Here is a 57671-nt window from a genome sequence, read left to right on the forward strand (position 1 = left end):
CTGATGGTGGTACTTCAGATGGCCAGGGAACCGGCACTCCAACCGGCAAAGCGGAGCCTTCTCCCAAACCGAGGTTTTTAAGAACCTCCGCCACCAGCCCCGCATCTTTAATTTCTGCCAGCGCTTTAGCCGTTTGCAGATACTGGCTATGAGGATTGGCCGCATCGATGTGCTTCTTCATCACGTCGTCAGTGTAGGCTTTCACCTCGATGACGTTGTCATCCACATACTGGCGCGTGGCGAGCACAACCGAAGGATCAATCTTCAACGTGACGGCACTGGTGCTGTTCACAATCAGAATCATGCGCACGGTCTGAGTACGGCCACTGCCTTCCTGCAGCTGTGGCTTGTAGGTTTCCGCGCAGTTCGCAACGGCAACCATTACGCCATCGGCGTCATAGAGACCAATCTCGCGAATCCAGAAGCCGCCTTCGCCTTCAGGGATAATCTGTTCAGCGATAATCTGGCTGCTGTTCGCGGCATCCACCTTCAGTGAATTCAGCGCAGCACGGCGTTTTTCGCCAACCAGTTTGGTCTGCGCAGGGTCCGGCGTTGGCAAAGTGCCGCCGCCATCACCCACCGCCATTTGGGTAATCTGTAGTTGGGTACCCAGGGCTGCAGCATTGGCCAGCTTTGCCGCGCCCTGATTGGTCAGTAGGGCAAAATATTTCGTTGTCATGCTCTCACTTCCGTCAGGTCAATAAGATGGACCGCTGCGCCGGTGTAACCGGAACCGCCTGCGGTGATAACTTCAGGTGTATAGGGATAAACGGTTAGCTCGTCGCCGCTGTAGCTGGCAACCGCTACGGGTACAGTCCCCGTAGAATCCAGATTGATGGACAGGCCAATCAAATGACGGCTGACCGGTTTGGCATCAGCAATCAGCCGTTCCAGCTCGTTGTACATCGCTTCGGTAATGCCGTTGTCCAGCACGCCGACATCAATGCGAAAGGTGCCGGGCGCTTCATTGGTTTGCCACCATTCTTTAATGCGAATCAGATAGCCAAGCGGCTCCACCACACGGCGCAAAGAGCCAATGGTCCCTTTGTGTTTATGGATGTATTCCGATGCAGCCACCACGCTGCGTTTGGTACTTTCGCTCCAGCCTGAATCCCAACGATCCACCGACCAGGCCCATGCCAGATAAGGCAGTAGCTCTACCGGACAGGTCTGTGCATTCCATAATCTGCGCAGCGGAACCGGGATGGACTCCAGCACTGCGCAGGCTTCAGCCGCGGCAACTTCCAGAGCTGATGAACCCGTTGGCAGCAGGCGTTTACTCATCGGACCCTCCTACCGTGATCTGGTAGCCGGTGCAGAACGCGGCCTGAGTTTTATCCAGCACCACATCGGCCACCGGCTGAGCCAGTTCGACGCGCTGCACGCCTTCAACATGCAGCGCGGCATACAGCGCAGACTTGCGAATATCGCGCCCTAAACGTGCCTGGGTGTTCACGAATGCCTGCAGTTTTGCCTCTGAAGCGGCACGAATAGGTTCGGCTTCTGGCCCCGGATAGAGGTACAGCGTGGCCTCGACGCGGTAATCCACAATCTGTGCCGACTGCACGGTGACCCGATCGGCAACCGGACGAACATCTTCCTCATTCAGCGCGGCATCCACGATCGCCAGCAGGTCCGTGCCCGCCGTGCCATTACCTTCGCGGGACAGCACCGTAACGGTGACGCTGGCCGGGGAGGGACTGATAGCAGAAGCATCCGCCACGCGCCCGTCAGCGCTGCGTGCATGAAATTCATAGGCACCCGATGGGCCCGCGACGCTCAGCCCTTCAAACGCGGCGGCAATGCGGGCGCGAAAATCTTCATCCCGCTCCATCACCGCCTCCACAGGCGGCGTAACTGTGTTATCTGCCGGCGTCAGTACCAGGCGAAGTACGCCGTTGTTGGCACCCAACTGGTCCAGATCGCTGCCACTGGCCCAGGCAACCATCACCGCCTTGGCCGCTTCGTTAACGCGCTGGCGCAGGATGATCTCCCGGTAAGCATTCTCCTGCAGGAGTTTCACCAGCGGGTCGGACTCCAGCGCCAGCACCCGGGCAACCGACGCCTGCTCATCTGCAGGGTAGAGCGAAATCAAGGTGGCTTTGCGTTCGGCAAGCAGCGTTTCATAGTCCAGCGTTTCCACCACGGTTGGCGCAGGCAGCTGGCTCAGATCGATAGTAGGCATGATTCAACTCACAGGGACGGTTAACGAAAAATCCTGCGCGGTGTCCGCACGGTTGCCGGTGATTTCCACCACCATTCCGCCGTCAAACGCAGATTCAAAATTAATGGCAGTCAGGCTGATGCGCGGCTCCCACTGCAGAATCGCCATATAACAGGCCGACATGATTTGCAGGCGCAACCGGTCGTTCTGCGGCTGGTCGATCAGCGCCGACAGCAGTGAACCGTAGTTACGGCGCATCACCCGCGATCCCAGCGGCGTCGTCAGAATGTCACGCACAGACTGGCGGACATGTTCAAGTTCAACCAGTGTCATGCCCGTTTCGCGGCTCATGCCGGTGTAGCGTGCTGTCGTCATAATGGCGCTCCTGTGGTACCACCGCTGTCGCCCGGATGTTGATGCGTATGCAGCACTTTGCCGTTGGAGGCGAAGCTGCCGCCGCTGTGCGACACATCGCCCTTCATGGTGCCGCCCTGTGTGACTTCCAGCGTGGCGGTTTTAAGTAACGTGGTGCACTCCACCTCTGGCGTATCCAGCAGGATTTTGACGGCCGCTTTAATGGTCGCCGTCTGAATCCCTTCGGCTTTCAGGGCGCCGGTTGCAGGCTCATACTCAATGACCGCGCCATCGGGAAAGGAATAGTGCAGCGCATCTGCCGAGGCCGAGGGTGCCGGGCTGGCGTCAGAGAACACGCCGGGTAACACAAAGCCGCTGTTCAGCTCGCCACCCAGACTCATGATCAACACCTGCTCGCCCACCGAGGGTGCATTCCACGAACGGGTTTTTCCCGCCCGGGCACTCAGCCAGTGCAGCCAGTTGGTGGTGTTGTCTCCGGTTTTTACCCGGCAGGTTCCCTCCTCCAGATTGATGGCGGCGACGGTGCCAATGCGGACCATATTGCGCAGCAAGCGCTTGATTTCTAATATTTGCTCATTCATGGCGTTAGTTTCACGTTGCGAGAGAAAAGCAGCAATCGAATGCCGTTTGCTCAAAGATGACTAAACAGCGCGTCAGCTGATAACGGTTGGCGCTATGACGTCCATTCACTGACCAGCTTGCCTTTGATATAGAGCTGCCAGGGCCGCTCTACATTTTCTGGCAGCGCAGGTTCCGGCAAATGAGTGATGTGTAACGCGTCATTCTGCTGCTCAACCCAGACGCGTTCGGTCAGTTGCAGAGTGATATTCACCCTGTTACGCCCTTCTTCCATCGCATCGAGGGTGAAGGTAAAGCCGGTGAGACGCTTCTCATCAGAAACCATGATGTCGGGCTGATTTTCCCGAAGCCATGTCAGCAGCGGAACCATGATCAGATCGATATCATCGGCGTAGTGCGTAATGGTGACAGCCAGCTGGAAGTGGTATTCAAACGACAGCGAGCTGGCTAAGGTGGAAACCAGGTTTCCGGACTGAATCGCTATATTCAGGTTGTCAGGATTTTGCTGTAGCAGCGGAACGCTGTTTATCAGCACCTGGCGTAGTTGGGTCACTTTCAACATCATGCTGCTCCTGGCACGCTTTAATCATCTCTACCTGCAACCCGCACGATGCGAGCGCAGCCTCTAACTGGCGGTTATCCGCCGCCAAATCACCCTGCGTTTGCAGGTTGTTCTCCGGAATGGGGCAACTTGTCACGCGTGGACAACCAGTCCAGATAATCTCGGGCATTGCTGAAGGCGGGACGGCTGTGCAGCCGGATAACGTCAGCAGGCAAAGCAGCAGCGCTCCAGGCACGTAAAGCGGGATTGGCATCGGTTTCTCTTCTGATGGTTGTTTCTCGATGGAGCGCCTGCGCGCTGGCCTGGTTTTGTTGCAGACGCAACGCCGCCTCACGTTTTCGGGTGGCTTGCATATCTGCATTGAGCTGAGCCAGTGCGGTGTCCCGCCGGCTAATGTCGGCGGCTAACGTACTGACCCTGTGCTGTGCCTCATCCCGTTGATGAGTCATGACGCTGAGCCGCCAGCCCGTTAACACCAGGGCGCTAAGCAACAGAGCGATCGCCGCTGCAACCAGTCGCATCATGCCGCTCCTTGTAAACACCAGGCCATTTCACGCTGGCGGCGGTTATCCAGGCCCGGGTTGTAAGTCCCTTTGACATACACCCACCGCTTAAGCTGCAGACAGGCGTCGTGCCAGCGCCCGCTGTTGATCAATCCCGCCAGCGTTGAGTTACAGGCCGCGCGCACGCCCACGTTAAAACCAAATGACACCACCGCGTCGTAGACCTGGGGCGGCATTTCACGCGTCATGCACTGGTCGATGCCGCGCTCAACGCGCATGACGTCATAGACCAGATTCACGGCGGCCTGGCGCTCGTTCACCACGCTGGTCGGGGTAACGCCCTGCGTATGACCAATCCCGTTGGTCCAGACGCCAGCGCTGCATTGATAAGGCGAGGTGCGGCAGCCTTCTGCATCGGCAATCAGCCTCAGGCCAGCGTCAGAGGTTTTCAGCATCTTGATTTGCGGTACCAACGCGGCCATGGCCAGCACGGCCGCGACCGCACAACGCTTAGCGGTCTGGCTCAAAACTTAACCCCTTTAGGTTGCGCTGTTGTAGCTCGAAGGTTTTGCGACGGTAGTACCAGTTGATAAAAAACGTCGCGACATTGGTGCACATGGTCAAAACGGCGACGCCAGAGCCAACCATAAAGGCGATATCCTGCGGTGTGTGACGACCAAACCACATCAGGACAATCCCGATGAGGTAATTAATCAGAGAACTGATTTTTTCCATTGGCACTAATCCCACAGATTGAGGGTCTCACCGGTGGCCGCCTGAGGCAGCTCCGGTAACACCACCTTGCATCCGTGCGGTAACGTTGGGCCGTTTTCTGCCAGGCCGGGATTGGCGGCATAAACCTGTTCAACCGCCTGCTGCGTGCGTCCGTAGTAACGCCAGCAGATCTCATCGACGGTGTCTTCCTGTCGTGCGTAAATCAGCATTGATTGGCCCCTTATGAGCGTAAAAGCCGTGGTCGAATGGGTGATAAATCAAGCGCATCCGCTGTAGGCGGTGCCGGGCTTCAAAGGCCGGATCGGGTCTGCGAAAACCTGTCTTAAGCATTGAATCGTCAGGCCACAAAACGCCCGATAAATGCCACTACCGGATAACCCGAGCGGTGCCATAAACGTGGGGGATTTGCTCAGCGCGGCCTGTAAGGTTTTTCACGCCTGCCGTCGCCGGCACTTGTCAGGAGTAGTGTGTGCTTCGGCAGCCCCTTGCTCAACGCAAGGCCGTCCGCTCAAGGCTGGGTGGGCAGGACGTGGAGGGAATGGCTGGATAACCCAGCTGAAAGGCGGAAAAAGGCCGGGATGCGGTGAACACATGAGCGATGACCCGCAACGATCGAATGCGGTCAACAGGCAGAGGAAAGTCTGCCGTGATAAAAGGCAGGGCAAATCGGGAACAAAAAAGCAGAGCGACAGGGAGCCGGCGAACGCGAAGAAGAAGCGGCAGCAATCAATGGATGAGGCAGCGCATAAAGGCAAACGGCCGGGCAAGATGGCTTTTCTGTGGGTGACAGCACTGGGTATGAAAAGGGCGATGCGCGGTGGGACATTCCAGGCCGGCGTGGCGGTTGCCCGCGCCTGAACCCTCTCTTCCGTTGAGATGGCTCAGGCGACGGGCAACCCTGCTGATGTCACAGTGAAAACGTCGCCGTCATTATTTTTTTAAAGGCGTAGCCGAGAAGACAACAGAAAAGTGGTTATCGGAAAGGGTGTAGTTAGCAGCGATTTCGGCGATCAAATTTAACGCTATTTCCCTGTCTCGTTCCCGGCAGGCTCCTTCGCTGGTGAGCCTGGCGATAAGTTCAACGCGTTCAAGCATGACTCGCTCATGTAATTCATTTCCCACAATTCCCTCCCCCAAAATAAACACTGTACATACATACAGTAGCATAGCATTCATTAACTGTGGAAGCGTTTTAAGATAGTTCGTAAAAAATTATATCGTGTTGATAGGAATCAACTTTTATCCGACCACCTGGCAGACAGGTTGGTGCCTGCTCCTGCCAGAAGCGTAAGAAAAATCAATAGATTTTCTTCATTTACCCCGTAATTCTACGGAATTTTCACCCCTCTTTTTTCGTCAGGTCCCGGCTGAGGCAAAATCCTGCACAATGGCTGAACCGCCGGTAAAGCATCGCTTCCGTCACTGAGTAAACGCGTGCCGCTGACAGGTGCAGACGTGGACCGACAGCTTAGCCAGGGGTGCCCTCCTCCTTTTTTCTCTCCACGCCGGTCGTCTGTGCGCGGCGCCTCAGATAACGGGCGACGGAAGAAGAGGCGGTCTGCGGGGTCCGTACAGTTATTAACAGAACTCCAAGACAACAACGCGGAATGCGATTTTTCGCCGTCTTCTTCTTCAGCACGTTTGGGCACCAGCTTCCAGGTTTTCAGCCGGGTCAAAATGGGCGTGTCGATGCCGACAGCCGTGGCATAGACGCCCTTAATTGACTGGGTTTCTTCACCAAAGGCATTGCAGATCTCGGCGGGCTGATACCAGGTGCGCACCGCAAGCGCATCGCGTTTCACAAAAGGACCGCCCTGTGCATGAATATATTCCGCCCATTGCCCGGCATCAGCCGCATCATGCACCGCCGCAAATTCCACGCTCAGGCCATGCGCGGTGTCACTGTCTGCCAGACGGCGCAGCTCACGATAAACCGTTACGGGCGCGCCACCGATAAACTGAAACTGACGGATGTGCCAGCGCGCCGCCCATGCTGACACCGCCATCGCCGTCTCCTTCAGGGGTTTACCGCTCTCGTTATCCAGCTCGCCGTCCAGCGCATAGCCATCAATATTCTTGGAGACGTATTTGGCAACGTAACCGGTCGCGCTCCCTTTCGCCGGATCGATCGCCTCCACATGAAACCGCGCTTTGCGTGCCTTTGCGCTGGTCAGTTCATCGCTGTCCTGCTGGCAGGCGTAATGGCGCACGATCTCGTCTACGCGAGCGACGTGCTCAGGGCGCATAAACATCAGCATGTGCCAGTGAGGCGTGCCATCGTGATGCGGCTCCGCAACGCGCAACCCAAAAATACCGATATTTTCCCGGTGCAGTTTGGCGCGCACTTTCTGCCAGAGCGTACAGAGATAGCGCTGTGTTTCTGCCGGGCTGGCCCCCTGCCATTTATGATTACGGTGGCCGCTCTGTAAGGTGGCGTGATAGCAAGACGGCGCGGTTAAGGTATAGAAGCCAGCCCGGAAGCCCATCTCCTGACAAATCGTTTCGAAGCCCCGGATGCGCGTCATCAGTTCAGCACGGCGAATGGCCGGATTGGCGACGCTGCCGTCATATTTTTCGATCAGGCTGATGCGATTGCCCTCTTCATCTTCAAGATCCATCCCCTGAAGGAAATCACGCGTGCGCCGACGCTGCTCGCGCCATTCCGCCACCGCCATCGGACTGGCGTAAGGCGAGTGCTTTTTGTTGACGTTCGCCAGCGCGATATGCAGATGTTCACGCCAGAAGGCACTGATTCGACGCAGTTGCCCTTTCCACCATTTTTCCGCCTGCATACGCAGAATGGCCGAGGTCACGTCTTCAGGGCAGAATACGCGGGCACTGACGGTTTCCCACAACGGCGGCATCTGGCCCAGTTCACGGGTAATCACCGCCGCCGTCATATACAGACGGTGGGTATAACGGTAATCGGTTTCAGCGCTGGCCTGGGAATGCAGTTGCACCAGCTCGGCATGAATAAAACGGGCGATATCGCCCGCCAGCAAATCGGTGTCGGCACGGGACATATCCGGCAGGCGATTAAACCGTTTCATCAGCTCCCACAGCGTGCCCGCGGCTCTGGCGGCGCCTTGCTGGCAGGACAGGCTGCGGGCTAACTGGGCGACAACGCCTGGCCGCATATCATGCAGTTGATAACGTCGGTTCACAGACTCAACGCGTGGCAATGTGCGCTCAACAAAGGTTTTTGCTAAGTAAGCATTGGCCCGGGCTGTGCCCTGCTGCTGTTCCAGACTGGCGAGACGGCGTTTGACGTCCAGTTGCACAATCCGGGCCTGGGCAGCGAGGCTTTTCTGACCCTGCAGCCACGCCGCTATCTGGCGATTGCGGTGCTGCTGCTGGTCATGGGTAGGATACGGGCTGGCGATTGCCAGCCGCGGGGCGTTCCATGGGTAAGCGAACGACATCATCGTACATGCCCGAAATGAAGGCGCGGTCTTAACTCGCTGAGTTCCTGACAAGGCAGGCAGCGGGTTACGCCCTGGAGCGCGCGACGACGCGCTTCAGGAATCGGCGCATCGCACTCTTCACAGAACGAGGCACCGATCGCCACAGGACGTTGCGTAACCTGAGCAATATGCTCCGCCAGAATCTCTTCGCTGCGCTGCTGCGCAATATCAATCGCATCCGCCATCAGCGCATCTCACCTGATTCATTTTCATAACGTTCAGCCTCAGATCGCAACAGCTCTGCGGCTTCAATGCCGTTTAACGTCTGCCGCGTAATATGCGATGCCATGGCGCTTAACCGCTTAGCCACCGCCAATGCACAGGCTTTACGCTCGTTATCGAGCAGTTTGTTCAGAGTAAAGTGGCTCACGTTGTTCATTGAATGTGTCTCGCTATTCATCATGTCTCTCTCCAGATTTTGGGCAAAGCAATGCCCGACGGGTTTACGTCATTGAGTGGTGGGTGATTTATTTATTCAGTCAGAAAGCAGTCAGCCGTGGAGAACTGACGCGGCAACCTGTTTCCCCAGCGCGCCAGCTTGTTCATCGCAATAATGATGTGCTCACGGCGTGCCTGGTCGAAATACTGGAAGGGCTTGCCAATCTCCTCCCGCCTGAACATGCCCGGACAGTCGCGGTTAGCCAGGGTTAATACGCAAAATTTAAAGTCGTCATGTTGATGATTGAAATAACGAAGCGATGGATTTCGGTTGTTATCGCGCAGCAAGCGCCAGCGCTGACGGAACTCATCAAACGTCATTTTTTCGCCGTGACTGGGGTGATCCGCCGTGAAACCCTCCTGAGCATTCAGAGCGGCAGGTGACTCACTTATGACCTGGACGGTGCGGTTCATAGGCTCCTCCGATAAACGTTGCATCTGCTGTTGATGACAAATCAATGTCATCGACGAGGTGACTGTCGCCTGTGATGGGCGGCGGCTTCGCGCCTGTCTCATCCATCACGTTTGTTAAGCATTAAGCGAAACGACAGCGTTCTGCTCAGCGCGATTCATCCCGCTTCTTAAACTGCGCATTTCCGCTGCAACAGCGGCCTGAGCGCGGTTCTTCTGAGTAAAACGTCCTTTTACGCGGCATTCGGCCTGTCCTGACTGCGTTAACCCTGTGTCTCAGTGTGGCGATAAGGTTCTGGCATGATGATTGTAAAAATGAGCCTCATCAGGCAAAATCCTTCGTTATCAGATACAGCCGCACCCTGTCACATCATTCAAAGGCTAACTTAAACCGGAGGATACTTAGACTAAATCTAAGTGTCAATGAAAATGAGCGTTTATACTAATTTCAAATTTCCGAACTCGAGCGCAGAAGCTCTGGATCGCGTCGTCGATGCCTATGGCTTTACCATGAAAATGCAGCTTGCAGATCACCTTGGAATTGCGGCAAGTAGCCTGTCTGCGCGCTATAAACGTGATGTTTTTCCGTCAGATATCGTTTTACAGTGCGTGATGGAAACCGGTGCAGATTTGCAGTGGCTGATTACGGGCAAAGGCTCAAAATTCTCGGAAAGCAAACCTGATACGCCGACGCTGGTTAGAAAAAAGCTAATCAGCGGAAAAATCGAGGAAGCAGGCTATGTGATGCTGGATAAAGCGTTATACGCGCCGCTGAAGCAGGAGCCGCGTAATGCTTTTTTACTGTTAGCGGAAACCACCCAATACATCATTGATACCGATTTTGAAGATATGCATGACGGCGTCTGGTTGGTTGAAATTGAAGGGACCGCCAGCGTCAGGACGCTGACGCGCATTCCGGTCAGGAAAGTGCACGTCAGCGGGATAGGCGTGGCATTTGATTGCGGAATTGATGACATCAGGCTTATTGGGCGCGTCGTTCTGACGATTCAGTAAACCGGCTTATTGCGACCTGCAACGTCTTATCACTGTCAACGCGTTGCCGACAGAATGCGACACCACGCGGGCCGCCCGTCCATAAAAAACAGCTATCCGTTCACGGCTGCCAGAACGAACAGCCGCCCGCGCAGCGGCTGCTTGATCACCGCTTGCGTTTGCTGCGCCTGGGACAATACAAGTGTTAACCACCGCCTGCGCATCCAGAGCGACAAGCGTTAACGGTTAATACAGCCCGGCTTTCCCCACAGAAGAGAAAAGCCGCATCTTGTGCTCCACCACGGCTTTGGCCGCCGCCATTGGACGGACGTACAGCGCGCTGGGCTCATGCCCGTTTGACTGCAACTCTTCCTGTAGCGCGACGTAAAACGCCTTTTTCATATCGCTGGAGATATTGATTTTCCCCACGCCATACTTAATCGACTCCGCGACCTCGCTGTCTTTGTTACCCGAGCCACCGTGCAGGACCAGCGGAATCGTCAGCCGCTGCCTGATGGCTTTAAGACGGTCAATATCCAGTACCGGCTGTTTACCGACAGGATACAAACCATGTGAGGTGCCAATGGCCACGGCCAGCGTATCTACTCCGGTTTCTCTGGCAAACCGCTCCGCCTGGTCGGGATCGGTGTAAAGAATTTCACTGTGCCCCCCTTCCGCGCTCCCCTCTGCCACGCCAATCGTACCCAGCTCGGCTTCTACCGAGACGTTAACTTTGTGGGCAATGGCGGTGATATCACGCGTCAGGGCGATATTCTCTTCAAACGGCAGGCCGGAAGCATCGATCATCACCGAGGTATAGCCGGTGCGGATGGCGGTTAAGATATGCTCCAGCGTCTGGCCGTGATCCTGATGGATAACCACCGGTACAGAGGCGTTAACAGCCAGCTCTCTCAGATAGGTGATAAAACTGTCACCGACAAAAGCGTGCTCTTCGGGATGCACTTCCAGGATGACGGGAGATTGCAGGGATTCCGCCACCTCAATCACCAGCCGGGCAAACTCAGCGGAGGCGATGTTAAAGGCACCGACGCCAAATTGATTGTCCTGTGCCACCTTCAGTAACGCTTTCATATTAATCAACATAATTCACTCCTGCGGTAAATGTTGCGGATGATCTTTCTTAATCACTCTGAGGATCAGTGCGGTAAACAGCGCACCGGCGAGAATGGCAAACAGATAGCCTGTGACGTGCGTAATGACGTTGGGTATGAACATCACGAAGATCCCGCCGTGGGGCGCGCGGGAAGCACAACCGAGCATCATCGACAGTGCCCCGGCCAGTCCCGAGCCGGCAACGATGGCAGGAATAACGCGTAGCGGATCAGCGACCGCATACGGAATGGCACCTTCGGTGATAAAAGAGAGGCCGAGCACATAGGTCACCTTGCCGGTTTCGCGCTCCTGAGGGCTGAATTTCTTTTTAAAAAGCGTGGTGGCAAGGGCAATACCCAACGGAGGAACCATGCCTGCGGCCATACATGCCGCAATGGGCTCGTAGATTCCCGTCGACATCAAACCAATCGCGAACATACAGACGGTTTTGTTGAGCGGCCCGCCCATATCGAAAGCCACCATCATCCCGATAAGCAATCCGAAGATAGCCGCATTGGCATTTCCCATATCGGTCAGAAAAGCAGTCAGACTCTGCAACAGCAGCTTGATGGGTTGGCCGACCACCAGAATCATCAGCGCACCGGTCAGGAACACGCTCAACAGGGGCACAATCAGAATGGGTTTGAGTCCGGCAATGGCGGTGGGCAGGTTAATGTACTTCACCACCAACAGCGTGATATAGCCGGCCATAAAGCCCGCCAGTAACGCACCCAGAAAACCCGATCCGGTGTGAATGGCCAACATGCCGCCCACCGCGCCCGAAACAATGCCCATGTTGCCGCTAATCGACTTGCTGATACCCAATGAAAGAATCGGCAGCATTAACGCAAAGGCGGCACCGCCGCCAATATCGGCCAGCATTTTTGCTATCGGGTTATAACGGGGATCGCCAGGCGTTGCCGCGGTAATACCGAAAGAGAAACTCAGGGCAATTAAAATACCGCCCGCGACAACAAAAGGAATCATCAGGTTTACACCTGTGATCAGATGTACATAGATGCTCGACAGGGTCGTTTTTTTGTCTTTTTCCCTGCCCTGTGAGGTCGCGTCTTGTGGCGTGACGGTGCAGATTTCTCCGGTTAAGGCACCCGACAAAATATCGTCCAGCAACCCAGCGGCATCTCTGGCCGCGCGGGTAACCGATACGGTAATAATGCTTTTACCGATAAAGCGGGAGCGATCAATCATTTTATCCGCGGCAATAAGAACAATATCGGCACGTTTAATATCGTCTTCCGTAAAAATATAGTCGCTCTCAACGGCACCCTGTGTTTCAACAAGGATCGTGATTCCTTTTTTCTCGGCGCTCTTTTTTAAATTGGCTTCCGCCAGATAGGTGTGTGCTACGCCTGTGGGACAGGCGGTAATCGCAATAATATTCATTATTTTCTCCCGGTGAAAGGCTTACCCCTGGGTGTTATTGACTAATAAATTAAACAACTCCTCTTTCGTTTCTGCGTTTAGTAATGCCTCGACGACATCATCATCGCCAAGCGCAATAGAAATTTTTGCCAGCAGTTTTATATGCCCGGCGCCGCTGTCCGCTTCTTTCACCGCAAACAGAATCACCAGCCTGACGGCTGAATCGTCCATGGTTTCCCACTCAACGGGAGAGGCCAGTTTGGCTACCGCTATTCGGGTTTCATTGACCCACGGTGATTTCCCATGCGGAATCGCGATTTGATTTTCGAATCCGGTGGAGCCTAATGCTTCACGTAGCATGACATCGTGAATAAAACCGTCTTTATTGCTGATAATATTTAATTCACACAGGCTTGCCGTTAATTTCTCAATAACCTCGTCTTTATTTTTGGCCTCAAGATTCATAAATACACAGGCCTGATTTAACAGATCGGCCACTACGATTTTATTATGCATCCGTTCCTCCGTTACCATGACTGTCTTTATTAAGGCACTCCATCACCCGTAAAATGTCTCTGTTTGAAAACAGGGCAGAAACATAGGCAACGGGATGTTCAGTCTCTTCAAGCCTGATGGTCGAAATAATTAAGTCGCACCTGGCTTTCTTAATCGCCTCATTCAGACGGGCACCCGGCACAATGTCGACGATCTCCCATTCCGGAAAGGCGCGGCTGATTCGGCTGGAAAGCAGCTGAGATGTGCCAATGCCACTGGAACACACCAGCATGACGCGTTTCGTCGCATGACACTTTTCTAACGCGTTCTGGATATAAATGGTCAGATAGGCAATCTCATCATCGGACGCCGTTGGCAGCCCCCACTGTTGATTAAGCTGGAATGCGGCCTGTTTGACGACGTTAAACACCGCGGCAAACTCTTTACGTATCTCATCCAGCAATGGGTTGTGAATAACAATGCGGTAGGCCAGACGATTAAGCATGGGCTTCACATGTGACACCAACGCATTAAGCAGCACGCTGTCGCTGCAAATATTCTTTTTTAATAAAGAAGACAGCCGCGTTGTTAAGGTGGTGGCGTAGTTCACGGCGTCTTCGTCATAGTGCGTTGAGGGTTGGAAACCGGCGCTAAACGGATGCCGACCAGACGAAATGAGATATTGATAAATGTAATGCACCTCTACTGGCGCGAAGGAGACCGCGTATTTTTCCTCAAGCCATCTGACCGCTTGCCGGGCGACTGACCATTCCTGATTGTTATAACCTGTCATGTCCGAATCCGTCGGCGTCGGTGGCGTGCCGTTAAGCGCCCTTTTTATCGTCACCAGTAGATGGGAAAACAGGTTGGTATAATAGGGTTCGCTGATTGAGCAGTGCAGCGCTTCTTCTATATAAGTGATGAGGTTAATACAGCAGGCCACATTGTCACTGCCAAATTCCTCCACCAGCTGAACACGCGAAAAACGATCGATGCGACTGTCGGCGACAGGGTAATCGCTCATCACGCTGAAGGTAATAATCTCTTTCAGCGCCAGACGAATATCCCGATCGCTGCCGGTAATACAGGTTCCGCTATGGCTTCGGGTAATGCTCAGTGAAAAGGGCGTTAACCAGACCTCAATTTTTCTTAAATCCGCCACGATGGAAGAGCGGCTGATAAAATATTTTTCCGCTAAGGCGCTCAGCGTTAGCGGTAATGGAGAACAGGTAAGCAGGTCTGTTGTGATGGCTACCAGCCTTTTATTCTTCAACAAACCTTTTACCTCTTCCCCATGCAGATCCACAGGCAGGGCAAAACCATTTTCCAGTAACAATCCCAGGCCGGGCTTACTGAGGATACGACTCTCCTTGTCGGTAAAATAGTGATTGACCGCATCCACGTCGCGCCGCAACGTACTGGCTGAAACGTTCAATGTCTGGGCAATATCCGTTGCAGAGCGCCATTCGCCCTGAGAAGCTAAAAGATTAATTAACGCCTTTTGTCTTTTGGTTAGCACGTTGACTCCCGGCTTCGCTAGATGGTCCAGATGCTCGGTCATTACCGTTATATCTGCCTTGTTCCGGTAGAGAAATACCAAACCCTGGCGTTGATATGACCATAATAGTGAACAGCATGCTGCTAACCCGGTTCCATTCATGCAACATAGCGCTTGCCGAGACGCGTCAGGATGAGCGGGCCTGAGCATCAGGCCCGGAACGGTTAATGCCCGCCAAAGACTTTTTCAACTTCTTCGGGTTTATCGTGTACGCCAAAGCGATCGACAACGGTTTGTGTCGCAGCGTTCATGCCACGAATGTCTACATCTGCCCCAGCGCGGCGAAATTTAACCACCACGCGATCAAGCGCATTCACAGAGGTGATGTCCCAGAAATGAGCATGGGTGACGTCAATCACCACCTTTTCCAGCGTCTCCTGAACGTCAAAACAGCGGACAAAGCGATCGGCGGAGGCGAAAAACACCTGCCCGGTGACGGTATAGTGACGGCACTCGCCTGTTCGCACTGAACTGACCGCCATAAAGCGCGCCACTTTGGTGGCAAAATTTAATGCCGCAATCAGCACGCCCACGATGACGCCAAATGCAAGATTGTGGGTAAAAACCACCACTAACACGGTGGCGATCATCACCACGCTGCTTGAGAGAGGATGGGTGCGCAAATTCGCCACCGACCGCCAGGAAAAGGTGCCGACAGAAACCATGATCATCACCGCAACCAGGGCCGCCATCGGGATCTGAGAGACCCACTGGCGCAGGAACACCACCATCACCAGCAACGTAATGCCGGCAGTCAGCGTGGAAAGCCTTCCGCGCCCGCCTGATTTTACATTGATCACCGACTGACCAATCATCGCGCAACCGGCCATCCCGCCCATAAAAGAGGTGCAAATGTTGGCAATCCCCTGCCCTTTGCATTCCCGGTTTTTGTCGCCCGTGGTGTCGGTCATGTCATCAATGATGGTTGCCGTCATCATCGACTCCAGTAATCCCACGATGGCAAGGCCTGCGGAGTACGGCAAAATAATCAGCAAGGTATTCAGGTTAAAAGGCACATCGGGCAGCAGAAAAACCGGCAGGCTGTCAGGCAGCTTGCCCATATCGCCCACGGTGCGGACATCCAGATGCAGCAGCAGTGAGGCCGCGGTCAGTATCACAATACAGATCAGCGGAGAAGGCAGGGTTTTATCGACCAGGGGATACAGATAAATAATCGCCAGGCCCGCAGCGGTGAGCGCATAAACATGCCAGCTTACATGGGTAAGCTCCGGCAACTGGGCCAGAAAAATCAGAATGGCCAGCGCATTAACGAAGCCCGTGACCACCGAGCGCGACACATAGCGCATCAGGTTTCCGAGTTTGCAATAACCCGCAATCACCTGAAGTACGCCGGTGAGCAACGACGCCGCCAGCAAATACGCCAGCCCATGCTCTTTAACCAGCGTAACCATAAGCAGCGCCATCGCACCGGTGGACGAAGAAATCATCGCCGGACGCCCGCCAAAAAAGGCGATAACCACCGGGATACAGAATGCGGAATAGAGACCGACCTGGGGATCGACACCGGCGATGGCAGAAAAGGCGATCGCTTCAGGAATCAGCGCGAGCGCGACAACAATACCGGCCAGTACGTCACCACGGACGTTCCCCAGCCAGTCCTTTCTCGTCGAGGACAGCAACATAGTTTTTTCTCAAATTTTGGATGCAGTTAACCCATAAGGGCAGATTTCAGACAGACAGAATCACATCCACAGACGGGATGTTAGTGATGCGCGTCCGGACAGCTTCAGGACGGCAAAGGAGGGGGAAAACTCAGGGTGGCGTAATACGCATAACGATTAAAAACTCCTTATCAGCATGGGCTGGCTGCAGCAAGGATCTGCAGTCACATTGCCATCAGTCATGTCAGGCAATGCCCCGTTCAGGGAGATACTCTACACAAAAAATCACCCGCACTGAAAGCCAAAATTTGCCTTAACGCCGGAAAAACACGGGTAAGCCGCAGGTAAAATTCCCGATAAGCCGTTGTAAAAATAATGTTTATTAATGTTGAAAACGGTGCCTGCCACAGGGCCATTTTCATCGACAAGGCAAAGCAAGGCATGAGTGAGCGGTTAGTCTGAGGTGACAAACCGCTCTGACGCGCAGCTACACCCTGAAGGCTTCAACCATCCCACGTAACGAATGTGCCTGTTCAGACAGGGATTGCGAAGCAGATGAAGACTCTTCAACCAGCGCGGCGTTGTTCTGGGTGACGCCATCCATCTGACTGACGGCAATACTGACCTGAGAAATCCCCTGCATCTGCTCCGACGAGGCCATTGAAATCTCGTCCATTGCCCCCGCAAGCTCGTTCACCATGCCAACGACTTTTAATATGCTTTCTCCGGTGCCCGCCGCCACATGCACGCCGCTGTCCACCTGCTCTACGGCGCGTTCGATAAGTTCCTTGATCTCTTTTGCTGCGGTGGCACTGCGCTGCGCCAGTGTTCTGACCTCGCCTGCAACAACGGCAAACCCGCGCCCTTCTTCACCCGCACGGGCGGCTTCAACCGCTGCGTTTAACGCCAAAATATTGGTCTGAAACGCGATGCTTTCAATCACACCCGTGATGTCGCGAACTTTGGTCGCGCTGAGCGCGATTTCATTCATGGTGTGGGACATTAACTGCACTTCTGACTCACCGGTGCGGGCCAGCATCGCTGCATCTCTGGCCACGGTAGCGGTATGTTGAGCGCTGGCGGTGTTACTTTTCACCGTCGCAGTAAGCTGTTCCATACTGGCCGCCGTTTCCTGCAGGGCGGCGGCCTGCTGTTCGGTGCGTGATGACAGTTCAGTGTTGCCCTGTGCAATTTCGTCGGAGGCGGATGCTACCGATCCCGCCGATTCTTTAATTTGCGTAACCAGGCTTCGCAGGCTGGTTTGCATGTTCGCGAGTGAGGCCAGCAGGCTGGTGGAATCATTATGGCGCAAGGTGACCGGGGCCGTGAGATCACCACTGGCAATGGCGGCAGACAGCGCCTGCGCCTGCGCGGGTTCGCCGCCCAACTGACGCATTAACACGCGGGTGATGATGTAACCCGCCGCCACGGAAACCGCAACGGAAAGCGAGGCAAGGATCATTAAAATCAACGTTGCTTTGCGGACGTTCTGACTGGTGCTTTCCACCGACTGCTCACTGTCCTCCATTTGAATATTGGTCATCTCCTTTAACGCGTCCAGCAACTGGCCCTGCAACGGCCTGACGGTTTTAATGAGATAGGTTACCGATTCCTGCTGTTTGTTTTGCAACCCCAGCTGTCCCGCGTGCTCCAGGGCCGCCAGAACAGGGCCTTCGCTGCTCACGATTTTATCGAAGGCTTCTCTGGCCTGCGGGGTTGAATCTTTTGCGACCATTGCGGCAAGCCGCTCCCGGTTATCGATATAGCGGGCTTTTTGCGTAACGATGCGCTGCCATTCTTTTTGCATCTGATCGGCTTCGTTGAGTAGTGCAAGGTTACGCACAATCACCGCCATATCGCGTAACCCACCGTACATATCCATACCCAGACGGTATTTCTTCATTTTGACATTGACGGCATCATCCATGCCGTCACGGGCATTATTCAGGCCAGTGTAGGCCACCGATGTGCATATAATAAACAGCGTAATTAACAGCCCAAAGCTGATAGTCAGGCGCGTAGAGATTTTCATTTGGAGTCCCTGTTTATGGTGAAAAACAGGTATCGGTTAAATTAAAAAAAACCCCAGTAAAAAAAGCATTAATAATAATTATAGAATAACAACCCACTGATAATTATGATTTTTTCTTAATTTATAAAAAAGTTTGACGGATGTGATTTTATAAACTAATAAGATGTAATAAATAAACATATTTACAAACAACAAATTTATTAAAAATAGTTTACCCGCATGCTTTCAGTGCAGAAAAAATAATATCAAACTCATTTCTGCAGCATAATCGTTCGGTTTGCCGCGCTCATTACCGCGATTTGCACTGCCGGTGGCGTATGAACGGTCAGGTAGCACCTCAGCACCGCAGGATGTCGTACCAGCAAAAGAGGAAGATAAGCCCGCATCAGCACATGAAAACGGCAGGCTCTGTTGACCCCACGGTATCATCTTACCTAAGCGTTATGGCACAGGTTGTTATTGTTGGGTCGGCCCACAAGGTAAAGGGCTCGCAGGGTACCAGCCGTGCGTCACGCCTCTCTTTTGACGGTAGAGAGACGAACGTAACGTGTTATCACTTTAATTTTTGCGTGGGCGCATGCTAGCATGCTTTATAAATATTACCTTGAAATACACGCTGTAATTAAACGCGCGCATTATCGGCGTGGCTTATTAAAACTTTAATATTTTTTATTTTTTTAGATCGCCAAGCGTATTTATAAATCACCACCAACCCAATACCTATTTATGATTAGTAGAATAACGCTGATAAAAACCGTTAATTTGGCTTAACCCCATCCAAAAGAAAATATTGTGCATTTCGATCATGGAAAATAACACAACGCATTCTATAATACTCTTCACTATGGAAAGTAGAATCTCCCCCGCGTGTTTAAACAGGCACATTACGCCTGCTTTTTATACGCAAAGCCATGATAAATATGCATTCTTGTATCAGATTATAAAAAGACTAAAAAAATAATTTTTGATGATCTTCATCAAAAGACACCATTTCACCTGGAATTCAATAAATGAAAAATATTCTCGATAAAATCAGTCTACCGACAAAATTCCTGATACTGGGAATTTTTGCCTTGGTTTTATTTGCCTTACCAACCTATTTATTTATCCAGACGGGTAATCAAGCCATTGATGCTAAGAAACAAGAGCTGCAGGGCGTACCGGTCGAAAAAGAGATCCTGACTTTACTTAACCTGATTCAGCGTCACCGCGCTGAAAGTGCTATTGCTATTTCACTGAATAAATATGATAACGCCCCACGCCTGGAACTTGCCGCTCAGATAGATGCGCAGACTACGAAAATCGCCGCTGAGTTACATCAGTATGATACTCATGCCCAGCCGACACAGCGTTTTGATGAGGTCAAAACAGCCTGGTCGCAGCTTCAGCAAGACGTCTCGTCTGGCAAACTGACACTCGCCACCAGTCTGTCACGCCATGCTCAGGTGATTCAGAACTTACTGGACACTAATCAAGATATTCTGGATCTGTATGGCCTTTCTTTAGATGCAGACCTGAATACTTATCAACTTATTATGAGTATATATGGCAGGTTGCCTGAGTTAACCGAAACCCTCGGACGCATCAGGGCCGCGGGGACATCCGTGATTGCAGCGGGTGATAAAGCAGCAGAATCCGCACGCGGTGCTATGGAATACCAGATTGACGGTGGCAAAGCGGCGCTGGAAAAATTCAGCAACGTGTTGAATAAAGCGTTTGCCGTCGAGCCGGATTTAAAATCGGAATTCAGCCCAATTGCCATTGATGCCTATCAGCGTTCAGCGAACGTCCTTAACATGGCCGATGGCGTGTTTATTGCAAAAAATGTTCAAATTACCCCAGTAGAGTATGTAAAAGAGTTTACCCAGGCCATCAACACCTATAACGATCTTGGCGTTAAACTGAGCCTGCAACTGGGTAAAACACTTAACGACCAAATCGATCAGCGTCGTCAGTCACAATATATCTTGTTGGGCGCACTGCTGGCCGTTGCGTTACTGGCAATATTTGTGGCGATGATGATTAGTCGTTCCGTTACCCGCCCGGTTAAAGAAGCCGTTTCGCTTGCCAGTAAAGTGGCTGCAGGTGATTTAACAACTGCGATAACCGTGTCGGGTAAAAATGAGATTGCTGAATTACTGAATGCGCTGGCACAAATGCAGCAGCGTCTTTCTCATCTGGTGTCGAATATCAAAAATAACGCGTCAACCATTGCACATTCCTCTGAAGAAATTGCGATGGGTAATAACGATCTGTCTTCCCGCACTGAAGAGCAGGCGGCTTCACTGGCAGAAACGGCCGCCAGCATGGAACAGCTTTCTTCAATCATTAAGCAGAATGCGGATAACACGCGCTACGCGTCTGATATGGCGGTATCCGCAACCAGCGCTGCCCTGAAGAGCGGCGAAGCGATGACCTCCGTTATGGCGACAATGCAGAAAATTCGCAGCAGTTCAGGACAAATCGAAGAAATCACATCGGTGATCGACAGTATTGCCTTCCAGACAAATATCCTGGCGCTCAACGCGGCTGTTGAAGCCGCGCGCGCGGGCGAACTGGGCAAAGGTTTTGCCGTCGTCGCCGCTGAGGTGCGGGCGCTTGCACAGCGTTCTGCCAGCGCAGCGAAAGAGATTAAAGGCTTGATCGAGCAGTCCGTTGTGCAATCGAATGAAGGTTTAACGCTGGCGCAGGACGCAGGCAGCAAAGTGAAACAAAGTGTTGAGGCGATTGAACAAACCTCCCAGTTGATCCGCGATATTTCATCGTCTTCTGAAGAGCAAAGCAGCGGCGTGAGCCAGATTAATATTGCGGTCAATCAGATGGATCAGGTGACACAGCAAAACGCCGTTCTGGTTGAACAGTCAGCCTCTTCTGCGGATGAACTGGCAAAACGAGCCGGTGATTTGCGCGATATGGTGTCTGTATTCCGTACGGCTTAAAGGCGTCGCTCTGTACACTGCCGCCCGCGTTTTACCCACGCGCGGGCGATTTGCTTACCATTGCCCGGCCGAGTCCGGGCAAATTTTATCGACAGAAATACGCAAATCGCACAGATGATGAATTGAATGATAACCGAAAGAAACTTATTCTGTTGGCCGTAAAAAACACAAGACCAGTCAACGGTGAGCCTGCCGCGCATTAACATCAGGGGAACGGCGTCGTCACAGTCGGGTCGGTGGATTCTCATTTTGATGCTGAGCACCTATCCGCCGGGCTAACCTGTGCTAACCTTGCGGTCTCAGAATCGCCATTCGGGGAGAATATGAATAACGTTTTTGACGAAAAAATGACGGATATCATCATCGGTGAGATGGTGACGCAGCTACTGAATGAGGATGCGGCTATTTCCTGGAGCATTCTCCTTGAGAGGCTGCAGCAGTTTCTGGATACCGAGCAGGATGAAGTCAGGCTTCGTGCAGCCTTGCGGGCCATGGAGGAGATACGCGTAGAAATGTTTTCCCATCAGTCTGAAAACAACAGTTCCGTTGAAACCAACGTCACTCACCTTCATCACCTTCACTAAGTCTTGCGCGACGCGACGGATGCCCCTTTTAGCCGTCGTGCGTCGTGCGCCCGATCAGATGCCATTAACGTTACCAACATGATTACAGCGCTAACCCAGCAGCCCCTTCTCCGGCTGACAGAGGTCAGATGAGCGACGACACCGCATCTGAAGATATCTACACCGTTATTGGCAGGATAGTCGCCCGTCTGCTTAAACCGGATGGCGAAGTCCATCTGCAGGATATACTGCGTTCGCTGCACAACTTCAGTGAGCAAAGCACAGAGCACGATGAAAAGAGAGCGTGCCAGGAGGCGATTCGCTTGCTCTCAAAACAGCTTCACTGATTTTTAATTACTGCCCTTACCTACTGGGGATGCCGGGCAGTCACTGTCGCAAACCCGGCTCTCAACATCGCTGTTTCACGTAGGTCTTCCCTGCGGTGAAAGGCGTTTATGGCTGTTCGTCTGAAGGTGTCCGCCCTACCACGATCTCCAGACAGCTACGAAGCACATCCAGTTGTACAACGTCTTCTGTACACTCCAGTTCGGCGATTAAACTGATAATAATGGCTTTGCTGGTGACTTTTTGCCCGTGGATGACAATATTACGAATCACTGCATCCAGCACTGCACTTTCAGCCTGAAGTTTGTCGCCCGCACTGCGAAAGAGGCGCATAATTTCCACTTCAGTCGTGCTTTGCTGAATGTCGATGTTGTTCTGCATGATGAGTCTTCTTATCAGTCTCAGTTTAGGGTGAACACATCATAACCCTCGCCAGTTGGACGAAGTGGGGATGTGCTTGTCCTGAGTAGTCTTTATTGAAACTACTCTTGGGTAAGTAACAGGTTTTTTATGAGAAGGGATCAGCCATCATCAATGCTTGCGGCGACTGTCAGAAACGCTCTGACCAAATGCCAGAACGGCAGACTCCATCGGATCGCGCGCAGAAGCAAATTCACTTCGCACTTCAGCAAGCGCGATCTCAATCGCCTCGCGCCGTGCTGCATTTGCTTCATTTACCAGCATAGACTTCAGTCTGTTAGCGAGCGTGGCACCACTGATTTTGTCATTACTGTCCAGTAGCGCAGTCACCGCCTCGCCCATCACTATCTCGGTGAGTTTCTCAAGTTTATCTTTCTGCATACCCGCATCTCTGATGACATTGTGCCCTCTAAAAACGGGCAACCCAGCCTCAAACGCTCAGGCCTCTAATGACCTGCTTTTTTGGCCGTTCAGATTAATGCTGCGGGACGTTGTAATCGGTTAACGCAACGCGGCACTCATTTCAGCGGTCAAAAAGCATGCCGATAAGTTTTTGATAATGCTGCTCTTCCTGCGGGCCCGCCGACTGGCTGAGGCGACGGATAAGCGAGCTGCAGATGGCCTTACGATTCAGGCTCTTACCGGCGTGCAGTATCTCAAGAATAACCTGACCCAGTGTTTCTTTTTCAGAAGGCTGCGTGTCGTTGCCAAAATAACGGGCAATATCACGTACGGTGTTCGACGTAGTTTCGTTCTGACGCATGTTAAACCTCCAGATGTGAAAGTGAGTAAACTCTAACCAAGACTTGGTCACTAAACTTATACAACATCTGGAAAATTGTACAGGAATTCCGGGTGCCCGCCGCACGCCGAATGGTGCAAAAAGTGCTATGCCATTTATAACAGTCACTTGCGTGAGTATCAGATCCTTAACTTTTTTGCCCCGCATCCATCCTGACGCCGATCTTGTACATGACGAGGTGAAATCGTTGCCCCCTTTGTACACCTTTGCTCACCACGTTATCTGTCTTCGTCTTCTTCAGGCCTGAGACGAATCACATTTTCATGCGGCTTACCGCTTTCGTCCTGGCTCGCGGCCATCAGCCAACGCAGTCCTGAATCTGAACGCACCTGCGACAGCCTGAACTGTTTCAGCCAGTGGCGGGCATCACAAATTTCCGCCAACCTACTGTCTCGGGTTTCCTCTTCCGCCATCTGGTTAAGTTCTGCGATAAGCGTATCGATACTTATTTCTCTGTCACCGAGAGCAAGGCTGACCACGGCTTCGCCAAGAATAAGATGACCTTTCTCATCGTCGTGAAATAACACGTTCTCCTCCTCACATAACAGATTAATTATGGCTATATCATTTATTTTAGTGGTGACATGACAGATGACAAAAATATTTCCTGACAGCCCCAGGATTATTCCATCCACCTGAATATCTTACCTTTGAGATGCATTTTTTAACTTTATGAAAAATAAAAAATTTATAGTTTTAAATTTTAATAAACATCACGAAATAGAATAATCTTAAACAGGATCTGGTCAGGGCTTACCGTGCCAGCGCCGATGCCAGAAGGCTTCGCAGGGCATCTGTCGTTCTGTCTCCGCCTGGGCAGGCTCGGTTCTGTATTGTAGCCTGCCCTGCTTTATTATTTTCGCCAGACAACCTCTTTGATACCGATATAAAACGCCAGATAACCCGAAAAATATAACCCTACAGAGTATGCGCGTTAGTGTTTCAACGGACAGAAGCATGATGAAAATCGCCAAAAATACCTGGCCTGCTGACGGGCCTGTTTTTTTTAGCCTGTGAAGTGGCGGGAGAATTAAGGAGACACAACAGCTCGCCAGCCAGCCGATATATTCGCCATGTTAAGGCTGAGGGTTTGTCTTGATTTGGGATCGCCGTCGCCACGCCGCGCATCAAAAAAAGTAAGCCAGGCGGCTCCTGTTTTTCTTTTCAGCGGGATCGGTAATTCTCCTGTACAGCGGTCCCCAGGATCGGTTAAGTTGCGCACAACTCTTTCTACTTTGTTCTAAGGAACACTATGCGCCAGGGCAGTTTGCCACCTGCGGAAAAAACTAACGGTCTGGCACACTATTTCAACAAGATTGATCATCCACGCCAGCTTGAAACCCTGGGGCGGATAGCCGTTGAAATACTTCGCGAGAATAAGCCCGTCAGTCGACGCATCATCTGTCTGAAGCTTATCGGTTGTCTTGAAAAAGCCACCAGTGAAGATGACAGGTTGCACTATCGTGGACTTCTGACCCTGCTGTTCAGTCAGTAACGTTGAAAAACCCCGCTTTTGATCAATCAGCACGCCGGTTATACCGCGTCTGCCTGACTCTGACCTTCGCTCAACATCACATCTGAACCTGACTTCAACGCCGTAGCGCCCTGCTGCCAGGCCTGGTGCGATGGTTGACGTCCCGGACAGGTGCATCCTATCCATGCTGCCAGCCAATGCCTTCTCGCTATCAGAGAAGCCGTTTTTTTGCTGTAACACCGATAAAAAAATGCCCGCACCTCGTTAAAGGGTCGGGCCGGAGTTCTCAGGGAAATCCTAAATGACTTCCAAACAGCGTTATCAAATTAGTTCACCATCTGGATTGTCGCCAGTCGGAATCAGATAATTTTTCTTCATACCTGAAACAGGTCTCTAATTTTTTGCTGATATGTGCCGTTTGAACGCTCAAAACCCGTTATACATCACACTTTTGCAAAGTCTTCTCGACCTCGCTCAATGTTCTGTTCAGGGCGTCGATAACAGTATTGTGAGTTGATTATCACAATGATTGTCCTGACCAAACGTTGCTTACTTCGGCACCTTTCACGGTGCCGTTTTTTTTGCCGCTATGATGCCGGGAAAGGGTAAGCCTGGTGAGCAATGCTATGGCGAGGTTGTCATATCCCCTCGCCACCCTGCCAGTTAATGCGAAGGCGTAAGATAGAGGGTTTCAAACCGTGATGCGCTAACAGGGGAACCGGTTTGGTTGCCTTGCAAAATATCGCATGCTGCCGCGCAAATGAACTCGTGCTGGGCGCGGTTCTCAACGCCTTCTGCTGCTACGCTGATCCCCATATTTTTACCCAGTGACGCGATAGCGTTGATCAATAATCGGGCTTTGTTACTGTTCTCAAGCTGAACAGTAAGGGATTGATCAATTTTGAGTCCCGCGATGCAGCGATGCTGTAACAGGCTGAGCGAGGCAAGGCTGCGACCAAAGTGATCGATGATAAATAACGCCCCGGTAGCCTGAACGGCCTCTAACACCTGAGATGTACTTTCCCCCACATCGGTCAGCAGCGGTTCATCGACTTCGAGATCGATAAAGCCTGCATCTTCTCCGGCACACTGACGAATCACCTCTTCAAGTCCAGCTTCCATTAGCTGGCGCGGAAACAGGTTAATACTGACTCGCAGAGGCAGGTTTTGACTCCGCCATTGTTTAACCTGACTGACAGCAGACTGAATAATCCATGTTCCCAGGGTGATGGACAGTGGGCTTTTGATCAGCATATCGATGAACTCAGAGGGAAGCAGCAGGCCACGGGCCGGATGCATCCAGCGAACCAGCGCTTCACAGCCCATTAACTCGCCATTGAACACATCAAAACGCGGTTGATAATGCAGCACGAACTGCTGCTGGCGAACAGCGGCTTCCAGTTCACGTTCAAACCGACGTCGACCTAATTCAGCCTCGCGAAATTCAGGCTGAAACAGGACAGACTGCCCTTTGCCACTTGCTTTAGCCCGATACAGCGCCAAATCCGCAGCCGACATCACTGAAGACATATCACTTGCATGCAGGGGAAAGCTTGCCACACCGGTGCTTGCGCCGACCTCCACCGCAGAACCCATGTAATAAAAAGGTGTCTGGATAGCCGCAGTGAGCCGCTGGGCAATATCCATTGCGCCATCACAGCCACAGGGCAGTAAAACGATAAACTCGTCGCCCCCCAAACGGGCCGCTGCGATAGCGTGGGTGCAGACAGCGCGGATCTGCTCCGCCACATGGCAAAGCAAAGCGTCACCTGCCGCATGACCGCGCGTGTCGTTCACGTCTTTGAAGCTGTCCAAATCTGTCATCAGCAGCGTGTAAGGTACACCGGATTCCGTCAGCTTGCTGAGTTGCGTCATGAAGGCACTCCGGCTGGCAAGCCGGGTAAGCATATCCAGTGAGGCCAGTTCGCAGAGTCGCGCTTCGCTTTCATAGCGTAACGTCACATCCCGAATGATCATGCCAATATAGCGCTCAAAGCCCTCCTGCCAGCCCGAAAAAGAGACCTCCGCTGGAAACTCCTCGCCGTTGCATCGCTTGCCCCAAATCTGCAAGGTACGCGGCGTAGAGATCGCGCCCTCTTCATGTTCAAGTCGGTCAAGCTCATTACGGTAATCGGTCTGACAGCGTTCAGGGATCAGCCCGGCGACGTATTTACCGGCCATTTCGTCAGCGTCATAGCCAAACATTTTCGTCGCGGCAGGGTTCCAGAACGTAATACCACGGTTCAAATCAGTACAGATGATCGCGTCCGGTGAGGTTACCGATATGGCTTCGAGGCGCTGCTGGCTGGCATGGCGCAGAACCGCCATGCGATGAACTTCCATGCGGTCCATGACCAGTGCGGCCAGATCGGTCAGGTTGTGGCGATCCGTTGTGCTCATTGCGGGGCGGGGATGATTATCGGTCAGGCATAGCGTACCAATACGGTGCCCGTCTGGCGTAATCAGTGGGACGCCGGCATAAAACCGAATAAAGGGATAACCCAGCACCAACGGACTGTTAGAGAAACGGGGATCGTCGAGCGCATCGGGAACGCAAAGGATATCGTCGCTTTCCAGCGTGTGATGGCAGAACGCGACGCTTCGTGAGGTTTCCGTAATTTGCAGACCATAGCGAGACTTAAAAAACTGACGTTTCTCATCAATCAGCGACACGAAGGCCACCGGCACACAGAACAATCTGGCCGCCAGAATAGTCAGTCGATCAAAGGCTTCATTGGGCGGCGTGTCCATCAGTTGGTACTGGGCCAGCGCACGTATGCGTGCTTCTTCGGAGCCGCTTTCAGTTGAGTGCTTCAGAGTGTGTCCTCCTGAGGTCATATACTGTGGCCGGGCATCTCACAGTAAAAAGAGGACGCCTGCAATCAGACAGAACCAGGTAACGCGCAATACATCAACCTGAAGCCGCAACAAAGGTCCGCCTGTGCAGCAAAATGTCAGTTATCAGAGATCTGCACTGATAGCGACACCTGCTCTTACATAGTGCCCGGTATTGCAGTTATCGTCCGTTCAGGCCTGAACTTCATAGCCAGAGACGGCTTTACTCTGTCAAACGGTAAAAATCGCTATTTTTTGTCTTGCGGCACCAGTTCATAGTGAGGATGACGCCCTGCCAGCAGCAGCAGCAGTTCGTACTCCCCTTGACTCAGCAAGGCCACCTTCGCCGTAGCTTCTTTGGTCTGCCAGGCGCGCAAACTCAGATCAAAGCGTTCAGCGGCACCTTCCTGCGACAGGCCGGCAGCAATTCGCAGTTCACGAACATTATTCTGGACGGGCACGGGCCGTCGGACGATTGAATTTCCCAAACCAGGCTCCCTGTGGATGAAGTAGGGTAACAGTACGTCAGCCGATCAGTTCAGTGTCGGCTGAGACCTCTGTCTGCAACCGTTGCAGCACACCTTTCATAAGGATTTTTAATCTTATCTGCTGAAATGTCAAACCAGCGGCTTCGCCTGCTACGGGATTATTTGCCTGGAAAAAAAACGTCTGATCGGCAGCGCTTATTTTTTATTAAGCGAAGCGTCGTTATATTTAAATGACTCAAAGTTTTAGATTTTATTTTACGCTGCGTTTATGTAAGTAAATATTTATTAAGGATTAATGAATTTACGGGCAACAAAAAACCCCGCTTTAGCCGCGAGGTTTTAAAAAACACAGCAGGAAACGGGTCCGCCTGCTGCCTATAACCAGCCCATCAGTGCGTTTATATCTGATGAGACAGACGTCGATTATCTGCCAAACGCCACCCAGGCCTCATCGTCTTTGGTCGGTACAGATGCGATATGACGCTTTGCCGGGACGGGCTTAGCGACGACAACACTGGCCGCTGACGACGCGGGTAAGGTAAACCGGGTTATCACGCTGGTGAGCGTTTCCGTCTGGTTACTCATACTCTCTGCCGACGCCGAGATCTTCTGTACCAACGTACTGTTTTGCTGCGTCACGCGGTCAATCTCAGCCACGGCAAGCGTCACCTGAGAAATGCCCTTGCTTTGCTCTTCCGATGCCAGCGCGATCTGGCTGATGAGCTCGTTAACGCTGCCCACGCTGCGCAGCACCTCTTCCATCGTGCTTCCGGCGCTGTCAGCCGCACCGCGCCCTTCGCCGATGCGCGCTACCGTATTGCCAATTAACCCTTCAATCTCTTTCGCCGCTTCTGCGCTGCGCTGTGCCAGTGAGCGAACTTCACTGGCTACAACCGCAAAACCGCGTCCCTGCTCACCGGCACGTGCAGCTTCAACCGCCGCGTTGAGCGCCAGAATGTTGGTCTGGAACGCAATACCGTTGATGGTGGCAGTAAACTGGCGGATTTTCTCAGCGCCTTCGGCAAGCACACCCATAGCGGTCACCACGGTTTTCACCAACTGCTCACCTTTCTGGGTCGTCTGGGCGGTAACACTCGCCAGCTCACGCGCCTCACGACTGTTTTCAGCATTGTGGCGAACCGTCGCCGTAAGCTGCTCCATACTGGCCGCAGCCTCCTCCAGCGCCGCCGCCTGGGTGGCCGTTCTGTTCGACAGATCGGCATTGCCTTTTGCAATATCGCCCGCCTCAAAATGTAAAACGGACGCGTTATCACGAATAGCCTGGACGGTATTCAACAGACTTTGTTGCATTTCTTTTAATAAAGGAACCATTAGCCCGATACAATTCTTACCCAGGTCCTCGGGTTCACGTGTCAGATCACCATCAGCAATCACGCGGAAGTGCGCCCGCAGTTTTGCTACCGGCCGCACCAGATGGATGACAAGATAGCGATCGCAAAAAATGAGCAGCGCAGCGACCGCAGCGAGCGTAATCAGAAACAGATTCACCAGCCGCTGATGTTCCTCACGCAGCGGGGCCGCATTAGCAGAAAGCTGCTGCTCAAGCGCGGCGAGCCGTTCCTGAGCCGCCGCAGGGTAATCCTGAGGCGCGCTGGTCAGAGCGGTGCGATAACGTTGCCATTCATCACCCGCCGGTGCCTGAGAAGCAATGTCCGCATGGTTCGCCGTGGCGTTCGTCTGCACTTGCACACTGGCGCGGTTAAGGAAAATAAGCTGTTGAGTCAGGGCATTACTGCGGCTGGCTTCGCGGTCAATGTCGTTTATTATCCGTGAACCATACGCGCCGGCTAACGCAATAATCATTACGGCAGCGATAAGTATCCACAGAACAACGCGTCTAATCGTAAAATTTTTTAGAATATTCATGGTATTTCCCCGGTGTTGCGACGTAAAAAAAACACTTCAATAAAATATTCACATCTAATAGTTGCGGGCAAAACAATAGCGCGCTACTCTTCTGAGGTTATTGTGGCAGCGTTATTGAAAAAATAAAATTCAAAAATTGATTAAATGTTTGCATCGTTGATAACTGATAAATTCATTAAAGAAAATAAAAAGAGACAGAAATCCAAATCACGCCTATTATTCAGCGAGAAAAAAAAACTATTTTAATTTTCCTTTCGCTGAATCTGGCCTTGTTCCGGTGCTTTTTATCCGCCACTTTTTCTTTTTAATTTCGCGCCGTGAGCAATCCGGGGCGGAGGACACACATGCTTATGAATCTCGACGGTGATCATGAACGCCGCACTCGTGCCCTTGAGGCCCTTCGCTACCCCGATGAAAGTCGGGATGATGTGCTGAGAAAATTTGTCAGGCTTGCCAGTCAGGCACTGAGCATTCCCGGAAGCTTTATTTCGGTTATTGATGATGAATTTCAGTATATTCGTGCTGCGCACAATTTTAAGCTGGAGCGTTCCTCCCGCGAGGACTCGCTATGTCGCTATGCCGTGGACAGCGATTCTCCGGTGGTCGTGCCGGATACGTACCTCGACAGCCGATTCGCGCAACATCCCCTGATCATTGGTGCGCCCTTTATTCGTTTTTATGCGGGTGTGCCGCTTAAAAACCGCGACGGCATCAATTTGGGCACGCTGTGCGTGACAGATATTCAGCCTCATCCTTTTACGCCTGCACAAATCACCACGCTGACGCTACTGTCGTCGTTGGTCATGTCTTTTCTGGAAGCATGGCACTCGGCAGGATTTATCGATCCGGTGACAAATCTGCCGAATCGCCAGCGCCTGATCCGCGACATGCATTATCTGACGGCTGCCGGTGACACCACATTGCGTCGCCTGGTGCTGATTGACTGTATTGATATGCCACGCGCCTATGAACTGGCGCGCTCAATGGGCATGAGTCCTGTTGAAAGCCTGCTTAAAGATGTGGCGACGCTGCTGCCATTGCGGCTGCGCCCCGCTGCCAGCGATATTCTTTATACCGTTGCAACCGGACGATTTGCCGTGCTGACCCGTGCGGACAGCCGCATCAGTGCAAACTGGGTGGCCTGCCAGATGGAGGGCATCAGTGCGGACCTGGGGGAAGGCTTGTCGGTGGCGCTGAGTACCCATACCGGTGAAGTCGATTTTGTCTCCGGTATCTTTCCTCCCCAGGAAACGTTACGTCAGGCGGTCAGTGCCTTACATGAAGCGATCGATCGCGGATTACCCTCTTTGCGCTTTAGCGAAGCCACAGACAGCAGGCGTACCCAGGACTTCACGCTGGTGAACGATCTGGCGAGAGCGCTTCGGGAAAATAATGGGCTGTATCTGGTTTACCAGCCCAAAATTTGCCTGCAAAGCGGCAAACCTATCGGGCTTGAGGCGCTGATTCGCTGGCGCCATCCTGTGCAAGGTGAACTCGCACCCGCGACGTTTATCCCGCTTGCCGAGCAGACGGAGATCCTTACGGCCCTTACCACATGGGTGATAGATAGCGTGATCGCGCGTCTGAAACGTCTGCGGAACAGCTGCATCCAGCTGCCAATTACGATTAACGTGAGTGAGCGTGATTTCTCGATTGATGGCTTTGCAGACGTGCTGGAAGAGAAGATGCTGAGGGCAAAACTGCCGACCTCGCTGTTGGGGATCGAATGCCTTGAAACAGAACGCATCGTGGAGAGCCCTTCCGCTATGCGCGGGCTTGAAATGCTGAAACTGCGCGGCTTCGGCATTTCCCTTGATGATTTCGGCACGGGCTACAGCAATATCAGCTATCTTCGCCGTATGCCGCTGGATGTGATTAAGCTGGACCGGTCACTGATCAGTGAGCTGTCGTCGGATACGGCTTCACGCATCATCGCCCGCAATATTATCGCAATGCTTAAAGAGCTGGATTATGTGGTGTTGGCCGAAGGCGTGGAATGCGTCGATACCGTCGAGGCATTGACGGAATATGGCTGCGACCAGGCGCAGGGCTTTTTCTACTCCCGACCGCTGGCAGACAGCGAACTGGATCACTGGCTGCACTGGAAAATGCGTGAGATGTGCTGAGAGACCGCATCCGGGGTCAGACAGCAGGATAGCGAGAAATATCGCCTTCGTGGCTGACCATCACCCGGTTACGGCCATCATCTTTGGCCGCATATAACGCTTCATCTGCCCGCCTTAACAACGACTCTTTATCATCCGTGTCGCTCAGCGTTGCCACGCCGAGAGAGACGGTCATCGCGCTGATAAACGGAAATGACGTCATACTGACGGCCTCACGGATACGTTCTGCCATGGCAGCCGCATCGCTCAGTGCAGTGCCGGGAAGCAGCAAAATAAACTCTTCGCCGCCAAAGCGGCTCACCACATCCAGCGTGCGGCATCGCTTACGCAGCAGGCCTGCCAGGCTTACTAAAACCTCATCCCCGGCATCATGCCCGTAGCGATCGTTGATCTTTTTAAAGTGATCGATATCGATCGCGATGGCGCTCTGCACCCGCTCCTCACTGTGCTGTTCCGCCTGGACATAAAAGCCGCGACGGTTATTCAGTCCGGTCAGCGGATCGGTCATGGCTTTATCATTCAGATCGGCAACGTGCCCAGCAACGGCCTGACGGTGTTGCTGAACCGCCTCTCTTAACCTGTCCGCTTCGTTATACCAGGTGTTGACCGATGACAGCAGTTCCGGGCTGGCATCGCTGCCGCCCTCGCGAACCATACCGGCCAGTTTTTCCAGCGGATAAGAGATACGCGCCGCCAGAAAAGCCATGCAGCTCGCCGTGAGGACGATGATGCCCAGGATAAACCAGAATGCGTTTCTGGCCGTATGTATCATCAGGCTACTCACGGTTTCTGACGTACCGGACATAAAGATATTCCAGTCGGTTTTTTGCAGGCTGGCGTAGCCAATAAGGTATTTTTTGCCTGCGTCCTCAATCATAAACTGACCATTTGAGGTTGAAGCCAGTCGTTTTTGCAGTTGCGGACTCAATGCCATTCGGGTGCCAACCAGGGCAGGATCGTGACTGAAAATAACGAAGCCGTCATCACTGACAATACTCACTGAGGTGCCATCACCGTAATAATGCTGGCTCAGGACGTCACTCAACATGCTCTGTTTTTTCAGGTAAATGGTGCCACAGATTAAACCGAGATAACGCCCATCTGTCGAAAACAGGGGCTGGGAAAGCAGCACGACGTAATTTCCCGAAGGAGAATTAAAGGGTGAGGAAATGAAAGGTTTCCGGGCCGCGATTGCCTGCTCTGTCTCTGGGGTATCCACCTTTACGCCCACCAGACTCAGGCTTTCAGGTGAAACAGAGGCGATGACGGCATGACGATCCAACACCGCCACCGAATTGAAAAAACCGGACTGCTGGAATAAACGCGTCGTTTCGCGATGCAGCTTGCCGACATCATTAAGATCGACGATCTGACTGGCACTCCATGCCAGCTCGCGCTGGGCAATGGTCAGGTAATGATCGGTTGTATCCGCCAGCTTACGCGCATAGGCGATATTGCTGTCGAGCAGTGACTCTTCGATATTATTCTTCTGAAACAGAAACAACGCGCCCAGCAGCAGACCTGACGTCAGTATGACGCTTCCGATGGATAGTCCGGTAAGGAGCGTTCTTAGATATATTTTTCTGCGATACATATCGGGTTGCGCTGAGAGTGAGTTAAACAAATTTTAACCGCCTCTGCGCCAGACAAACGCGAGAATAAACGCCAGATTACTTGTCTTTAGTGCTGAATGACGTTACGCATTGCTGTAAAAGCAGCCTGATACTCTTTTTTTTGTGTCGTGCAGCATTTACGCGTCGTGAAGGTGTAATCTGGGCCAGCGGTTACCCAGGCTTTTGGGGGATTATCGTTGCCAGATGTCCTAACCCGATAACCTCTCTGGCGACGTCTCATTCCCCTTATTGATAACCGGAATCATCCGATCACCGCACGGTTGCCTGTGGTTTTCTATGCGCTAATAATGTTCAACACGTAAAACAGACCCCGAGGAAGACCATGATGAAAAGCGCTGTTCTTAGCATGCTGGCCAAGATTTCAAAAATGGATGCCGAAACTAAAGAACTGGTTGCTCAGACAGAAGCGCAGTCACTGTTGCTCAGCGCATTGACGCTGACCGTTGGCAAAAGTGGCGGTGTTGAAGAGCTGATTTCGGCGATCAGTCAGGCAATTAATACCGTTCTGGAGTCCTCTGACGGCCTGATTAAATCTGATGCGGAGCTTCTGCTGACCAAATTTCAGGAACAGCTCACGCTGACGCGTCTGGTCGATGAAGAGTCAAAAGAGTTTCTAAAAGGCGTGTCCCATAAGTCTCTTTCCTCCGTCTCGAATAATGAAAAAATTACCGACTGCTAGCCACGTCTTCTGACGGCGAGGCATTAAGCGCGTCTGCCTGTTTTTTATTGTGACGCACGTGGTATGGTATTTATTTGCCTCTACGTGGACAAGGTTTGATGAAAAAACAGCGAGTTGGCATTGTGTTCGGTGGGAAATCGTCTGAGCATGAAGTGTCATTGCAGTCGGCTAAAAATATTGTTGATGCCATAGATAAAACCCGGTTTGAGGTTGTGCTGCTGGGTATAGATAAGCAAGGCCAGTGGCATCTTAACGATGCCTCAAACTTTCTGCTAAATGCTGAAAATCCCTCGCTGATTGCCCTGAATCGCACCGCAAAACACGTTGCACTCATCCCCGGTGAACCTCAACATCCACTGATTTCCCGTGATAATGCCCATCCCCTGTCCCAACTTGACGTTATTTTTCCGGTGGTCCACGGGACGCAAGGTGAAGATGGCTCGCTGCAGGGATTGCTGCGGATGGCCTCGCTGCCCTTCGTCGGCTCGGACGTGCTGGGTTCTGCCGTCAGCATGGATAAAGACATCACCAAGCGCCTGCTGCGGGATGCCGGTCTAAAGGTTGCGCCCTGGCTGAGCGTGACGCAGTCACAGAGGCATCATCTGGACACCGAGGCTGTCATCGAACGCTTTGGGTTGCCGCTGTTTATCAAGCCAGCCAATCAGGGATCGTCCGTGGGCGTCAGTAAGGTTGATACGGCGGCAGAGTTACTCCCGGCCCTGGAACTGGCCTTTACTTTTGATCGTAAAGTTTTGATAGAGAAAGGGATTAAAGGTCGCGAGATCGAATGCGCAGTGCTGGGCAATGACAAGCCAGAAGCCAGCCCCTGTGGCGAAGTGGTGGTAAAGGATGCTTTTTATTCTTACGACACCAAATACATCAGCGAAACCGGCGCACAAACGGTGATACCGGCTGACATTCCTGCTGCTGTAGATGATGCGATTCGTCAGGTGGCCCTCACCGCCTTCACCGCGCTGGAGTGTTTTGGTATGGCGCGCGTTGACGTGTTCTACACCGATGACGGTGAGATTATCGTCAATGAGGTGAATACCTTACCCGGTTTCACCAATATCAGCATGTATCCAAAACTGTGGCAGGCGGCGGGCCTGAGCTACCAGGATCTGATCACCCGTCTGATTGAGCTGGCGCTGGAACGCCATCAACAAGGCGCAGCGCTGAAAACCACCGTCAATTAATCGTCTCCAGCGGCGTCTGCTCAGGCAACGTCGCTGGTAACTTCGCTTTGCGTATTGCAGGGGGACGTCTGATTGCGGCCATTTCGCTTAGAGATATAGAGGTTTTTATCCGCGGCGGATATCAGGCGGTTGACCGTCTCGGCCCAGGCGTTACCCGGTTGTGCCTGGCCGTTTGCCAGCCCCAGGCTGACGGTGACGGTGACCGCGTTGCCGTGCAGTAAAAATTTCTCTTTGACGATGCTCTGGCGAATCCCCTCGGCCAGCGAATAAATCATTTCTGGCGACAGGTCGAACTGCACAATCACAAACTCTTCCCCCCCAAAACGACAGATATGGCCGTGATTACCCACTAATGGCGAAATACGCCGGGCGATCTCTTCAAGGACACGGTCACCGGCATCATGACCAAAATTGTCGTTGACCGATTTAAAATAATCCACATCCAGCAGGATGACGCCCACCTTACGTTGCTCAAAGAAGGGTTCATTGCGCAGATGTTCATACAGCCCCGAACGCGACAGGAGCTGGGTGAGAAAATCGTAGTCAGCACGCAGCGCCAGACGTTCATTGAGCTGGCGAATGGCATCCATGCTCACCGCCACAATTAACGGGCTCATGACGATAGTGGCCACGCCCAGACGCGCTGAGGTCAGGTGGCTGATCGGCAGCAGGTTGGCATCGCCCTGAATGTTCATGACGCCGTGCGACACCAACACGATTTGGCTAATGCCGGTTATCAGCGTGATCAGCGTGGTCAGGGGAACCGGTAAGACAATGGCGCACCAGATTAATGCGGGCACCGGGAGCGTGAGGCTGCCCGCGCCGCCCATTAATGCCCCCGTGATCAGGGACAACACCACGGCGATTAACGGGACAAGTTTGCCCAGTTGCAGCAAGCGCCTTGAGAACATGACGCGCCAGTGTGACGTTAACAGAAACGGCAGCAGCATTAACGCCGTGGAAAACTGCTCGCTGAACCAGTTCATCCACGCGTCAGCAAAGGCCGCGTTAATGCTGCCTACCTGCGCCAGTCCTCCCCAGGTGGCGCAACCGAGCGCTGCCAACAGACAGGCAGGGAAAATACGCAGTGCGTTCGATATGCGCTCACTGCTGGAATCATGCTGATACTGCCGCCCCATCACCATCACGCAAATGATGATAAACAGGATATTGGCCACATTCAGCGTGAAGGCCGGTAACGCCCAGCCCGAAAACACCGCGTCGTTAAATACCATGGCGCTGTAGCACACAAGATAAAAACGGGCTCGATGAAGAAAGGGATAGCGAAGCATCATCCCGGCGATGAAGGCATTCACCGGCCAGAACAGGGATAAGTCATGGGGAAAACGCAGATGTCCGCCGACAAAACAGAACATCAGAGTAATCATAAACAGCCAGAGGGCACTCTTTTTAGTATTGTGCTCTTCAAACAGCTTAACGCGCATACGTCTGGACCTTGTCACAAAGAGGCTTACCATCACGCCGCTCACGGGGTATATGGCGTTATGATCATTTAACCCTGATTCTTGTCTGCGCCATTCAGAGAAAAGCACCCGTAAATGCGCGAACGTTACGGGTTTAACACCCGATACGAGATATAAACATACTGGCAGACATCCTTGCTCATTATGTCTTACAAATAAAAAAATCGGATATCCGAGATATCCGATTTTTAAAAAAAACGACCTGGCTGTTGAGGTCTGCGTGACTATTTAACCGCCACGGGCCACTGACTCAGGCGGATTCCCCGTTTATCAGCATTATCACCAAAATCCTTCAGCACGGCCTTAACATCCGGATCGATGTATTCTGCATTATCGTTATCTACGATTACCACGCTATTTTCGGGTATTTCATCCAGCAAGCCCTGCAGTTTAGGATTGTGCATAAAAGTCAGGTTTTGCTGGAAACGCAAAACGTAGTGGTCGTCGTAACGCGTAAGCTGCAGCGCATTGCGGTGACTCTTGTAGATGCTATAGAGAATCTGTGTCGCAATACCAATCCCAATCCCGACCAGCATGCCCAGCGTGATGATCCCGATAATCGTTGCCAGGAAAGGCACGTACTGTTGTGCCCCCATACGGAACTGCTCGATAAACAGGCGCGGCGCGGCCAGTTTATAGCCGGTGTACAACAGCACCGCCGCCAGGCTGGCCAACGGAATGGCATTCAGCATTTCACTAAACCACATCCCACAAATCAGCAGCATGACACCGTGCAGCAAGATAGAGAGTTTGGTTTGTGCGCCAGCGTTGACGTTGGCTGAACTCCGGACGATGACCGCCGTAATCGGCATAGCCCCAAGGAAGCCCGCCGTCAGGTTACCGATCCCCTGCGCAAACATCTCTCTGTTTGGCGAGGGCGCAGGGTTTTGCGGGCGTAGCTTTTTCAGGGCTTCCTGGCTAAGCAGGGTTTCCAGACTGGCCACCAGCGCCAGGGTCAGGGCAACGATCCAGACCTGCGGATTCTGCCATGCCATCCAGTCCGGGGTTTCCAGCTCCGCCATCATGGCGGAAACGCTGTCAAACGCGGGCAATGAAATGCGCGGTAAAGCGCCGGTGAGCTCAGGGAACAAACGTGCGCCAGCGACCGTGACCACACAGCCAAACAGCACGGCGAATAATGGCCCGGGTATCCACGCCAGCGCCTTAATGCGCTTAATGGGGCCGGTTGTCCATATAAACAGAATGAACAAGCCCACTAACGACACCAGCAGCGCCGACAGTGAGAACGTCATTTCCCCGTTCACCAGCGACACTAACTTCACGCTGCCGCCCGCCCCCAGCGCCACCGGTATCTGCTGCATAATCAGCAGTAAACCAATCGCGGCCAGCATGCCTTTGATAACGCTACCCGGCACTAACGCGATGAAGCGTCCGGCGCGCAACAGACCAAACAGGCACTGTAACAGTCCGGCGATAATCAGGGCGGTCAGGAACGCGGAGAAGCTGCCCAGGGTCGCCATAGACGCGACGACGATGGTGACCAGTCCTGCGGCCGGTCCGCTGACGGCGAAACGTGAAGGACTGAGGGAGGTAACGAGTATTCCGCCAATAACGCCCGTTAATAAACCGGCGAAAGGCGGCAGCCCGCTGGCCTGTGCAATACCCAGGCAGAGCGGCAGTGCGACCAGAAACACAACCAGCCCTGCCGGCACATCGCGGCGTAAGGTATCCAGATTCATGGTGAAGACTCCTCTGCAGATTGCTGAATCAACTCTTTCAGATGACCCGATTGCAGGTCGTAAACACAGCCAAACAGGTCAAGTTCCTGACCAGACTGCCAGGCCTGCCGTACCGGTTCTGTTGCCACCAGGTTGGCGAACTGCACCAGAACATTCGCTTCAACCAGACGATTAAGCGTCTCGCTCTCCGTCTCCTGCCCCGCTTCGTGGCTAAGATGGCGTTCTAATCCACTACGCAGAAAGGCAATACGCCGGGCCAGAGCGGAGTCCTCAGTGGCTAACGGGCTGCCCGGCAGGGCTAAGGCGGCCTGAACGCCACCGCAGCCGTAATGACCACTCAACACGATTCGCTTTACCCCAAGGTAAAAAACGGCATATTGCAGCACGCTCAGCAGGTTATCGTCCTCTGCCACAACCATATTGGCGATATTACGATGAACAAACAGTTCGCCGGGATGCGATCCCGTTAATACCTCCGCTGGCACCCGGCTGTCTGAACAACCTATCCATAATGAGTGCGGTTTTTGCTGATATAAGGATTTTTCAAAATAGGCGGGGTTACGCTGGCGGCGCTGTAATGCCCAACTGCGATTTTTCGCTAATAAGGGTTTAAGTGTCGTCACAATCATCTTCTCTCTACGACCGGGAATATCACTTCCTGGCTGACCACGGAGTGAACCCGCTCACTGAATCGCCGCGAACGGGTTACGAAATCTGAAGCTCATCACATTAATAGGTTATAGCGGCTTATGATTACTAATGCACACAGAATATTTTATGCCAGAAACATCCGGCGCTATATGTCAGTATTTGTTCAACAAACGTCATGATCACGTAAATTATCTTAAGAGGTCACACCACATAAAAATTAAATTACTTTAATTATTTTATATAAAAATCATATAATTAAAAATAAAGCCGAAAAATGAAAACTGACAAATAAATACAAAACCGTTGTCGTTAGTCAGATGGATAAAACAGAAACAAGGCGAAATGCCAGGATTACTCTTAAATGCAGAATTTATGAATAGCACGATCAACCGCCTTTATTCTGTATAAGCAGTTAATCGAACTTTGTTAAGGGTGAAATTAAAGCAAGAGATGGTTAATTTAATTTGCGTGAAAATAATGACGGCGGTAAGTAAATAATCTCAGCGGTGTGAAAGAGCCTGCCCACGGCAGGCTCATCATATTGACACTTTATTTACCGTTCCAGGCCCTCAGCCGCGCTTCACGGACTGAAAGCTGCTGTTCAGGCGTCAGCTTATTGTAATTTTCTGCCATGCCGCTCTCCCAGTCACCGTAAAGTGGGTTTGGCAACACAATGAACTGGGTGCCAAATCGCGCATGATTATTTTCGACAAACCCCTGACGCTGCGCGTTACCCTGATGCCAGGTCGCCCCGCCAAAATCATTCAGGTTGTCACCGATATACAACACGACGTTGTAGCCGGCGTTTTTAATCGCATCGAAGCGTGCCTGTTTGTTTGAAGAGTCGGTTTTCAGGCTCACCGTTTTTTCACTGACACCGCTGAAGCCAAGCTGCTGAAGGTTAGCCACCGTGGCAGCGTAATCTTTCTGGTCGCGGTTGGAGACATAGAATACGGTGCCGCCATGACTGTTAACATAGCGGGCAAACTCTACCGCACCAGGCACGGCTTTGGCCTGGCGTGCCTGCGTCCAGGCCGACCAGGTTTTATCGCTGAAAGGCTGTCCATTCTTCGCCTGCCATGCGCTGTAGGCGCTGTTATCCAGCATGGTTTCATCTAAATCGACAATCACCGCTTTGGGCTTGCCCATCAGCGAAGCCGACTGATCAAAGGCCAGACGTGCACTGTTAAACGCCTGCCAACTGAGCGCCTGATATTCACCGGACTGCTGGAACCAGTTTAACGCCAGCACCGATTGCTGCCCCAGTTGCTGTTGTGCCTGCTGCTGGGAAGGGTGTGCACAACCCGCAAGCGCCAGCGCAACCACGGCCGACAGCGCGAAATTCACTGAATTTTTCATCGATTCATCCTAAGGTGTGAAAGATTTGAGTGGGTAACGCTTCAAAAATGTAGCAGTTAACGTAAGCTGATGGCAGCAGATTGCACGCTGTCCTGACAGGAGAAGAGGATGTCCGCCATGCCGCGTTCGCCGTTACTTGATGCACTAGACTGGGTCGATTATGCTTTTCAGCCCGCTGGCGCGCCGCCGCCTGAGGATGCGGCCTACGGGCATCAACGCCACAGCGCCGTTGTGTTAACCGACATCCATAATATCCCACCTAAACGTTGCGAATCAGATGGCGTGATTGCCACGGGTCATCGGCCGGTAGCGGTGTACACCGCGGACTGTTTACCCGTACTGTTCGCCGACAGCCAACAGCAACAGGTCGCCGCCGTTCATGCTGGCCTGCAAGGCACGCTGGCGGGCGTACTCTATAGCGCCGTGGAACAACTTTGCGCACGCGGTGCCACGCCGCAGAGCCTGACGGTTGCGATTGGCCCGGCGCTGGCACCCTGCTGTTTCGAGCTGGATCGCCAGCGACTGGCAGACATTGCGCAGTTGCCCGGTATTCCCCTGCCGCTGCGCTATTATCATCAACAGCCGCATAATCCTCAGGCACAGCGCCCTCAGGCCATGGCCACCCGAGAAGGTGTCTGGTTCGATTTACCGCATCTGGCTAAACAGATGCTGACCGATGCCGGGGTTCCGGCGGGGCAAATTGATCAGATTGACCAGTGCACCTACTGCACAACAGAGTCGGGGTCCAGTTATCGCTTTAATACGCACCACAGCAGCGGCTATCGTTCGCGCTATTCATGGATTCGTCGACGCTGAATCCAACGTCATCGGTTATACCTCCCCTGCTCCCTCAGCCGACGGTTTGGCACCTGACTGCCCCAGCGGGTAGGGCCGCTTTTATGATGCTTCTCACACCCTGATGCCATTTCACTTTTTTTTAACAAAGAAATGGTTAAAGCTAACTCATCCGACCACTTTATCTGTGAGTGATTATGACTGCGCTGTCCTCCCACTATCCTGCTTTGTTTACCCCGCTCGATCTGGGTTTCACTCAACTCAGAAACCGTTTTTTGATGGGATCAATGCATACGGGCCTTGAAGAGCGTGAAGATGGCGCGGCCAGGCTGGCGGCGTTCTATGGCGAGCGGGCACGGGAAGGCGTGGCGCTGATCGTAACGGGCGGCGTGTCACCGAATCCGCAGGGCGTGACCGCCGAACACGGTGCTGTACTGAATGACGACGCACAGTGTGACTGGCACCGACAGATTACCGCAGCGGTGCATCAGCATGGGGGGAAAATCGCCCTGCAGATATTACACACCGGTCGCTACAGCTTTCAGCGCGATCTGGTTGCCCCCTCTGCGATACAGGCCCCCATCAATCGCTTTACCCCGCGTGAACTGAGCGATGCCGAGGTTGAACAGACCATTGCCGATTTCGCCCACTGTGCCCGGCTCGCCCAGAAGGCGGGCTACGATGGTGTGGAAATCATGGGTTCCGAAGGCTATCTGATTAACCAGTTTCTGGTGCAGCATACCAACCAGCGCCATGACCGCTGGGGCGGCGATTTTACCGGGCGCATGCAGTTTGCCCTGGCGATTACCCGCGCAGTACGCGCGGCAACCGGCGACCGCTTTATCATTATCTTCCGGCTGTCGATGCTGGATTTAATTCACCACGGCAGCACGTTAGAAGAGACGCTGCGACTGGCCAGCGAGCTGGAAGGCTGCGGTGTGACGCTGTTTAATACCGGCATCGGCTGGCATGAGGCGCGTATTCCGACCATCGCCACCTGCGTTCCCCGCGCCGCCTTTGCCTGGGTCACGCGTCGTTTGCGTCAGCATGTCGCCGTGCCGGTGGTGGCCACCAACCGCATTAACCATCCGCAGGTCGCCGAGCAACTGTTGCAGGATGGCTGTGCGGACATGGTTTCGATGGCGCGGCCTTTCCTGGCCGATGCCGCCTTTGTCAGCAAGGCGCAGCGTGGGGATGACAACAGCATCAACACCTGTATCGCCTGTAATCAAGCCTGTCTGGACCAGATTTTTGCCGGTCATGTCACTTCATGTCTGGTTAACCCGCGCGCCTGCCATGAATCCCTGATGCCGGTGACACCGGCGCAGGCACCTAAACGGCTGGCCGTCGTGGGTGCCGGGCCGGCCGGCATGGCGTTTGCCTTGCAGGCGGCAGAACGGGGACATCAGGTGACACTTTACGATGCCGCGCACGACATCGGCGGGCAGTTTACTATCGCTCGTCAGATCCCCGGCAAAGAAGAGTTCAGCGAAACCCTGCGCTATTTCCGCCATCGTCTGCCCGCGGCGGGCGTGGTGATCAAAACAGGCTGTCGGGTGAATGCCGCGATGTTAGCGGACGCCGATGAAGTCATCCTTGCTACCGGCATCAAACCGCGTACGCCTGAGATTCCCGGCATTCATCATCCCAGCGTGCTGAGCTATCTGGATGTGCTGGCGGATAAACAGCCGGTCGGCGCGCGCGTGGCGATTATTGGCGCTGGCGGTATTGGCTTTGATACGGCGGAATACCTGTCACAGCCGCCACAGACGGAAACCCTGGATGATTTTTATCGTGAATGGGGCATCGATCATAGCCTGACGCAGCGTGGTGGTTTGATCCCCCCTGAGCCGCAGCGCTCGCCACGTCAAATCTGGCTGCTCCAGCGCAAGCCTGGCAAACCCGGTGCGACGCTGGCAAAAACCACTGGCTGGATACACCGCAGCAGCCTGCTGGCACGCGGCGTTGAAATGTGGGGCGGTATTGAGTATCTGGCGATTGACGATGAAGGGCTACATATTCATCGTGACGGCGAACGCCTGGTGCTGGCGGTAGATAACGTGATTATCTGCGCCGGTCAGGAGCCGCAACGCGAACTGGAAGCGGCCTTAAGGGAGAGCGGCAAGCCAGTGCAGGTGATTGGCGGGGCCGATGTCGCACAGGAGCTGGATGCTCGCCGGGCAATTGCTCAGGCCACCGCGCTGGCGTTAACGCTTTAGTTAACGCATTTTCACGGCGCGCAGCACCACAAATTTTTTGTTAGAGGCCACCAGCGTGCAGTTGCCAAACAGCTTTTTCAGCTTGTGGTGATAATCAAGATGACGGTTGCCGACAATGCGCAGCTCACCACCATATTGCAGGCAGCGCTTAGCATCGCGGAACATCTGCCAGGCCAGGTGGTCGGTGACGGCGTGCTGCTGGTGGAACGGCGGATTACACAGTACCGCATGCAACGTATCAGACGGATAGCCACTCAGCACATTGTTCACCTGGAACTGGCAGCGTGACAGATCGTCGGGGCGGTTGATCTCAACGTTTAACCGGCTGGACGCCACCGCCATATAAGACTCATCAAGGAAATGCACCTCGGCCTCAGGGTTCTGCGCCAGCGCCATCAGCCCGATCACCCCATTGCCACAGCCCAGATCGACGATTTCGCCGTCGATATTTTCCGGCAGATGCTGCATAAACAAGCGCGCACCGATATCCAGGGATGACCGGGAAAACACGTTGGCGTGGTTGTGAATCTGATAAGGCGTTCCGTCCAGCGGCCAGACGTGGGTGAGCGATTTCTCGCGCAGTTCCGGCTGGGTGAACTGGCTGTAAATCACGCGCGCTTTTTTTACGGCCAGCGAGGTTTTGGTTTCACCGATAATCTGTTCAAACAGTTGCAGCGTTGAGGTATGAATCTCTTTCGCGCGTCCCGCTGCCAGCACAACGGTTTCAGGGGTAATGACCTGACGCACCGCCCGCAATTGCTGCTCCAGAAGGGCCAGGGTTTTCGGGATTTTGATCAACACCAGTGCCGGGGCGGCAGGAAGGGCCGCCAGGCTGTCGAGGAAATGAACCTCGCTGTCATCCTGTTCATTTAGCCGCAGATTCTGGCGAGTAGCCTGCTGACTCAGCCAGGAGTCACTGATATGCCACACTGGACGTGCATTCAGCGCGCAGGTTAATGCGCCGAAGCTGTCGTTAAAAATTAACGCCGGGCCAGACGGCAGGCTTTGCTGCAACAGATATTCATCAGCGGCATCCCAGGCTTGTAACGGACTTTCGTCACGCATCTGCGGGAAACGATGCAGGATCAGTGTGCGATCGTTCAGTTCAAGTTGGCTCATGAATTCTCCGGCGTGGTACACTTTGGTTGATTTTCGCCCCAAAAAGGGGGCGCAGTATACTGTCTTTCGCCGGGAATCTCTAATGTCCTCACTTATCTATCTTCAGGGTTATCCTGAGTCCATCCTTGAACAGGTGCAGACACTCATCGATCGTCAGCGGTTAGGCCCGGTGCTACAACAGCGCTATCCCGATATGCATGACGTAATGAGTGATAAGGCGCTGTACGACTTTACGCTGGCGCTCAAAAACCGCTATATGCGAAATGCCCCGCCGATTAACAAGGTGATATGGGATAACAAGATTAAGGTCATGAAGCATGCGCTGGGCTTGCACACCGCCATATCACGCGTGCAGGGCGGCAACCTGAAGGCCAAAGCCGAGATCCGTATTTCGACGTTTTTCCGCCAGGCACCCGAACCCTTTTTACGGATGATCGTGGTGCATGAGCTGGCGCACCTGAAAGAGAAAAACCACGATAAGGCGTTTTATCAGCTCTGCTGCCATATGGAGCCGGACTACCACCAGCTCGAATTTGATGCGCGCCTGTGGATGACGGCGCAGGCGATGTGCGGCAACGCGGCTTAGAGAAACTGCTGGGCTTTCTGAATCAGGCTGGTTTTCGTCAGCGCCCCCATAAAACGGCGCTCCTGCGGATTATTCAACACTGGCAGGCGTTCCAGCGTCACCGCCGCAAAGGCTTCCCATCCTTCCCGTATACTTTGGTTTTGATAGGCCACCGGGAAATCTTCGTCCATGACGCATTCAACCGGTGAGTCCAGGTTAATTTCCTGCGCCAGCACCCGGCGTGAAATTTCATGAATCGACACCACACCAAGAAAAGCCCCTGCCGCATTGATCACATACACATAGCGCTCACGCTTCAGGGAGCTCACCGCCAGCGCCTCTCCTACCGATGCCTCCGGCTGGAGCGCTGCCCCCGGAATAATCAGCTCGGCGATGCGCATATTATCGAAATCATATTTCGCTTCAGAGCGGTTAAAATGGTGAGTAACGACCGGATAGGTGCTGGCCATTTGCAGGCGATAAACCACCATTGTTGCCAGCACGGAGGCAATCATGACCGGAAACAGCAAACTGCTGTTGAGCGTCATTTCCAGCACCATCAGCATCGCCATCAAAGGAGCCTGACTCACCGCCGCCAGCACGGCCGCCATGCCCACGGCGGCGAACAGCAAGACGTTGTGAAGGGGAAGATGCAGCGCCACGCCACCGAGCGCGATAACCATGCCCAGCAGCGCACCGATGAGTAAGGACGGCGTAAACAGTCCGCCCACGGCATTGGAGCCCACAGAGAGGCTGGTCGCCAGCATTTTTAACACCAGCAACAGCAGTAATCCCGACAGCAGATACTGCCCCGCCATTACCTTGACGATCACTTCATAGCCATTGCCCAAAATATCGGTAGAGATCAGCGCCAGCAGGCCCACGGCGAATCCCCCTGCCCCAAGCCGCAACGGCAACGAAGTGACCCGGCTGAACAGCATTTTAGTACGCGCAATCAGGCGAATCAGAAGCAACCCCGCCAGCCCGGACAGCAAACCGATCAGGACAGTAATCAGCAGACTGTTGATATCCATGGTGAAGCTGACATCCGCCAGCGGATAAAGCGCATGACGAAACCCCATCGCCCACATGGTCATTACCGCCACGGCCGATGACACCACCAGCGGGATCAGACGCTGCAGCGCCGACATGCCAAAGGCAATCTCTGCCACGAAAATAGCCGACGCCAGCGGCGCATGATAAACCGATGAAAGACCGGCGGCGGCGGCCATGGCAACGACATCACTGTTTTTTAACTGTAATGAGCGGGGCAAGACACGACCGATTATGCTGCCACACAGGGCGGCGAGCTGAACCATCGGGCCTTCTTTACCGATTGAGGCGCCGCTGCCAATACTGGCTATCGACGACAGCGCCCGAAAAAGCGAGGTTTTGGTCGGAACGGCGTCAAGGCGGGCATTAATCACTTCGAGATAGTCCGTTTTTACGGTTTGCTGCTGCTCAATCGCCACCGCATAACGCAGGAAGAATCCCGCCAGCAGGCCGCCAACACCGACCAGAACCGGCCAGAATATCCAGGGCCAGAGATGCAACGACTCGGTGATATCGTTGCTGCGACCAAACAGCAACTGATTGATAAACTCAATGGTTTCACGGAATAACAAGGTGACTAACGACGCCGCACAGCCAACGGGAATGGCAATAAGCAATGTGGTCCAGTTTAGTGCGTGTTTACTTCCTTTCACCTGCGCTCCCAGTCTTGTGCTTAACGTGCTTTATCCAGCCATATTATTGGAATGGAGATCTCAGGATCAACGTCTGGCGTTGCTTGCCCGGTTTCAGATGCTACTCTGCGGTTTTTACACATGCAGGAGGCTAACTGTGATTCGCTTTGCCATTGTGGGAACCAACTGGATTACGCGTCAGTTTATTGATGCCGCACATGAAACCGGCCACATGACACTCTGTGCCGTCTATTCGCGCAGCCCAGAGCAGGCGGAAGCATTCCGTCATGACTATCCCTGCGACCATCTCTTTACGTCACTGGAGGCCATGGCCGCCAGTCCTGACATCGACGCCGTGTATATCGCCAGCCCCAACGCACTGCATTGCCAGCAGGCCATGCTGTTTATGTCACAGGGCAAACACGTCATTTGCGAAAAGCCGCTGGCCTCCAATCTGCAAGAGGTTGAGGCGATGATCGCCTGCGCCTTTAGTCATCAGGTGGTGCTGTTCGAAGCCTTTAAAACCGCCAGCTTACCGAACTTTATTCAACTGCAACAGGGGCTGCCAAAGCTTGGCACACTCCGCAAAGCGCTGCTGAACTATTGCCAGTACTCCTCTCGTTATCCCCGTTACCTGAACGGCGAGCATCCCAACACCTTCGATCCCCGCTGGTCAAACGGGTCCATTATGGATATTGGCTACTATTGTCTGGCGACGGCCGTCACGCTGTGGGGCGAACCCCAGCAGGTTTTTGCCTCTGCCAGCCTGCTGGAAAGCGGCGTCGATGCGCACGGCACGGTGATCCTGAATTATGGTCAGTTTGATGTGACTATTTTGCATTCCAAGGTGAGTGACGCCATGCTGGACAGTGAAATCCAGGGCGAAGCCGGATCGCTGGTGGTTAACCGGATCGCCGAGTGCCAGTCAGTGACCTTTATTCCGCGTGAAGGGGATAAACAGAATCTAAGCCAGCCGCAGCATATCAACACGATGCTGTATGAAGCGCAGACCTTTGTGCGGCTGGTTGAACAGCGTCACGTCAGCCATCCGGCACTGGAGATTTCCCGCAGCGTCGCCAGATTACTGACCGAGATTCGACGCCAGACGGGCGTTGTTTTCCCGGCCGATCGGCCCTGAATGTAAATATTTCAAAATATGACATTCATCGATTGATTCCTGACCACCAGGCAGGTAACTTACCCGCTTGCAAAGGGGAGTAACTTGTAAGCTGATTGATCGTCACTACGTTGCGCACGCATCCGGTCATCAGGCAACCCAGAATCGATTCCTGAGTTGTAAGTGAGACCTTGCCGGAAGGCGAGGTTTGCTTACACTGAATAAGCGGCTGACGTCTTCTGACTTCAGCCGTTTTTTTATTTTTAGACAGGATACGATGATGCAAACTGTAGGTACGCCACTCCTCTGGGGCAGTTTTGCGGTTGTAGTGCTTATCATGCTGGCGATTGACCTGTTCTTACAGGGCCGTCGCGGTTCGCAAACCATGACCTTTAAACAGGCTGCCGTCTGGTCACTGATTTGGGTGTCCGTCTCGCTCCTGTTCAGCGCCGCGTTTTGGTGGTATCTGGAAGGCACCGCCGGACGCGAAGTGGCCACCAGCCAAACCCTGGCCTTTCTGACCGGCTACGTGCTGGAAAAATCCCTCGCGGTCGATAACGTCTTTGTCTGGCTGATGCTGTTCAGCTACTTCTCTGTGCCTGCCAACCTGCAACGGCGCGTGCTGATTTACGGTGTATTAGGCGCTATCGTGCTGCGTACCATCATGATCTTCGCGGGTAGCTGGCTGGTCACGCAGTTTAGCTGGGTCCTGTATATCTTCGGTGCCTTCCTGCTGTTTACCGGTATCAAAATGGCGATGGCAAAAGAGGATGATGCGGCGGTGGGCGACAAACCGGTGGTGCGCTGGCTGCGTAAACATCTGCGCATGACCGACACGCTGGAAGGGGAGAAATTCTTTACCCGTAAGAACGGCGTGCTGTTTGCGACACCGCTGCTGCTGGTGCTGATCATGGTCGAATTAAGTGATGTGATCTTTGCCGTCGACAGTATCCCGGCAATCTTTGCCGTCACCACCGATCCCTTTATCGTTCTGACCTCAAACCTGTTTGCGATTCTGGGTCTGCGTGCCATGTACTTCCTGCTGTCTAACGTGGCGGAACGCTTCTCGATGCTGAAATATGGCCTGGCGCTCGTATTGGTGTTTATCGGTATCAAGATGCTGATTGTCGATATTTACCATATTCCGGTAGCGATATCCCTGGGCGTGGTGGGCGTGATTCTTGGCTCCACCCTGGTAATCAATGCCTGGGTGAATCACAAGAACGATAAGAAGCGGCTCAACCAGTAATAGTGCATCCCCGCCCGCAAAGGCGGGGATGTTTCTCCGTCCGCGACAAAAAGTGGATAACCAGAATGCTTCACCACCTGTCACCGCCTTTCCAGCAGAATGAAGTCAGTGTGAACGTGCTGTCGTTCTCTTTAATCGCGGCGGTGTAAGGTGTGACTGAAGGCGGTTACGGCCCGGATGAAGGCTGCGCTTCTGGGGTGATGAACCTGCGCCGAAACGTTAAAGGCCGTGGCTACGGGCAGGTTTATGCGTCGCAATGACGGATTGAATCACCGGGAACGAAAGAGTGGGAAAACGCTTTTGGCCGGATGATGTAGCCTCTGTTCTGGAGCCTGCTCAGCACTTCGCTCACGCCGTATTCAGCCATTTCTTTGACCGGATAAATAACGCTCTCAATTTGCGGGCCGAGATATTGGGTCAGTCCAAAGCTATCGAACGCGATGACCGACATGGTATCGGGCACACTTCTTCCCAGCGTTTTTAATGCTCTCAAACCGCCGGCACAGGATCGCTCACCACAGTAAACAAGGGCGGTAATCTCAGGATGGCGCGTGACCAGTTCAAGCGTGGCCTGCTCCCCAAAGGCCTGATCGTAGCTACCGGACAGAACATAGCGGGTATCCCATGACGGATTGACCGTGCGTATCGCATCGGCACAGCCCTTTACGCGAGCGATGGCACTGCGACGCGATTCTGGCCCCCCGACGACGGCAATATAACGGTGTCCGGCCGTGATCAGCTTTTGTGTTGCTTCAAACGCGGCGTCGTAGTGCCCAAACGACACGCCCGCGATGACCGAGGTTTCCGCAGCATCAAGAAGTGCAACGGGTTTGTCCTGGGTGTAATGCGTTATTTTGTCGTCGGGCAGATGGCGAATATAAAGCAGGAAACCATCACAGTTAATCTCATTAAGCTTGCGTAATGCGTTCTCTTCTTCTGTGGCATCCGCACTTTCTAACACCATCAGCATCTTACCGTTGGCATTCACCTGCTTGTGCACCGCACTCATCACTGAACCAAAAAAACCAGAGATGTTATCTGGCACCAGCATCCCTATCACCCCGCTACTTTTACTTACCAGGGAGCGGGCGCTCAAATTTGGCGTATAGCTCAGCGTCTTGATTGCGTTTTCCACACGAACGCGGGTTTCTTCTTTTACTTTTTCAGGCTCATTCAGAACCCGGGTAACCGTAACCCGGGAGACATTCGCAAGTCTTGCAACATCAACTATCGTGCTCATGGTGATCCACTATGAATAAAGCAGTAATGGTGAAGAAACCCGGGTTCATCGTACGGAGAATCAGGACTTATTTCTATACATTTCAATCATTTCTTTAATCAGTTCATTCGCCAGCATGGCCGTCATTAAATGGTCTTGCGCATGAACCATAACCAGCGTAACAGGGACTTTCCCTTCGCCCTCATCTAATCCAATTAATTGGGTTTGTATGGCGTGTGCCCGTCCCGCTGCCTCTTTTGAACGCATCAGCGCGGCGTCGCACGCCTGCCATTCATGACGTTTTGCATGCTGTAACGCCATCATCGCTTCGCTCTTACTTTCTCCGGCGTTCGTAATGATTTCCATAACAACCAGTTCAATATTCATTTTTAATTATCCCAGGTGGTATTAACACGTCGTTTCAGTTTCCTGAGCGAGTAACTGTTTTTCATAGGCTTTGAAAAACGGTAACCAGATCAGGCATGAAATCGCAAAATTAGTCAGCACAAGTATGACCGGCCCGACAGCCCATCCGGCGGCCCAGGGGGAACCTAATAAAGCCGGTGTGGTCCAGGGAACGATAGATATCGGTTTATCCACAAATCCCGACGCCAGCGCAAACCATGCCACAGTGGCATTGATAAGTGGGGCACCGACAAACGGAATCAGCATGACGGGATTCATAATAATCGGCGAACCAAATATCACCGGTTCGTTAATGTTAAAAAAGGAGGGCACAATACTTAGCTTGCCGATAGAACGTAAATGTGAAGAACGGCTGCGGATATACATCATGACCAGTGCCAGCGTTGAACCACATCCGCCGATAACGATGTAAAACCGCCAGAACGGATCGACAAAGCTGTTTGGCAGTGCCTGCCCCATTTCAAGCGCCAGCTGATTGGCGGCAATATTTGCCAGCCAGAAAGGTTGCAATAAATTTGTGACAATAGCTGCACCATGAATCCCACAAAACCACAGCAGATGCGAGAGCAGTACACAAATCAGAACGGCGGTCAGGCTGTCTGAGGCGGTGACCAGGGGTTTAAAAACCGCCATGATAAGCTCGGGCAATAACATGCCGGAAACGTGTTGCAGCAGAAGTGAAAGCGGATAAAGGGTCGCGATCATAATCAACACGGGAACCAGCAGTTCAAACGACTGTGCTATTTTTTCTGGTACCTGCTCCGGCAAGCGAATAGTGAAATTTTTCGCTTTCAGGAGTCGCATTAACTCGATGGAATAGATTGAGGTTAATAGCGCCGTAAAGATCCCCGTTCCGCCCATATACATGGCGGGAATATTTCCGTTAGTGAAAGGTGCAGCGACAATCAGAAATGAACACAATGAAAGTAGCCCGCCCATTAATGGACTGAGTTTATAGCCCTGTGCCAGGTTATAGCCAATCCCCACAGCGACATAGATCGTCATGATGCCCATCGTCATGCGAAAAGGCAGCATGATCGCTTCTTTATGGTTGGTGGCAAATTCCAGCCACATTTGCCCGAAAGCAAAGGTCGTGTCCCGGGAAAAAGGCGGAAAGGCCAGTATCATCAGAAAGCTGCCCACAATCATAAATGGCATGGCAGAGATAAACCCATCACGCACAGCCAGCACGTGGCGCTGCCCGCCGATTTTACCTGCAACAGGCGCTATCTTCTTTTCAATCATTGAAATAATAACATCATACATTTTCATGAGTTACTTCCTCATATTGGCGTACGTTTAGCCAAGTAATTCGAGCGCAAACTTTAATACGTTGTCACCCTTCATCATTCCGTAATCCATTGGATTAATAGCTTCTACTTTTTTATTTTTTTCGGCGGCTATTTTCCTGAATTCCTCAAGTTTATATCGCACCTGAGGCCCCAACAGGCAGAGATCATAGGTTTCAATGCTTTCGTTAAATTTCTCCAGTGGAAAGGCCTCGATTTCAATATCGATGTTTTGCTCAGCGGCAGACGCCTTCATTTTTTTTACGAGCATAGAGGTGCTCATGCCCGCATTGCAGCAAAGAAAGATTCTTTTCATTTTATTCATCCTGATGGTTAATTATTTAAATTTATATTGTTGGAAATTTGATAAATAGTTTTTATCGAGTTTAACGCCCAAGCCGGGATTCATCTCTTCAACGACAAAGTGACCGTCTTTAACGTTATGTTCAAGCGCCTCCTGGACAACCCGATAACGTTCATCCTGCCAGTAAGGAAACCATTCCTGAATTTGAACATTGGTGGTACAGATATCAAATTGCACACAGGCAGCCGTTAAAACTGGGCCAGAAGCATTATGTGGCTGGATGGCAATTTGATAGGTTTCTGCAAAGGCAGCGATTTTTTTCATTTCGGTAAAACCGCCTGCCAGTCCCATATCGGGCTGAATCAGTTCGAAGATACGGTTTTCAATGAAAGGCGCAAAATCATAACGGGTATATAAACGCTCACCGCCGGCCAGCGGAATATCCACCTTCAGTTTGACTTCAGCTGAGGCGTTTATCAGCAGCGTATCGGTCGGTTCTTCGTAAAAATAAGGAGAGAACGCTTCCAGTTGTTTCCCCCATTTAACCGCGTCGGACACATTCAGGCAGCCATGAAGATCGAGCATGATATCGATGTCATCGCCAACGGCTTCACGCACCGCTTTAACCCTTGCGATGGCCATATTTCCCCATGCTTTGCTGACGGGACGATCGGGCGTAGACTTTTCTCCCGTTGGCGACATTTTAAAGGGATCAAATTTCAGCCCTTTATAGCCCTCGTTTACCACCCGCAGCGCCCGTTCAGCGAACTCTTCTGGTCGCCAGGCATCGAAATACCAGTGGTTTGCATAGAGCGGAATCCTGTCACGGCATTTCCCCCCCAACAGTTGGTAAACCGGCAGATTGAGTGCTTTACCTTTGATATCCCACAGGGCGATATCGATTGCACTCATCGCGCCATATATCGCCAGCGATCGGCCGCGCGCCCAGTAGGACTTATCAAAACACTGTTGGAAAATCAGTTCTGAATCAAAAGGTGAGCGGCCTGTAAGGTAAGTCTTTGTCAGCGACTCAAGCACGGGAATAACGGACTTGGCACCGACGCCGTAGCTCATCGCGACTTCGCCGATACCGGAAATCCCTTCGTCCGTTTCAATCTCCACGATAATCAGGTTATGACCCGGTTGCCGGGCGCGAAGATCGACGTCATAAACGTTTAAACCGGTTATTTTCATATTATCCTCCCTGTTTTTTATTATGTGCACGTGCACATCATTAATCAACCAGCAGTCTGCGATCGAGATCTCACAATAAGAAGAAATGTGCACGTGCACACTCAGCAGGATGAAACCCCTTTCGGCTGTAAAATTCGTCGCCGTTAAAAAGACGAGTCAGGTGAGTGCCTGCCGTTAATTTTGCGAGTGAAGCCCGCTAAACCGGACAGCCAGAATCCACAGGAGAAAAGTGATCAGGAAGGTTCGTAGATTGTGCCGGATCGCGTGGGTGGCTTTCAGGCATCTCTCTTATGGGATGCACGAATACGGCATCAGTGACCGTTGCGGGCGAGGAGAAAAACGTATTGAAGTCTGTTTAGCGGTCTAACGCTATGGATGACCAGCTATTTCAGGATCTGAGGCCCAGGCAGCCTGCTATACGAAAGCCATGCGGCCCAGCGCACGCGTAACCTGATGTCAGTCGGCGCGGTTGCGTCATAAAACTAAGGACGGCAGCTATGCCGTCCTTACGCTTACAGCGTCACGCCGCTTTTAAAAATAGCCAGCTCACGAAAATCATTTTTTTCATTGTTGGTTAACTGCCCGTTGGCAATCGCCACAATGGTGTCAACAAAGTCGGCTAACAGCGCGTCCATGCTCATGCCATCGAGCAGTCTTCCGGCGTTAAAATCAATCCAGTGCGGTTTCTTTTCAGCCAGCGGCGTGTTGGTGGCCAGCTTGACCGTGGGGACAAATCCGCCGTACGGCGTGCCGCGCCCGGTGCTGAACAGCACCATATGACAGCCCGCACCCGCCAGCGCACTGGTCGCCACCGCATCGTTCCCCGGCGCGCTCAACAGGTTAAGGCCCGGTGCGGTGAGACGTTCGCCATACTTGAGTACGTCCACCACCTGACTTTGCCCCGCTTTTTGTGTACAGCCGAGTGACTTCTCTTCCAGCGTGGTAATACCGCCTGCTTTATTACCCGGTGACGGGTTTTCATAGATGGGCTGATGATGATCGATAAAGTACTGTTTGAAGTCGTTAATCATCGACACGGTTTTGTCGAAGGTGGCCCGATCCCGGCAACGGCCCATCAGAATACGTTCGGCACCAAACATTTCAGGCACTTCCGTCAGCACCGTTGTCCCGCCGTTGGCGATCATCTGATCGGAAAAGCGGCCCAGCAGCGGATTGGCCGTAATGCCCGAAAATCCATCAGAGCCGCCACATTCCAGACCGAACTTAAGCTCGCTGAGTGTGCCCGGTGAACGGCGGTCGTGACGCATTTTTTCATAGAGCGCATGCAGCCGTTCCAGTCCGGCTTCGACTTCATCGTCATGTTGCTGGCACACCATAAACTCAACGCGATCGCTTTCAAATGCGCCCAGCGTTTCACGAAACACATCCACCTGATTGTTCTCGCAGCCCAGGCCTATCACTAATACCGCGCCCGCATTCGGATGGCGAACCATGTTTTGTAGCATGGTGCGGGTGTTGTCATGATCCTGCCCTAACTGCGAACAGCCAAAGGTGTGACTAAACAGAAAAGCGCCGTCTGTACCGGCTGCATCCTGCGTCTCCTTCAGAAAGCGCTGTAAAATCTGTCGCGCAATCCCGTTTACGCAGCCTACGGTCGGTAAGATCCACAGCTCGTTGCGGATGCCGACCTCACCATTGGCACGGCGGTAAAGCTGCACCTCACGGTCGCCCGGCTGGGTGGTTAAAGCCATCTGCTCAGGCACATAGTCGTAGTGATCAAGGTCACTGAGATTGGTGCGGGCATTGTGGGAATGAATCAGCTCCCCTGCCCCAACGGCCTGAGTCGCATGCGCAATCGGCAACCCATATTTTATGATCAACTCGTCCTTGCCGATGGCGCGCAAGGCAAACTTGTGCCCCCGTCCCACGTCCTGAAGCAACGTGACGGGCTGGGCGGCGAGTTCAATCGTGGTGTCGGCTTCCATATCATGCAACGCCACGGCAACATTGTCCTGCGGATGAATTTTTATGGCGTCTTGCATGGTTATCTCCGTTGGCTCAGCGCGTCACGTATACCGTGCGCGAGGATGCGTTGCAGGTGCTGGCTGACCGTTTCGGCCAGGCCGGGTTGCTGTGTTAAATCTTGTCCCCAGTGCTGAGCATCACTTAATACGCGACTGACCAACGCTAAAGGCGAGATTTGCTCTGCCGTCACGGCGGCCCAGCCCTCTGAGTAGCGTTCCAGCCAGTGCGGCTCATCCTGCAGAGGCCAGCTTTTATCCGCCGATTCCCCGCGATAAAACGCAATCAGGGCTGCCAGCGCAAACGTCAGGTGCTGTGGCCACTGCCCTGTTTTCGCATGCGACATCAGCAAAGGTTGCAACAAACGTGTACGGAACTTGGTCATGCTGTTCAGGGCGATGGAAAGCAGTGCATGGCGAATAAACGGATTGCGGAAGCGGCGCAACACCGCGTCGGCAAAAGCGTTGAGCTCATCGGCTGGCAGATCCAACGTGGGGATAATCTCTTTGCGCAGCAGCGCATCGACATAAGCAGAGATTTGCTCATCGTCCATCGCCTCTCCTACGCTCTCAAGCCCCGCCAGACAGGCGACCGGCACCATCGCGGTGTGGGCACCGTTCAGAATGGCCACCTTTTGGGCTTTGTACGGGGCGATATCGTCAACGTGGCGGACCTGCGGCGTCAGTGCGGCAAGCTTCAGTTCGTCAAACAGCGCCGTGGGTCCCTGAAGAACAAACTGGTAATAGACTTCCCCGGCCACCAGAAAACGGTCCTGGTATCCCAGTTGATCTTCGAGCGTGGCGCTGTCGGACGGAAAGCCGGTCACAATCCGATCCACCAGCGTGTTGTAGAACGCACAGCACGTATCAACCCAGCGTTGAAACGCCTGGGGCAGTTGCCAGAGATCGGCATAGCGCAGCACCAGAGTGCGCAGCATATCGCCATTGTGATCGACCAACTCACAAGGCACGATGAGCCAGCCTTTTTCTTTATTCCCTACGAAATGCTGGTAACGCGCCCAAAGCAGTTGCGTCAGCTTGCCCGGAAAGCTGGATGCAGGCCGATCGCTTAACCGATCGGTTTCGGTAAACGTGATGCCGGCTTCGGTGGTATTGGAGAACACAAAACGCATCTCGGGCTGACGTGCCAGCGCCATAAAATCGTCAAACTGCTGGTAAGGCTGAATCTCACGGTTCAGGCTGCGGATCAGGCGGCTTTCGCTCACCTGTTCCCCCTGTGCGTTCAGCCCGCGAATCAGCGTGGTATACAGACCGTCCTGCTGATTCAGATTGTCGCTGACGTCGCGATTACGCGGCCTGACCACCACCACACCGGCGTCTGTACCCTGATGTTCATTGAGCCAGTCAAGTTGCCAGTCGATAAAGGCACGCAGAAAGTTACCTTCACCGAACTGAATCACGCGATCGTGGTAGACCGCGCCGGGAAAGTCGTGGCGGTTCAGCCGCTTCATGGTCAGGCTCCCAGCTCAATGCCAAAA

At 53.0% G+C, this 57671-nt stretch carries 58 protein-coding genes (1 of these 58 running past the window's edge); 14 read left to right on the forward strand and 44 right to left on the reverse strand.

Annotation, left to right across the window (positions count from 1 at the left end):
• From NR177_RS20135 to NR177_RS20185, 11 genes are all read right to left on the reverse strand, one after another.
• On the reverse strand, positions 1 to 679 hold a 679-nt coding region (locus tag NR177_RS20135), incomplete at its 3' end, for a phage tail protein (protein ID WP_256853482.1).
• On the reverse strand, positions 676 to 1284 hold the full coding sequence (locus NR177_RS20140; RefSeq protein WP_172897993.1) for a phage tail protein I: 609 nt from the start codon (positions 1282 to 1284) through the stop codon (positions 676 to 678). The genes NR177_RS20135 and NR177_RS20140, both read right to left, overlap by 4 nt.
• A complete protein-coding gene (locus tag NR177_RS20145) occupies positions 1277 to 2185 on the reverse strand; it encodes a baseplate assembly protein (protein WP_063877292.1) in 909 nt (302 codons plus the stop codon). The genes NR177_RS20140 and NR177_RS20145 overlap by 8 nt, the downstream gene beginning before the upstream one ends.
• A gap of 3 nt (positions 2186 to 2188) precedes the next feature.
• Positions 2189 to 2539: a GPW/gp25 family protein gene (locus NR177_RS20150; protein ID WP_063877293.1), complete on the reverse strand. Its 351-nt coding sequence runs from the start codon at positions 2537 to 2539 to the stop codon at positions 2189 to 2191.
• Positions 2536 to 3120, reverse strand: a complete 585-nt coding sequence (locus NR177_RS20155) for a phage baseplate assembly protein V (RefSeq protein WP_256853483.1) — start codon at positions 3118 to 3120, stop codon at positions 2536 to 2538. Before NR177_RS20155 ends, NR177_RS20150 begins: the two co-directional genes overlap by 4 nt.
• 92 nt (positions 3121 to 3212) lie before the next feature.
• Complete coding sequence (locus tag NR177_RS20160; protein WP_256853484.1) at positions 3213 to 3683, reverse strand: phage tail protein; 471 nt, start codon at positions 3681 to 3683, stop codon at positions 3213 to 3215.
• A complete protein-coding gene (lysC, locus tag NR177_RS20165) occupies positions 3613 to 3888 on the reverse strand; it encodes an Rz1-like lysis system protein LysC (RefSeq protein ID WP_241568272.1) in 276 nt (91 codons plus the stop codon). The genes NR177_RS20160 and lysC overlap by 71 nt, the downstream gene beginning before the upstream one ends.
• A complete protein-coding gene (gene lysB / locus NR177_RS20170) occupies positions 3770 to 4204 on the reverse strand; it encodes an Rz-like lysis system protein LysB (RefSeq protein WP_109716882.1) in 435 nt (144 codons plus the stop codon). Before lysB ends, lysC begins: the two co-directional genes overlap by 119 nt.
• Positions 4201 to 4710 (reverse strand): lysozyme, encoded by a 510-nt coding sequence (locus NR177_RS20175; protein ID WP_109716881.1) that lies wholly within the window; start codon positions 4708 to 4710, stop codon positions 4201 to 4203. The genes lysB and NR177_RS20175 overlap by 4 nt, the downstream gene beginning before the upstream one ends.
• A complete protein-coding gene (locus tag NR177_RS20180) occupies positions 4694 to 4918 on the reverse strand; it encodes an HP1 family phage holin (protein ID WP_096011187.1) in 225 nt (74 codons plus the stop codon). Before NR177_RS20180 ends, NR177_RS20175 begins: the two co-directional genes overlap by 17 nt.
• A 5-nt stretch (positions 4919 to 4923) precedes the next feature.
• Complete coding sequence (locus NR177_RS20185) at positions 4924 to 5127, reverse strand: tail protein X (protein ID WP_063877299.1); 204 nt, start codon at positions 5125 to 5127, stop codon at positions 4924 to 4926.
• Between the two features lie 382 nt (positions 5128 to 5509).
• On the opposite strand from NR177_RS20185, the gene NR177_RS20190 reads away from it, so the two are divergent.
• Positions 5510 to 5776, forward strand: a complete 267-nt coding sequence (locus tag NR177_RS20190; protein ID WP_256853485.1) for a hypothetical protein — start codon at positions 5510 to 5512, stop codon at positions 5774 to 5776.
• Between the two features lie 72 nt (positions 5777 to 5848).
• Here NR177_RS20190 and NR177_RS20195 read toward each other — a convergent pair whose 3' ends face one another.
• From NR177_RS20195 to NR177_RS20215, 5 genes are all read right to left on the reverse strand, one after another.
• Positions 5849 to 6013 carry a hypothetical protein gene (locus NR177_RS20195; protein WP_254354054.1) on the reverse strand — a complete coding sequence of 55 codons (165 nt, stop codon included), beginning with the start codon at positions 6011 to 6013 and terminating at the stop codon, positions 5849 to 5851.
• A 233-nt stretch (positions 6014 to 6246) separates the two neighbouring features.
• Positions 6247 to 8343 (reverse strand): replication endonuclease, encoded by a 2097-nt coding sequence (locus NR177_RS20200; RefSeq protein WP_256853486.1) that lies wholly within the window; start codon positions 8341 to 8343, stop codon positions 6247 to 6249.
• Positions 8340 to 8567, reverse strand: a complete 228-nt coding sequence (locus NR177_RS20205) for a TraR/DksA family transcriptional regulator (protein WP_256853487.1) — start codon at positions 8565 to 8567, stop codon at positions 8340 to 8342. Before NR177_RS20205 ends, NR177_RS20200 begins: the two co-directional genes overlap by 4 nt.
• Positions 8567 to 8785 (reverse strand): DUF2732 family protein, encoded by a 219-nt coding sequence (locus NR177_RS20210; RefSeq protein WP_063877303.1) that lies wholly within the window; start codon positions 8783 to 8785, stop codon positions 8567 to 8569. Before NR177_RS20210 ends, NR177_RS20205 begins: the two co-directional genes overlap by 1 nt.
• A gap of 68 nt (positions 8786 to 8853) precedes the next feature.
• On the reverse strand, positions 8854 to 9234 hold the full coding sequence (locus tag NR177_RS20215; RefSeq protein ID WP_096011191.1) for a hypothetical protein: 381 nt from the start codon (positions 9232 to 9234) through the stop codon (positions 8854 to 8856).
• 426 nt (positions 9235 to 9660) lie between these two features.
• On the opposite strand from NR177_RS20215, the gene NR177_RS20220 reads away from it, so the two are divergent.
• Complete coding sequence (locus tag NR177_RS20220; protein WP_063881031.1) at positions 9661 to 10245, forward strand: phage repressor protein CI; 585 nt, start codon at positions 9661 to 9663, stop codon at positions 10243 to 10245.
• A 225-nt stretch (positions 10246 to 10470) separates the two neighbouring features.
• Here the strand turns inward: NR177_RS20220 and NR177_RS20225 are convergent, their stop codons facing one another.
• From NR177_RS20225 to NR177_RS20250, 6 genes are all read right to left on the reverse strand, one after another.
• Complete coding sequence (locus tag NR177_RS20225) at positions 10471 to 11328, reverse strand: ketose-bisphosphate aldolase (protein ID WP_063877305.1); 858 nt, start codon at positions 11326 to 11328, stop codon at positions 10471 to 10473.
• Between the two features lie 3 nt (positions 11329 to 11331).
• Positions 11332 to 12741, reverse strand: a complete 1410-nt coding sequence (locus NR177_RS20230; RefSeq protein WP_256853488.1) for a PTS fructose transporter subunit IIC — start codon at positions 12739 to 12741, stop codon at positions 11332 to 11334.
• A 21-nt stretch (positions 12742 to 12762) separates the two neighbouring features.
• The gene (locus tag NR177_RS20235) at positions 12763 to 13236 is read right to left on the reverse strand and encodes a PTS sugar transporter subunit IIA (RefSeq protein WP_096011192.1); all 474 of its coding nucleotides are present in this window, start codon (positions 13234 to 13236) and stop codon (positions 12763 to 12765) included.
• Positions 13229 to 14734 (reverse strand): transcription antiterminator, encoded by a 1506-nt coding sequence (locus NR177_RS20240; RefSeq protein ID WP_256853489.1) that lies wholly within the window; start codon positions 14732 to 14734, stop codon positions 13229 to 13231. The genes NR177_RS20235 and NR177_RS20240 overlap by 8 nt, the downstream gene beginning before the upstream one ends.
• 203 nt (positions 14735 to 14937) lie before the next feature.
• Complete coding sequence (locus tag NR177_RS20245; RefSeq protein WP_063877309.1) at positions 14938 to 16416, reverse strand: SulP family inorganic anion transporter; 1479 nt, start codon at positions 16414 to 16416, stop codon at positions 14938 to 14940.
• A 466-nt stretch (positions 16417 to 16882) separates the two neighbouring features.
• On the reverse strand, positions 16883 to 18427 hold the full coding sequence (locus tag NR177_RS20250; protein ID WP_109716874.1) for a methyl-accepting chemotaxis protein: 1545 nt from the start codon (positions 18425 to 18427) through the stop codon (positions 16883 to 16885).
• A 1010-nt stretch (positions 18428 to 19437) separates the two neighbouring features.
• On the opposite strand from NR177_RS20250, the gene NR177_RS20255 reads away from it, so the two are divergent.
• The 3 genes from NR177_RS20255 (at position 19438) to NR177_RS20265 (ending at position 22276) form a co-directional block, all read left to right on the forward strand.
• Positions 19438 to 21366, forward strand: coding sequence for a methyl-accepting chemotaxis protein (locus NR177_RS20255; RefSeq protein WP_256853490.1), 1929 nt, complete (start codon positions 19438 to 19440; stop codon positions 21364 to 21366).
• A 323-nt stretch (positions 21367 to 21689) separates the two neighbouring features.
• A complete protein-coding gene (locus NR177_RS20260) occupies positions 21690 to 21950 on the forward strand; it encodes a hypothetical protein (protein ID WP_063877312.1) in 261 nt (86 codons plus the stop codon).
• Between the two features lie 128 nt (positions 21951 to 22078).
• Complete coding sequence (locus NR177_RS20265) at positions 22079 to 22276, forward strand: hypothetical protein (protein ID WP_109716871.1); 198 nt, start codon at positions 22079 to 22081, stop codon at positions 22274 to 22276.
• Positions 22277 to 22382: 106 nt separating this feature from the next.
• Here the strand turns inward: NR177_RS20265 and NR177_RS20270 are convergent, their stop codons facing one another.
• From NR177_RS20270 to NR177_RS20285, 4 genes are all read right to left on the reverse strand, one after another.
• On the reverse strand, positions 22383 to 22655 hold the full coding sequence (locus NR177_RS20270; protein WP_063877314.1) for a biofilm development regulator YmgB/AriR family protein: 273 nt from the start codon (positions 22653 to 22655) through the stop codon (positions 22383 to 22385).
• 150 nt (positions 22656 to 22805) lie between these two features.
• Positions 22806 to 23075: a hypothetical protein gene (locus NR177_RS20275; protein WP_109716870.1), complete on the reverse strand. Its 270-nt coding sequence runs from the start codon at positions 23073 to 23075 to the stop codon at positions 22806 to 22808.
• 142 nt (positions 23076 to 23217) lie between these two features.
• A complete protein-coding gene (gene ycgZ, locus NR177_RS20280) occupies positions 23218 to 23457 on the reverse strand; it encodes a regulatory protein YcgZ (protein ID WP_256853491.1) in 240 nt (79 codons plus the stop codon).
• A gap of 257 nt (positions 23458 to 23714) precedes the next feature.
• Positions 23715 to 24023, reverse strand: coding sequence for a hypothetical protein (locus NR177_RS20285; RefSeq protein ID WP_063881032.1), 309 nt, complete (start codon positions 24021 to 24023; stop codon positions 23715 to 23717).
• Between the two features lie 725 nt (positions 24024 to 24748).
• Between NR177_RS20285 and NR177_RS20290 the strand changes: the two genes are divergently transcribed.
• Positions 24749 to 24991 carry a hypothetical protein gene (locus tag NR177_RS20290; RefSeq protein ID WP_063877317.1) on the forward strand — a complete coding sequence of 81 codons (243 nt, stop codon included), beginning with the start codon at positions 24749 to 24751 and terminating at the stop codon, positions 24989 to 24991.
• Between the two features lie 642 nt (positions 24992 to 25633).
• Here NR177_RS20290 and NR177_RS20295 read toward each other — a convergent pair.
• The 3 genes from NR177_RS20295 to NR177_RS20305 all read right to left on the reverse strand — a co-directional run bounded on the left by NR177_RS20295 (position 25634) and on the right by NR177_RS20305 (position 30180).
• Positions 25634 to 27808, reverse strand: a complete 2175-nt coding sequence (locus NR177_RS20295; protein WP_096011198.1) for a bifunctional diguanylate cyclase/phosphodiesterase — start codon at positions 27806 to 27808, stop codon at positions 25634 to 25636.
• A 245-nt stretch (positions 27809 to 28053) separates the two neighbouring features.
• Entirely contained in the window at positions 28054 to 28293 is a 240-nt protein-coding gene (locus tag NR177_RS20300) for a hypothetical protein (protein ID WP_096011199.1), read from the reverse strand.
• A 423-nt stretch (positions 28294 to 28716) separates the two neighbouring features.
• Complete coding sequence (locus tag NR177_RS20305) at positions 28717 to 30180, reverse strand: methyl-accepting chemotaxis protein (RefSeq protein WP_109716868.1); 1464 nt, start codon at positions 30178 to 30180, stop codon at positions 28717 to 28719.
• Positions 30181 to 30524: 344 nt separating this feature from the next.
• Between NR177_RS20305 and NR177_RS20310 the strand changes: the two genes are divergently transcribed.
• Positions 30525 to 32306 carry an EAL domain-containing protein gene (locus NR177_RS20310; RefSeq protein ID WP_109716867.1) on the forward strand — a complete coding sequence of 594 codons (1782 nt, stop codon included), beginning with the start codon at positions 30525 to 30527 and terminating at the stop codon, positions 32304 to 32306.
• 16 nt (positions 32307 to 32322) lie between these two features.
• On the opposite strand, the gene NR177_RS20315 is transcribed toward NR177_RS20310, so the two are convergent.
• The gene (locus tag NR177_RS20315) at positions 32323 to 33900 is read right to left on the reverse strand and encodes a diguanylate cyclase (protein ID WP_172898015.1); all 1578 of its coding nucleotides are present in this window, start codon (positions 33898 to 33900) and stop codon (positions 32323 to 32325) included.
• A 365-nt stretch (positions 33901 to 34265) separates the two neighbouring features.
• Here NR177_RS20315 and iraP point away from each other — a divergent pair, with 365 nt between their 5' ends.
• Together iraP and ddlA are read left to right on the forward strand one after the other, a co-directional pair.
• Complete coding sequence (gene iraP, locus NR177_RS20320) at positions 34266 to 34619, forward strand: anti-adapter protein IraP (RefSeq protein ID WP_063877323.1); 354 nt, start codon at positions 34266 to 34268, stop codon at positions 34617 to 34619.
• Between the two features lie 98 nt (positions 34620 to 34717).
• Complete coding sequence (gene ddlA, locus NR177_RS20325; protein WP_256853492.1) at positions 34718 to 35815, forward strand: D-alanine--D-alanine ligase; 1098 nt, start codon at positions 34718 to 34720, stop codon at positions 35813 to 35815.
• Between the two features lie 20 nt (positions 35816 to 35835).
• On the opposite strand, the gene NR177_RS20330 is transcribed toward ddlA, so the two are convergent.
• The 4 genes from NR177_RS20330 to NR177_RS20345 form a co-directional block, all read right to left on the reverse strand.
• The gene (locus NR177_RS20330) at positions 35836 to 37260 is read right to left on the reverse strand and encodes a GGDEF domain-containing protein (protein WP_109716864.1); all 1425 of its coding nucleotides are present in this window, start codon (positions 37258 to 37260) and stop codon (positions 35836 to 35838) included.
• A gap of 263 nt (positions 37261 to 37523) precedes the next feature.
• Positions 37524 to 38999 carry a SulP family inorganic anion transporter gene (locus NR177_RS20335; protein WP_109716863.1) on the reverse strand — a complete coding sequence of 492 codons (1476 nt, stop codon included), beginning with the start codon at positions 38997 to 38999 and terminating at the stop codon, positions 37524 to 37526.
• Positions 38996 to 39628, reverse strand: a complete 633-nt coding sequence (locus NR177_RS20340; protein WP_256853493.1) for a carbonic anhydrase — start codon at positions 39626 to 39628, stop codon at positions 38996 to 38998. Before NR177_RS20340 ends, NR177_RS20335 begins: the two co-directional genes overlap by 4 nt.
• Positions 39629 to 40199: 571 nt before the next feature.
• The gene (locus NR177_RS20345; RefSeq protein WP_256853494.1) at positions 40200 to 41009 is read right to left on the reverse strand and encodes a 5'-nucleotidase, lipoprotein e(P4) family; all 810 of its coding nucleotides are present in this window, start codon (positions 41007 to 41009) and stop codon (positions 40200 to 40202) included.
• A 108-nt stretch (positions 41010 to 41117) separates the two neighbouring features.
• Between NR177_RS20345 and NR177_RS20350 the strand changes: the two genes are divergently transcribed.
• Both NR177_RS20350 and NR177_RS20355 read left to right on the forward strand, forming a co-directional pair.
• A complete protein-coding gene (locus NR177_RS20350; protein WP_256853495.1) occupies positions 41118 to 41825 on the forward strand; it encodes a polyphenol oxidase family protein in 708 nt (235 codons plus the stop codon).
• A 176-nt stretch (positions 41826 to 42001) separates the two neighbouring features.
• Positions 42002 to 44023 carry an NADPH-dependent 2,4-dienoyl-CoA reductase gene (locus tag NR177_RS20355; protein WP_256853496.1) on the forward strand — a complete coding sequence of 674 codons (2022 nt, stop codon included), beginning with the start codon at positions 42002 to 42004 and terminating at the stop codon, positions 44021 to 44023.
• Here NR177_RS20355 and rlmG read toward each other — a convergent pair whose 3' ends face one another.
• Complete coding sequence (gene rlmG, locus NR177_RS20360) at positions 44024 to 45142, reverse strand: 23S rRNA (guanine(1835)-N(2))-methyltransferase RlmG (RefSeq protein WP_256853497.1); 1119 nt, start codon at positions 45140 to 45142, stop codon at positions 44024 to 44026.
• Positions 45143 to 45224: 82 nt separating this feature from the next.
• Between rlmG and NR177_RS20365 the strand changes: the two genes are divergently transcribed.
• A complete protein-coding gene (locus tag NR177_RS20365; RefSeq protein ID WP_172898001.1) occupies positions 45225 to 45728 on the forward strand; it encodes a M48 family metallopeptidase in 504 nt (167 codons plus the stop codon).
• Here the strand turns inward: NR177_RS20365 and NR177_RS20370 are convergent.
• The gene (locus tag NR177_RS20370; RefSeq protein WP_063877333.1) at positions 45725 to 47413 is read right to left on the reverse strand and encodes a chloride channel protein; all 1689 of its coding nucleotides are present in this window, start codon (positions 47411 to 47413) and stop codon (positions 45725 to 45727) included. The two genes, NR177_RS20365 and NR177_RS20370, sit on opposite strands and share 4 nt — an antisense overlap.
• Before the next feature lie 136 nt (positions 47414 to 47549).
• On the opposite strand from NR177_RS20370, the gene NR177_RS20375 reads away from it, so the two are divergent.
• A complete protein-coding gene (locus tag NR177_RS20375) occupies positions 47550 to 48530 on the forward strand; it encodes a Gfo/Idh/MocA family protein (protein ID WP_256853498.1) in 981 nt (326 codons plus the stop codon).
• Positions 48531 to 48789: 259 nt separating this feature from the next.
• Positions 48790 to 49758, forward strand: a complete 969-nt coding sequence (locus tag NR177_RS20380) for a TerC family protein (RefSeq protein ID WP_063877335.1) — start codon at positions 48790 to 48792, stop codon at positions 49756 to 49758.
• Between the two features lie 244 nt (positions 49759 to 50002).
• Here the strand turns inward: NR177_RS20380 and NR177_RS20385 are convergent, their stop codons facing one another.
• The 8 genes from NR177_RS20385 to uxaC form a co-directional block, all read right to left on the reverse strand.
• On the reverse strand, positions 50003 to 50998 hold the full coding sequence (locus NR177_RS20385) for a LacI family DNA-binding transcriptional regulator (RefSeq protein ID WP_256853499.1): 996 nt from the start codon (positions 50996 to 50998) through the stop codon (positions 50003 to 50005).
• A 60-nt stretch (positions 50999 to 51058) separates the two neighbouring features.
• Positions 51059 to 51364: a PTS lactose/cellobiose transporter subunit IIA gene (locus tag NR177_RS20390; protein ID WP_063877337.1), complete on the reverse strand. Its 306-nt coding sequence runs from the start codon at positions 51362 to 51364 to the stop codon at positions 51059 to 51061.
• A 21-nt stretch (positions 51365 to 51385) separates the two neighbouring features.
• Complete coding sequence (locus tag NR177_RS20395; RefSeq protein ID WP_256853500.1) at positions 51386 to 52675, reverse strand: PTS sugar transporter subunit IIC; 1290 nt, start codon at positions 52673 to 52675, stop codon at positions 51386 to 51388.
• Between the two features lie 27 nt (positions 52676 to 52702).
• Positions 52703 to 53008, reverse strand: coding sequence for a PTS sugar transporter subunit IIB (locus tag NR177_RS20400; protein WP_096011212.1), 306 nt, complete (start codon positions 53006 to 53008; stop codon positions 52703 to 52705).
• A gap of 21 nt (positions 53009 to 53029) precedes the next feature.
• On the reverse strand, positions 53030 to 54190 hold the full coding sequence (locus NR177_RS20405; RefSeq protein WP_256853501.1) for a mandelate racemase/muconate lactonizing enzyme family protein: 1161 nt from the start codon (positions 54188 to 54190) through the stop codon (positions 53030 to 53032).
• A 512-nt stretch (positions 54191 to 54702) separates the two neighbouring features.
• Positions 54703 to 56193: a UxaA family hydrolase gene (locus tag NR177_RS20410; protein ID WP_096011214.1), complete on the reverse strand. Its 1491-nt coding sequence runs from the start codon at positions 56191 to 56193 to the stop codon at positions 54703 to 54705.
• A gap of 2 nt (positions 56194 to 56195) precedes the next feature.
• Complete coding sequence (locus NR177_RS20415; RefSeq protein ID WP_256853502.1) at positions 56196 to 57644, reverse strand: tagaturonate reductase; 1449 nt, start codon at positions 57642 to 57644, stop codon at positions 56196 to 56198.
• Between the two features lie 2 nt (positions 57645 to 57646).
• Positions 57647 to 57671: the 3' end of a glucuronate isomerase gene (gene uxaC, locus NR177_RS20420; RefSeq protein WP_096011215.1), read on the reverse strand. It continues 1391 nt past the right edge of the window; only the last 25 of its 1416 coding nucleotides appear in the window; the start codon falls outside the window, past its right edge; the stop codon is at positions 57647 to 57649.

Origin of the sequence: Pantoea sp. Fr+CA_20 (genome assembly GCF_024520835.1) — a bacterium.
Taxonomy (GTDB): Bacteria; Pseudomonadota; Gammaproteobacteria; order Enterobacterales; family Enterobacteriaceae; genus Pantoea; species Pantoea allii.

Bases quoted from the DNA above. Each gene is read 5' to 3' on its own strand.
- NR177_RS20210 (WP_063877303.1), bottom strand. From the start codon at position 8,785: ATGATGAATAGCGAGACACATTCAATGAACAACGTGAGCCACTTTACT.
- NR177_RS20350 (WP_256853495.1), top strand. From the start codon at position 41,118: ATGTCCGCCATGCCGCGTTCGCCGTTACTTGATGCACTAGACTGGGTC.
- NR177_RS20140 (WP_172897993.1), bottom strand. From the start codon at position 1,284: ATGAGTAAACGCCTGCTGCCAACGGGTTCATCAGCTCTGGAAGTTGCC.
- iraP (WP_063877323.1), top strand. From the start codon at position 34,266: ATGAAAAGCGCTGTTCTTAGCATGCTGGCCAAGATTTCAAAAATGGAT.
- NR177_RS20200 (WP_256853486.1), bottom strand. From the start codon at position 8,343: ATGATGTCGTTCGCTTACCCATGGAACGCCCCGCGGCTGGCAATCGCC.
- NR177_RS20405 (WP_256853501.1), bottom strand. From the start codon at position 54,190: ATGAAAATAACCGGTTTAAACGTTTATGACGTCGATCTTCGCGCCCGG.
- NR177_RS20395 (WP_256853500.1), bottom strand. From the start codon at position 52,675: ATGAAAATGTATGATGTTATTATTTCAATGATTGAAAAGAAGATAGCG.
- NR177_RS20310 (WP_109716867.1), top strand. From the start codon at position 30,525: ATGCTTATGAATCTCGACGGTGATCATGAACGCCGCACTCGTGCCCTT.
- NR177_RS20230 (WP_256853488.1), bottom strand. From the start codon at position 12,741: ATGAATATTATTGCGATTACCGCCTGTCCCACAGGCGTAGCACACACC.
- NR177_RS20180 (WP_096011187.1), bottom strand. From the start codon at position 4,918: ATGGAAAAAATCAGTTCTCTGATTAATTACCTCATCGGGATTGTCCTG.
- NR177_RS20225 (WP_063877305.1), bottom strand. From the start codon at position 11,328: ATGTTGATTAATATGAAAGCGTTACTGAAGGTGGCACAGGACAATCAA.
- NR177_RS20330 (WP_109716864.1), bottom strand. From the start codon at position 37,260: ATGCGCGTTAAGCTGTTTGAAGAGCACAATACTAAAAAGAGTGCCCTC.
- NR177_RS20185 (WP_063877299.1), bottom strand. From the start codon at position 5,127: ATGCTGATTTACGCACGACAGGAAGACACCGTCGATGAGATCTGCTGG.
- NR177_RS20235 (WP_096011192.1), bottom strand. From the start codon at position 13,236: ATGCATAATAAAATCGTAGTGGCCGATCTGTTAAATCAGGCCTGTGTA.
- NR177_RS20410 (WP_096011214.1), bottom strand. From the start codon at position 56,193: ATGCAAGACGCCATAAAAATTCATCCGCAGGACAATGTTGCCGTGGCG.
- NR177_RS20145 (WP_063877292.1), bottom strand. From the start codon at position 2,185: ATGCCTACTATCGATCTGAGCCAGCTGCCTGCGCCAACCGTGGTGGAA.
- NR177_RS20355 (WP_256853496.1), top strand. From the start codon at position 42,002: ATGACTGCGCTGTCCTCCCACTATCCTGCTTTGTTTACCCCGCTCGAT.
- NR177_RS20385 (WP_256853499.1), bottom strand. From the start codon at position 50,998: ATGAGCACGATAGTTGATGTTGCAAGACTTGCGAATGTCTCCCGGGTT.
- NR177_RS20340 (WP_256853493.1), bottom strand. From the start codon at position 39,628: ATGATTGTGACGACACTTAAACCCTTATTAGCGAAAAATCGCAGTTGG.
- NR177_RS20215 (WP_096011191.1), bottom strand. From the start codon at position 9,234: ATGAACCGCACCGTCCAGGTCATAAGTGAGTCACCTGCCGCTCTGAAT.
- NR177_RS20255 (WP_256853490.1), top strand. From the start codon at position 19,438: ATGAAAAATATTCTCGATAAAATCAGTCTACCGACAAAATTCCTGATA.
- NR177_RS20160 (WP_256853484.1), bottom strand. From the start codon at position 3,683: ATGATGTTGAAAGTGACCCAACTACGCCAGGTGCTGATAAACAGCGTT.
- NR177_RS20390 (WP_063877337.1), bottom strand. From the start codon at position 51,364: ATGAATATTGAACTGGTTGTTATGGAAATCATTACGAACGCCGGAGAA.
- NR177_RS20400 (WP_096011212.1), bottom strand. From the start codon at position 53,008: ATGAAAAGAATCTTTCTTTGCTGCAATGCGGGCATGAGCACCTCTATG.
- NR177_RS20190 (WP_256853485.1), top strand. From the start codon at position 5,510: ATGAGCGATGACCCGCAACGATCGAATGCGGTCAACAGGCAGAGGAAA.
- NR177_RS20245 (WP_063877309.1), bottom strand. From the start codon at position 16,416: ATGTTGCTGTCCTCGACGAGAAAGGACTGGCTGGGGAACGTCCGTGGT.
- ycgZ (WP_256853491.1), bottom strand. From the start codon at position 23,457: ATGCGTCAGAACGAAACTACGTCGAACACCGTACGTGATATTGCCCGT.
- NR177_RS20295 (WP_096011198.1), bottom strand. From the start codon at position 27,808: ATGACCTCAGGAGGACACACTCTGAAGCACTCAACTGAAAGCGGCTCC.
- NR177_RS20335 (WP_109716863.1), bottom strand. From the start codon at position 38,999: ATGAATCTGGATACCTTACGCCGCGATGTGCCGGCAGGGCTGGTTGTG.
- NR177_RS20260 (WP_063877312.1), top strand. From the start codon at position 21,690: ATGAATAACGTTTTTGACGAAAAAATGACGGATATCATCATCGGTGAG.
- NR177_RS20195 (WP_254354054.1), bottom strand. From the start codon at position 6,013: ATGCTTGAACGCGTTGAACTTATCGCCAGGCTCACCAGCGAAGGAGCC.
- NR177_RS20315 (WP_172898015.1), bottom strand. From the start codon at position 33,900: ATGTATCGCAGAAAAATATATCTAAGAACGCTCCTTACCGGACTATCC.
- NR177_RS20265 (WP_109716871.1), top strand. From the start codon at position 22,079: ATGAGCGACGACACCGCATCTGAAGATATCTACACCGTTATTGGCAGG.
- NR177_RS20365 (WP_172898001.1), top strand. From the start codon at position 45,225: ATGTCCTCACTTATCTATCTTCAGGGTTATCCTGAGTCCATCCTTGAA.
- NR177_RS20380 (WP_063877335.1), top strand. From the start codon at position 48,790: ATGCAAACTGTAGGTACGCCACTCCTCTGGGGCAGTTTTGCGGTTGTA.
- NR177_RS20275 (WP_109716870.1), bottom strand. From the start codon at position 23,075: ATGCAGAAAGATAAACTTGAGAAACTCACCGAGATAGTGATGGGCGAG.
- NR177_RS20345 (WP_256853494.1), bottom strand. From the start codon at position 41,009: ATGAAAAATTCAGTGAATTTCGCGCTGTCGGCCGTGGTTGCGCTGGCG.
- NR177_RS20270 (WP_063877314.1), bottom strand. From the start codon at position 22,655: ATGCAGAACAACATCGACATTCAGCAAAGCACGACTGAAGTGGAAATT.
- NR177_RS20250 (WP_109716874.1), bottom strand. From the start codon at position 18,427: ATGAAAATCTCTACGCGCCTGACTATCAGCTTTGGGCTGTTAATTACG.
- NR177_RS20150 (WP_063877293.1), bottom strand. From the start codon at position 2,539: ATGACGACAGCACGCTACACCGGCATGAGCCGCGAAACGGGCATGACA.
- NR177_RS20415 (WP_256853502.1), bottom strand. From the start codon at position 57,644: ATGAAGCGGCTGAACCGCCACGACTTTCCCGGCGCGGTCTACCACGAT.
- NR177_RS20205 (WP_256853487.1), bottom strand. From the start codon at position 8,567: ATGGCGGATGCGATTGATATTGCGCAGCAGCGCAGCGAAGAGATTCTG.
- NR177_RS20305 (WP_109716868.1), bottom strand. From the start codon at position 30,180: ATGAATATTCTAAAAAATTTTACGATTAGACGCGTTGTTCTGTGGATA.
- NR177_RS20290 (WP_063877317.1), top strand. From the start codon at position 24,749: ATGCGCCAGGGCAGTTTGCCACCTGCGGAAAAAACTAACGGTCTGGCA.
- NR177_RS20220 (WP_063881031.1), top strand. From the start codon at position 9,661: ATGAGCGTTTATACTAATTTCAAATTTCCGAACTCGAGCGCAGAAGCT.
- rlmG (WP_256853497.1), bottom strand. From the start codon at position 45,142: ATGAGCCAACTTGAACTGAACGATCGCACACTGATCCTGCATCGTTTC.
- lysB (WP_109716882.1), bottom strand. From the start codon at position 4,204: ATGATGCGACTGGTTGCAGCGGCGATCGCTCTGTTGCTTAGCGCCCTG.
- NR177_RS20155 (WP_256853483.1), bottom strand. From the start codon at position 3,120: ATGAATGAGCAAATATTAGAAATCAAGCGCTTGCTGCGCAATATGGTC.
- ddlA (WP_256853492.1), top strand. From the start codon at position 34,718: ATGAAAAAACAGCGAGTTGGCATTGTGTTCGGTGGGAAATCGTCTGAG.